Consider the following 55,583-nt stretch of genomic DNA (forward strand, 5'->3'; position numbering starts at 1 on the left):
CGGGCCAGAACTGCTGACCAAAGTTGCGGCTGAACTCGATGAAACTGTCGCGCGGGATCGACCCTTCGGCGCGGTAGACGCGCAGCACCTGTTCGGCATCGCCGCGGGCATAGGGCCCCAGCGCGATGGCATACCACCCGCCGCCCAGCGAAAAACCGTTCACATCGGGCAGTTCGGCGGCATAGGCGCGCGCGCTGTTCTGGGCCTGCGTCAGCGTCGGCTGCGCCTCGATCTGGACCCAGGCAATTTCGCCCTGCGCCCATACGGCGCGCGCCGCCACAAGGGCAACGATCAGCGCCGCGAAAAACCTGTTCATCATATGCTTTGGTCAACCCGATGCGAATTTCTGTCACATCATGGTCTTCTACCAAATCCGGGGCGCACTGCACCCCCAAAATATTGCACGACCCCGTGATTGACCCGGCATGCCGCGCACCGTATCCAAGGCGCGACTTTACAGGGCAGGCAGGCGATGGCACCGATGGCGGAACACCCCGACAAACCCCGCAGCTTTCAGGAAATCATCCTGCGGCTTCAGACCTATTGGGCGGCCAGGGGCTGCGCGGTGCTGCAACCTTACGACATGGAGGTGGGGGCAGGCACGTTCCACCCGGCCACGACCCTGCGCGCGCTGGGCACAAAGGCCTGGGCCGCCGCCTATGTGCAGCCTTCGCGCAGGCCCACCGATGGCCGCTACGGCGAGAACCCGAACCGGCTGCAGCACTACTACCAGTTCCAGGTGCTGATCAAACCCAGCCCGCCCGATCTGCAGGATCTCTACCTTGGCTCGCTGCAGGCCATCGGCATCGATATGGCCCTGCATGACATCCGCTTTGTCGAGGATGACTGGGAATCCCCCACCCTCGGCGCCTGGGGTCTGGGCTGGGAAGTCTGGTGCGACGGCATGGAGGTGTCGCAGTTCACCTATTTCCAGCAGGTCGGCGGGCATGACTGTCATCCCGTCTCGGGTGAGCTGACCTATGGTCTGGAACGCCTTGCCATGTATGTGCTGGGCGTGGATCACGTCATGGACATGCCCTTCAACGCACCCGACGCGCCGATCCCGCTGACATACGGCGATGTGTTCCGCCAGACCGAGCAGGAGTATTCGCGCTGGAACTTCGATGTGGCCGACACCGCCGTTCTGCTGCGCCATTTCGAAGAGGCCGAGGCCGAATGCCAGTCGATCCTGGCGCGCGACGACACCGACCCCAAGACCGGCGCGCGCATCGTGATGGCGCATCCGGCCTATGACCAGTGCATCAAGGCCAGCCACATCTTCAACCTGCTGGACGCGCGCGGCGTGATTTCTGTGACCGAAAGGCAAAGCTATATCGGGCGCGTGCGCGCGTTGGCGAAAATGTGCGCGGACGCCTTTGTGCGCACCGATGCCGGGGGTTATGCGGCCTGATGGGCAAGTTTCTGGCGGGGGTGATCGTGATTTCTGCATTGGCAGCCGGTATCGGCATCTATTACCTGCAAATCTACGCCTTCTACGACGAGGTGCAGGTCAGCGGCACCGATGACGTGCAGATGACCGTGCTGGCCACCGGCCAGCCCGAACCTGTGCTGTACGAGGATTTTCAGGCCATCGACGCCGACAGCAGCCCGATCCGCTATCGCGCCTGCTTTACCACGTCGATGAGCGTCGGCATGATGACCGAAACCTATCAATCCTACCCCGACGCGGTGCCGCTCGAGGCGCCGGGCTGGTTCGACTGCTTCGATGCCCGCGAAATCGGGGCCGCGATCGAGGCCGAGCAGGCGCTGACCTTCATGGGCACCGAAAACATCACCTATGGCATCGACCGCGTGGTGGCGATCCTGCCCGACGGGCGCGGCTTTGTCTGGCACCAGATCAACCGCTGCGGCGAACTGGTGTTCGACGGCCAGACCGCGCCCGACGATTGCCCCACACCCCCGGAAAGAAACTGACATGCCCAATCTTCTGATCGAACTGTTTTCCGAGGAAATCCCCGCCCGCATGCAGGCCCGCGCGGCCGCCGACCTGAAACAGCGCCTGACCGAAGGGCTGGTTCAGGCGGGGCTGACCTATGCGGGGGCGGCGGCGTTCTCGACGCCCCGGCGGCTGACGCTGGCGGTGGACGGCGTGACGGGCGAATCGCCCACCCTGCACGAAGAACGCAAGGGCCCGCGCGTGGACGCGCCGGAAAAGGCGATCGAAGGCTTCCTGCGCGGGGCCGGGCTGACCCGCGACCAGCTGGAGGTGCGCGACGAGAAGAAGGGGCAGGTCTATGTCGCCACCATCACCCGCCCGGGCCGCCCTGCGGCCGAGATCGTGGCCGAGGTGCTGGAGGATGTGATCCGCAATTTCCCCTGGCCCAAGTCGATGCGCTGGGGCGCGGGCTCCTTGCGCTGGGTGCGGCCGCTGCACTCGATCCTGTGCATCCTGACCGATGACGCGGGCGAGGCCACGGTGGTGCCCTTGTCCGTCGATGGCATCACGGCGGGCAACACCACCGCGGGCCACAGGTTCATGGGGCCGGATCGCTTTGCCGTCACGGGGTTTGACGATTATGCCGCCAAGCTGAAACGCGCCCGCGTGATCCTGAGCGCCGAGGAACGCGCCGATCACATCTGGCAGGAGGCGACGAACCTGGCCTTTGCGCAAGGGTTCGAGGTGGTCGAGGATCGCGGGCTTCTGGCCGAGGTGGCGGGGCTGGTGGAATGGCCCGTGGTGCTGATGGGGCAGATCGACGATGCCTTTCTTGGCCTGCCGCCCGAGGTGCTGCAAACCTCGATGAAGGAACATCAGAAATTCTTTTCGGTGCGCAATCCGGCCACCGGGCGGATCGAGAAATTCATCACCGTTGCCAATATCGAAACAGCCGACGACGGCGCGACCATCCTTGCGGGCAATCAAAAGGTGCTGGCGGCGCGGTTGTCGGATGCCAGGTTCTTTTGGGAAAACGACCTGCGCATCGTGCAGGACAAGGGGCTTGAGGGCATGGGGGCCGGGCTGTCCTCGGTCACGTTCCACAACAAGCTGGGGTCACAGGCCGACCGCATCACCCGCATCGCCGCGCTGGCGCGGGAAATCGCGCCGGTCGTGGGGGCCGATCCCGATCTGGCCGAGCAGGCAGCAAAGGTGGCCAAGGCCGATCTGCAATCGGAAATGGTGGGCGAATTCCCCGAATTGCAGGGGCTGATGGGGCGCTACTATGCGCAGGCCGCCGGGCTGGACGCGGCCGTGGCCGCCGCCTGTCAGGAACATTATCAACCGCTGGGGCCCTCCGATGCCGTGCCCACCGCGCCGGTCTCGGTGGCCGTGGCACTGGCCGACAAGCTGGACACGCTGACCGGGTTCTGGGCGATCGACGAAAAACCGACCGGGAGCAAGGACCCCTATGCCCTGCGCCGCGCCGCGCTGGGCGTGATTAGGTTGGTTTTGGGGAATGGTGTTCGTCTGCCATTGTTTGGTGGCTTGATCGTCGGAGGGCGTCGGAACTTTGCGTCCGCAATCAACTTGCGGCTTGGACAGCTTGAAGGCCATTTTCGGGTTGCCGCTCTGGAGGCTTTGGACGTTGACATAGAAGAGAGCGTTCTCGGAAAGCTATTAGATGCTTCTAAAAAAACTTCTAGCTTGTTGGAAGCAGGGTTTGAGCAAGGTGTGGCTCCTCAGGAGTGGGAAACGGTAAAAGCGTCCGACCTCCTCTCCTTCTTCCACGACCGGCTCAAGGTCCATCTGCGCGAACAGGGCATCCGCCATGACGTGATCGACGCCTGCCTTGCCATGCAGGGCAATGACGACCTGACCCTGCTGGTCAAGCGGGCCGAGGCGCTGGCGGCCTTCCTGAAAACCGCCGATGGCGAGAACCTGGTGCAGGGCTTCAAGCGCGCCAACAACATCCTGACCCAGGCCGAGGACAAGGATGGCGTGGAATACAGTTTCGGGGCCGATCTGAAGTTTGCCGAAACCGAGGTCGAGCGCGATCTGTTCGCCGCGCTGGACAGCGCCGAGGCGGCGATTGTTCCGGCAATGGAAACAGAGGATTACGCCGCCGCCATGTCGGCCATGGCCGGGATGCGCGCGGCGATCGACGCCTTCTTTGAGGCGGTGCAGGTCAATGCCGACAACGCCGTGGTGCGGCGCAACCGGCTGAACCTGCTGGCGCGCATCCGTGGCATCTGTCTGCAGGTGGCCGACCTGACCCGGATCGAAGGCTAAAGGGCCGGGCAGGGTGGGCGCTGCCCCCCGTCCCCCGTGCCGGGGACTCCCCCCGGGATATTTGTCGAGAGAGGAAGGGCAGGGCCGGGTGACAGCGGTCTTGCGTTGTGTTGGCTTGGGCGTATTCTGCGCCAAGCGCGAAAGGATGCCGCAGTGCAGCATGACGATCCTCATATCACCCTGATCACCCCCAGCGCGCCGATGAGCGTGGCCACCCATGGCGGGCGGGCGAAATGCCTGCAACGGCTGGTGCGGATGGAGATGCCGGTGCCGCGCACCGTGGCGCTGTCGTTTGACGCGGTGCACCGGGTCGCCAGCGGCGTGATGCCGGACATGACGTCCCTGCTGGTGCATTTCGGGGCGACCGCGCTTTTGTGCGTGCGCCCGTCCTCCGAGGAACCCGACTGGGGCGGGCCGGGGGCGGTTCTGAACATCGGGATGAACGACACGCATTATGCCGACCTGTCCGACCAGATCGGGCGGGCGGCGGCGGCCTCGGTCTATACCCGGTTCGTGCAGGCCTATGCGATCCATGTGGCGCGGCTGGACCCGGATGCGTTCGAACACGTGATCGAGGACGGCCCCGAGGGTCTGGCCCAGGTCCTGCACGCCTACGAGGAAGAGACCGAAGAGACCTTTCCGCAAGACCCGGCGGTGCAGCTGGCCGAGGTTCTGCGCTCGATGGCGCGGGCGTGGGAGGGCACGACCGCCCGGCTGCTGCGGCAGGCCAAGGGCGCGCCGGCCGATGCGGGGCTGGGGCTGGTGGTGCAGGAAATGGCGCTGGGCATGGGGCACGGCGAAAGCGGCTCGGGCGTGATCCAGCTTGTCGACAGCCGCACCGGACAGCCGCGCATCATCGGGCGCTACCTGCGCCAGAGCCAGGGCCGCGAGGCGCTGGACCGCCGCGAAGAGGCGCTGTTTCTGGCCCGCGATCCGCGCGGCCCCAGTCTGGAAGAGCTGGTGCCCGAGGCGTTCGCCGATCTGAAGCGGATGACCGGCCAGATGCGCGCCAAGCTGCGCGAGGAAATGCAGGCCGAATTCACCATCGAGAACGGCGTGCTGCACATTCTTGACGGGGTGCGCGTGGCGCGCAGCGGGCAGGCCGCCGTGCGCATCGCGGTGCAACTGGCCGAGGATGGCATCATCCCGCGCGACGAGGCGCTGTTGCGGGTCGAGCCGCGCGTGCTGAACGAAATGCTGCACCGGCAGGTCGATCCGGGCGCCAAGCGCGACGTGCTGGCCACCGGCATCGCCGCCAGCCCCGGTGCGGCGGCGGGCAAGATCGTGTTCACGGCCGCCGATGCGCAGGCCCATGCCGCGCGCGGCGAGGCCTGCGTTCTGGTGCGGCGCGAAACCAGCCCCGAGGATATTCGCGGCATGCATGCCGCCGTGGCCGTCCTGACCGAACGTGGCGGCATGACCAGCCATGCGGCGGTGATCGGCCGTGGCATGGGGTTGCCCTGCGTCGTGGGGGCCAGCGATTTCCGCTTTCACGCCCGGCGTCAGATGCTGGTGGCCCCGGACGGGCGCGAATTGCGCGCCGGTGACGTGATCACGGTCGATGGCACCAACGGGCAGGTTCTGGCCGGCGAGGCCCCGATGATCGAGGCGGCCGAGGATGACGCGCTGAACACCCTGATGGGCTGGGCCGACGAGGTGCGCGACATCGGCGTGCGCGCCAATGCCGACACGCCCGGCGATGCGCAGACCGCGCGCAACTTCAAGGCGCAGGGGATCGGCCTGTGCCGGACCGAGCACATGTTCTTCGATGCCGACCGCCTGACCGTGATGCGCGAGATGATCTTTGCCGACACCAGCCCCGACCGCGCGGCGGTGCTGGAACGCCTGCTGCCGATGCAGCGCGCCGATTTCATCGAACTGTTCCGCATCATGCAGGGCCAGCCGGTCTGCATCCGCCTGTTCGATCCGCCGCTGCATGAATTCCTGCCCAGCGATCGCGCAGGTCACCGCGAACTGGCCGAGGCGCTGGACCTGCCGCTGTCGGATGTCACCCGCCGGGTCGAGGCGCTGGGCGAATACAACCCCATGCTGGGGATGCGCGGCGTGCGGCTGGGCATCACCGTGCCCGAAATCTACGACATGCAGGCCCGCGCCATCTTCGAGGCGACGGTCGAGGCCAGCCGCGAGGGCGAGCCGGTGGTGCCCGAGATCATGATCCCGCTGGTCAGCGCCCGGCGCGAGGTCGAATTGGTGAAAACCCGCGTCGATGCGGTGGCCGCCGCCGTGCGCAACGAGACCGGCCGCGATTTCACCTACCGGCTGGGGGTGATGGTCGAAACCCCGCGCGCGGCTCTGCGCGCGGGCGAGATCGCGCCGCACACGGCCTTTCTGTCATTCGGCACCAACGACCTGACGCAGATGACCTATGGCCTGTCGCGCGACGACGCGGGGCGGTTCATGTCGACCTATGTGCAGCAGGGCGTGTTCCCCGAAGACCCGTTTCACACGCTGGATCAGGACGGGGTGGGCGAGCTGCTGACCATCGCCGCGACACGCGGGCGTGACGCGCGGCCCGATCTGGTGCTGTCGATCTGCGGCGAGCATGGCGGCAGCCCCGAATCAATCGCTTTCTGCCGGGCGGCGGGATTCGACTATGTTTCCTGCTCGCCTTTCCGGGTGCCGGTGGCGCGTTTGGCCGCAGCCCAACTGGCTGTGCGCGACAAGATACGGTAGCGTCTGCTCTCGCGTCCCCAAGACCTGCGTTTGACACAGGCGCCATGCAGCCGACGCAACCCGGGTCTGGGCGGGCATGGATGGACTCTGTGCGAAAATCTGTCGTAGAAGGCCTCGATTTCGCCGTTTGGTGCGAAGGGGGATAAGATGTTTCGTAAATTTGTTGCCGCCACGCTGATCATGCTGGCGGGTACAGCCGTGGCAGAGCCTTCGCTCGAGCAGGTGATGCGGCTGGAGCAAAAGGCACTGGCCCGTTTGCCCGCAGACCGGCTGGATGCGCTGCTGAATCGTCCGCAGGCGGCAGGCGGTATCAGCTACAGCGATGAATGGCTGGCCAGCCTGCCCGCTGCCAAGGGCAACTCGGAATGGCGCTGCCTGGCCGAGGCGCTTTATTTCGAGGCACGCGGCGAAACCGTCAAGGGCCAGTTCGCGGTTGCCGAGGTGATCATGAACCGCGTCGACAGCGCGACCTATCCCGACACGGTATGCGGCGTGGTGCATCAGGGGACAGGCCGCAAATACGGCTGCCAGTTCACCTATACCTGCGATGGCCTTCCCGAGGTGATCAACGAACCCCGGGCCTTTGATCAGGTGGCCAAGGTGGCCAAGCTGATGGTCAACGGCGCGCCGCGCGTCCTGACCGAAGGGGCGACACATTACCACACCACCGCCGTGAACCCCCGCTGGGCGCGCAAATTCCCGCGCACCGCCCGGATCGGCGTGCATCTTTTCTATCGCCACCCGCAGGAGATGGTGCAGAACTGACCTCGTGACGCAAACGGGCCGCGCAGTGCCGCCCCGCGTGGCGACGCGCGCGCAGGACAGGGCCAGTCTGCGCGCAGGACAGGTCAGCCGGGACGAACCAGCATGAGCAACGAGATCACATGGGCCTTCGCCCACCCGTCGGAACGCGCCGCGGCCACTGCGGGCGACGGGCCGCTGGACAGGATCTCGGTGCGCGATCATATCGTTACGGTTGAAATCGGCGCGTTTCAGGCCGAGCGCGGCACCACCCAGCGGATCTGTTTCAACATCGTGGTCGAGGTGATGCCGACCGCAAACATCCTTGATGACGACGTGGACAGCATCCTGTCCTACGACAAGGTGACCGAGGCGATCGCCGCCGAACTGGCCGCCGAGCGGCTGAACCTGCTGGAAACCCTGGCCGAAAAGGTGGCCGAGCGTATCCTGCACGAGCCACAGGCGCTGCGCGTCTTTGTCCGCATCGAAAAGCTGGATCGCGGACCGGGGGCGCTGGGTGTGGAAATCGTGCGCGCCGCACGCGACATCAAGGCCCGCCGCGTGGCCGAGGATCGGCCGCATCCGCAGGTGGTCTACCTGTCCAACGTCGCCATCTTGTCGGACAACCTGCCCGCATGGATCGACCAGTTGCAGGCCGGGGCGCGGCCCAGCATCCTGTGCGTCGGGCCCGCCGACACACCCGCCCCGCAGGCCGCGCATCCACTGGCACAGCGCCGGATCGACCTGCTGGCGATCGAGCAGAACGCCTGGGTGCTGGCCGGGCGCGATGCGCGCTGCGTGGTGGTGAACTCGCGCACCGAACTCGACTGGGCCATGCGCCACGACCAGATCAGCGTCTGGGCCCCGTCCAAGATCGTGCTGGATGCGGTCGATGGCCCCTCGGCCAGCCCGCGCGACGCGCTGGCGCTGGTGCTGTGGTTCGCACGGTTCATGCAGGCCGCCGACATGCTGGTGATCGGGCAGGATCTGCCCGACGCGCCCGACCTTCCGCTGCGCGCGGTGGCCACGGATGTGACGGTGATCTGAGCGTTTGCCTTGCGCGCCCCGATGCGTAATACCCGCCCCATGACCGACTATTTCAGACCGCTTGTGCAATCGGGCCTTGCCCGCCCGGATGAGGCCCTTCCGCTCGCTGGCGGGCGGCTGTGGTTCACCCATGCCGAGCGGATGCGCCGGGGCGCGCCCCGGAACGCACCGGGGCAGGTGGTGCCCGCCCGCGACCTGCCCGACGACTGGCGCGACGCGCTGACCACGGCGCGCGCGGATGTGGCGGGGATGGCGCTGGACACCCCGCGCGTCATGGGCATCCTGAACGCCACACCCGACAGCTTTTCCGACGGTGGCCTGTATCATGACCCGGCCCGGGCCGTGGCCCACGGGGTTCAGATGATCGCCGACGGGGCCGACATCATCGACGTGGGCGGCGAATCCACCCGACCGGGGGCAGAAACTGTGCCCGCCGACGCGGAAATCGCGCGCGTCACCCCGGTGATCGCCGCCCTGCGCGCCGCAGGCCCCACACCGATCTCGATCGACACCCGCAAGACGACCGTGGCGCAGGCGGCGGTGCAGGCCGGCGCAAACCTGGTGAATGATGTGGCAGGCTTTACCTTCGACCCCGGACTGGCCCCGTTCTGCGCCAGCCATGCCCTGCCGGTCTGCGTGATGCACGCACAGGGCGATCCCGCCACGATGCAGAAGAATCCAAGCTATGACGACGTGGTGCTGGACGTTTTCGATTTCCTGCAGGACCGCGTGCAGGCCCTGATGGCGCTGGGTATCCCGCGCGGGCGCATCGTGGTCGACCCCGGCATCGGCTTTGGCAAGACCGCCGATCACAACCTGGCGCTGCTCAACCGGATCAGCCTGTTTCACGGGCTGGGCTGCGCGATCCTGCTGGGCGCCTCGCGCAAGCGATTCATCGCCACGATTGGCTGCGCGCCCGAACCGGCAGACCGCATGCCCGGCTCGGTCGCCGTGGCGCTGGCGGGCGTGGCGCAGGGGGTGCAGATGTGCCGCGTGCATGACGTGCGCGCCACCGTCTCGGCGCTGGCCTTGTGGCAGGCGGTGCAGGGGGGCGCTGCCCCCGTCGCCTGAAGGCGACTCCCCCGGAGTTTACGGGCAAGATGAAGGACGACCCCCGCCACCACTCAGCGGGGCACTTCGGTGGATGTGGCGCGGCCTGCTCAGGCCCTCACCGGAACAATGGCCGCGCCAGGTGCCCCCGTCAGCCGCAGACCAGCCCGCCATCCACGATCAGCGTCTGCCCGGTGACCGCCCGCGCCCAGGGCGAGGCGAAGAACAGCACCGCATCGGCCATCTCCGCAGGCGTGGTCACATGGCCCAGCGGCGTCTGCCCCGCGATCAGGTCGAACACCGCCTCGGGCGTCGCGGCACTGGCATCGGTGGTGCGCAGCAGCCCGCCCGCCACCATGTTCACCGTCACCCCCAGCGGACCCAGGTCGCGCGACGCGGTGCGGGTCAGCGCCATCAGCGCGGCCTTGGCGGCAGTGTAATCGTGATAGGGCACAACCGGGTTCTGCACCAGATTGGTGCCGATGGTGATCACCCGGCCAAACCCGGATGCCGCAAAATGCGGGCGCGCGGCGGCGATCAGGTTCAGCGCGCCCCCTACCGACACCTGCGCCTGTGCGGCCATATCGGCCCAGTCCAGCGTCTCCAGCCCCTTGCGCGCATCGCCGTTGAACTGGAAATCGGCCAACGCGTTATGCACCAGCACATCGGGCGCACCCATGGCCTCGGTGATCTGTGCCACCATCGCCGCCACGGCCGCGCGGTCGGTCACATCCGCCTGAAACGCCTGCGCGCGCGGGCCGATCTCGGCGCACAGCGCCTCTGCCGCGTCCTGACTGTGGCGATAGTTCACCGCCACCCGCGCGCCCTGCCGGGCAAAGGCGCGCGCGATGGCCGCCCCAAGGCCACGCCCCGCGCCGGTGACAAGAACGGTCTGATCTGCAATCTGTTTCATGGTCTTTCCCTGTATATTCAAAGGTTCGGGCAACAGGGACGCCCTGCACTCAGGGGCCGCGACGCGATGACGGAAGGAAAACAACGCCCCCCGCCGCGCGAGGAAACGAGGCCCCGCACATCGGCAAAGGGCGCATCGCAACTTCCTACGCCGGCATGATCCGGTTCAGGTTCCAAGGGTTCGTCTCAGCCCGCGTATCCGCGGACGCCCCTGTTGCAGCCGCCACGATGGGCCGGGGCGGGGGCGGCGTCAAGCACCGCGCCACGAAAAAGGGCGGACCCGCAGGCCCGCCCCGAGTCGCCGATCCCGTCGGGATCAGTTCTTTTCGCGGTCCACCATCTTGCCCGCGGAAATCCACGGCATCATCGCGCGCAGCTTTGCACCGACCTGTTCGATCTGGTGTTCGTCGTTCAGACGGCGGGTCGCCTTGAACGAGGGCTGACCCACGGCATTCTCCTGCATGAAGTCGCGCACGAACTTGCCGGTCTGGATGTCGGTCAGAACCGCCTTCATCCGCGCCTTCGTCTCGTCATAGGGCAGGATGCGCGGGCCAGAGACATATTCGCCATACTCGGCGGTGTTGCTGATCGAGTAGTTCATGTTGGCGATGCCGCCTTCATAGATCAGGTCGACGATCAGCTTGACCTCGTGCAGACATTCGAAATAGGCCATTTCCGGCTCGTACCCGGCCTCGACCAGCGTCTCGAAGCCCATGCGGATCAGCTCCACCAGACCGCCGCACAGAACCGCCTGCTCGCCGAACAGGTCGGTTTCGCATTCCTGGCGGAAGTTGGTCTCGATGATGCCCGAGCGCCCACCGCCGATGCCGGCGCAATAGGACAGGCCGATTTCCAGCGCCTTGCCGGTGGCGTCGTTCTCCACCGCCACAAGGCAGGGCACGCCGCCGCCCTTGGTGTATTCGCCGCGCACGGTGTGGCCGGGTCCCTTGGGGGCCATCATGATGACATCGACGCCGGGCTTGGGTTCGATCAGGCCGAAATGCACGTTCAGACCGTGGGCGAACGCGATGGCGCTGCCTTCGCGCAGGTTGTCATGCACGTATTTGCGGTAGGTCTCGGCCTGCAATTCGTCGGGCATGGTGAACATGATCAGGTCGCACCAGGCGGCAGCCTCGGCGATGCCCATGACCTTCAGGCCTTCGGCTTCGGCCTTCTTGGCCGACGGGCTGCCTTCGCGCAGGGCGACGACAAGGTTCTTGGCGCCGCTGTCGCGCAGGTTCAGCGCATGGGCGTGCCCCTGAGAGCCATAGCCCAGAATCGCCACCTTCTTGTCCTTGATCAGGTTGATGTCACAATCACGGTCATAGTAAACGCGCATGGGTCTGTCCTTCTTTGCGGTTTGATTGCCGGGCAGATTAGCCACAATGCCGCAAATATGTTTGCGTTCTGCGCAGAATTTCGGCATTTGGAGGAGTATCAATTCACCGATCATGCAGAATACGGAAAATTCATGCTCGACGATGCCGACCGACGCATCCTGCGCCAGTATCAGGCCGCGCCCGACCTGCCCGCCGCCGATCTGGCCGAACGGGCCGGGGTCACGCCCAGCACGCTGACCCGGCGGCTGGACCGGATGCGCGGCGCGGGCGTGCTGCGCGGGTTGCGCGGGCGGGTGAACTGGCGCGCGCTGGGGTATGAGGTCGAGGTCAGCCTGCGCCTGACCCTCGACAAGACGCAGGCGCGCGCCTTTGACGAGTTTCTGGCCGCCGCGCGCCAGGTGCCCGAGGTGATCGAGATCCAGACATTCCTTGGCGTGGTCGATGCCCGTCTGTCGGTCATTGCCCGCGACATCCCGCATTATCAGCAGGTCTATCGCCAGCGCATCCTGACCCTGCCGCATATCGCCGATATCGAGGCGCTGATGCATGTCGCCCTGCTGAAATCGGACGAGGCGCTGCCGCTGTGACCGATCTGGATGACACCGACCGCCGCATGATCCGCGCGCTGATCGACGATGCCGGGCAATCGGCGGGGGCGCTTGGGCGCGCACTTGGCCTGTCGCAGCCCGCCACGTGGCGGCGGATGAAACGGCTGCGGGATGCCGGTGTGTTCCGCGCCCCCCGCGTCGATCTGGACCATGCCGCGCTGGGGTTCGGCGTGACGGTGTTCCTGGGGGTCAGGCTGGCCACCAAAGGGCGCGTCAGCCTCGAGGATTTCGAACGCGCCGTCACCGCCATCCCCGAGGTGCAGACCGTCGAACACGTGCTGGGCATGTATGACTACCGCCTGCGCGTGGTGGCCCGCGACATCGCCGATTTCGAACGCGTGCTGCGCCGCCGCATCATGACCCTGCCGGGGGTCGGGAACGTCGAGGCGAACGTGCTTTTGTCCGAAGAGCGCCGCCCCGGCCCGATCTGACAGGGGCGCGCGATGCGCATGGGATATGCATGGTTCGTGCATGCGGATCACACGGCGGGGTCTGGCGGTCAAGGAAGGCTTTGCTTTTGGCCCCGCGCGGCGCTAGCAAAGGGTGACTGAAACGAAAGGCGCCGCCATGACCGCATTGCTGAACACCGTCGATCCCGATGGGCTGCTGGAATATTCCGTGGTCTTTACCGACCGCTCTCTGAACCATATGTCGGCGTCTTTTCAACAGGTTATGCGCGACATCTCAGACATGCTGAAAGAGGTGTACAACGCCGATGGCGTGGCGCTGGTGCCCGGCGGCGGCACCTACGCGATGGAGGCGGTGGCCCGCCAGTTCGGCCGCGACGCCCACGCGCTGGTGGTGCGCAACGGCTGGTTCAGCTTTCGCTGGAACCAGATTTTCGATGCGGGAAAATTTACTGAAAAAACAACCGTCTACAAGGCGCGGCAGATCGGAAACGGCCCGCAGGCGCCCTTTGCCCCCGCACCGATAGACGAGGTTGTCGCCGCCATCCACGACGCCCAGCCCGACGTGGTTTTCGCCCCACATGTAGAGACTTCGGCCGGTCTGATCCTGCCTGACGACTATATATCGTGTCTGTCGCAAGCCGCCCATGACGTGGGCGCGCTGATGGTGCTTGATTGCATCGCCTCCGGCTGCGCCTGGGTCGACATGAAGGCCACGGGCGTCGACGTGCTGATCTCGGCTCCGCAAAAGGGGTGGTCGGCCTCGCCTTCATGTGGCTTGGTAATGATGTCCGGCAAGGCACTGGAAAGGTTGGAAAAAACCGATTCTGACAGCTTCGCCGTGGACCTCAGAAAATGGCGCGCGATCATGGAAACCTATGAGAATGGCGGCCATGCCTATCACGCCACCATGCCCACAGACGCCCTGCGCGCCTTTCGCGACACGATGCTGGAAACCCGCGACTATGGTTTCGACAAACTGCGCGACGCCCAATGGGCGCTTGGCGACGGCGTGCGCGCACTGCTGGCTGAAAAGGGCGTGAAATCCGTGGCAGAACAAGGGTTTGGCGCACCGGGCGTTGTGGTCAGTTACACCACCGATCCCGACATTCAGAACGGCAAGAAATTCGCCGCGCAAGGCATGCAGATCGCCGCGGGCGTGCCGCTGCAATGCGACGAGCCCGAGGGCTTCATGACCTTCCGACTTGGGCTGTTCGGCCTGGACAAGCTCTACGACGTGCCTGCCGCTCTGGACCGGCTCAAGAAGGTCACGGATAAGGTTCTCTGATCGTTTCCTCTCTCTAAAAATATCCCGGGGGTGAATTGGCCCAAGGGGCCAAGAGGGGGCAGCGCCCCCTTTACCCGGCGCGCATGAAATGCGCGCAATCCCTCGGTTCACCCGCGCGCACCAAGCCCCAGTTGCATCATCGTGCGGCGCACCGGTGCCAGCGAGTAGATCGCGTTCAGCCCTGTCATCCGCAGATCGCGCAGCGGCTGGGCTGAAACCATCGACGCGCGGTTGAGCATGTCGATACCGCGCAGCCGGGCCTGCACTTCCCAATGCCGCCGCCGGTGGTAGGTCTGCAGCATCTGCGCATCGCCCAGACGGTCGGGCGCAGCCTCGGCCAGTTCCAGCAGCACGCGCATGTCGCCAAGGCTCATGTTCAGCCCCTGCGCCCCGATCGGCGGCACCACATGTGCGGCCTCGGCCACCAGTGCGACGCGCTCGGCGTACATCCGGTCGGCGATCTGGCTGATGATCGGCCAGACCGTGCGCCGCGAGGCCAGCGTCAGTGGACCGTACAGCAGGCATGACCGTTCGTTCATCGCCGCCTCGAAGTCCTCCTGGGGCAGACGAGACAGGCGCAGCGCCTCGGGCCCTTCCTCCATCCAGACGATGGCGGAACTGGGCATGCCCTGCCAGTCGGGCAGCGGCACCAGCGTGAATGGCCCGCCCGAGCGATGGATCTCGGTCGAGATGTTGTCATGCGGAACCGGGTGCGTGACAGCAAAGGCCAGCGCCTTTTGCCCATAGCGGATCGTCTGCACGTCCACGCCGACGGCTTGCCGCACCGGGCTGTCGCGGCCATCGGCGGCGATCACCAGACGGCAGCGCACCTGGGTGGCATCCGACAGGCCGACACGTGCCTCGCCTTCGCGTGTGAACACAGATTTTGTGCCGGTCCCGGCGCGAAACTCGACATTCGGCAGCTCATCCAGCCGTGCCACCATCTCGCGCCGCAGCAACCAGTTGGGCAGGTTCCAGCCAAACGGCTTGTCCGAGATGTCCGAGGCGTTGAAATCCTTGGACAGCCGCGCCGCCGGTTGCGGCCCGCCCGCATCAACGATGCGCATGACCTGCAGATCGGCGGCATGTGGTGCCAGCCGATCCCACAGCCCCGCACGCTCCAGCAGGGCCTGTGCGGGTTGCAGGAACGCGGTGGTGCGCAGATCGCTGCCGTCGGCGTCACGTTCGGTCACCGGGGGGGTGGGATCGACGCAGATCACCGAAAAGCCCGCGGTGCCGAACACGGCTGCGGCGGTCAGTCCGGCGACACCGCCGCCGGATACAAGAATGTCGACATTTGAGTGGGTCATGGCCTGTTGCCTCCTGTCGACTGTAACTTATGCCGACCGGTGGCAGGTTTCCAAGCGGCATCCTGTCCCGCCCGGGTCTGTCACGCCCGGCTGATCACAAGCAGGACGATATAGATCACCGGGACCATCGCCAGCGCCGGAATATACAGGCCCGGCACGCCCCATTGTGCGATGGCCAGCCCCCATGCAATCAGCGCCACGACAACGCCTAGAAGGATCTTGCGCGCCAGCGCATTCTCGTCTGCCTGCTGGTCGTTCGTGGTATTGGTGGTGTGGTCGGTGGTCTGGGAAGAGGTCATTCTGGGCGTCCTTCAATTCAAATCCTGCACCTGTTAACAGCCGCGATGCCGAATGAAAGGAGCGGATTGCCGCAGTCGGTCCGGTGCGGGCGCTACAGCAGGCGCGCCAGAAATCCCGCCAGATCGTCGGTATGGTGGTGGATGTGATCGGCCCGATGCGGATCGGGGGCCACGTGAACGGTGCGCATGCCCATGTCATGCGGGGCGGCGAGGTTGCGGGGATCATCCTCGAACATCGCGGAGGTCGCGGGTGTCAGGCCATCCTGTGCAAAGATCGTCTCGAATGCCTTGCGCTCGGGTTTGGGCAGAAATCCTGCATTTTCAACGCCATAGATCGCATCGAACAGCCCCGAAAGCCCGCGCCGGTCCAGCACCCGTTCGGCATAGGGCGCGCTGCCGTTGGTGTAGACGATCCGCCGCCCCGGCAGGCGGGTGATCCGCGCGGCCAGGTCGGGATCGGGGTCGATATGGGTCATGTCGATGTCATGCACCGCAATCAGATAGGGGTGCGGATCGATGTCATGTTCGCGCATCAGCCCGGCCAGCGTGGTGCCATGGGTCCGCCAGTAGTGGTCGCGCAGATGGTTGGCATGGGCATGGTCCACGCCCAGCGTGTCCATCACATATTGCGTCATCCGCACCTCGATCTGGTCGAACAGGCGCGCCTGCGGCGGGTACAGCGTGTTGTCCAGATCAAAGACCCAGGACTGCACATGGGTGAAATCATCGCGTGGCATGTTGCGGTGATACTGCGGCGGCGCGCCGCGCACAAGATCGGTGGCTTGATTGCGCGGGCCAGTCAGGGCTAATCTTGCGCGGTTGACCCAAGGAGCGCCGCATGTCCGACCCGAAGCCTGTTCAGAAAGATGCCTATAGTCTGATACTTGAGGCGATAGACAGTGGTGTCTACCGGCCCGGTGACCGGCTGGTCGAAAGCGAGCTGGCCGACAGGTTCGGCGTGTCGCGCACGCCGATCCGCGAGGCGCTGCAACGGTTGGAAACCCAATCGCTGCTGACGCGGGATGGCCGGTCGCTGATCGTCGCGTCGCTGGATCACAACCAACTGTCCGAGCTTTACGTGGTGCGCGCCGAGCTTGAAGGTTTGGCCGCGCGTCTTGCCGCCCGCCACGCCACCGAGGAGGAGATCCGCGTGCTGCGCGACCTGGTCGAGGATGACCGTGCGCTGATCAACAAACCCTCGGCCTTGAGCCGCGCCAACCGCCGCTTTCACAAGCAGATCCATCTGGCCAGTCACAACCGCTATCTGGTGCAGCAACTGGACCTGGTGCACCGATCGATGGCGCTGATGGCGACAACCTCGATCGCAGCAGAGGGGCGCGGGCATGACACGATCGAAGAGCATGACGCCATCGTGACGGCGATCGCCAACAGGGACGAGCAGACCGCCTATCAGGCGCTCAAGGATCATATATCACGGGCGTTCGTGACCCGGCTCAAGCTGGATTCCGGGGCGATCAGGCGGGTGGAATAGTTCGTGCGGCCGCAAGGGCAGGGACAGGCCATGCTCGGTCTTGTCCCAGTAGAATGGCGTGGCCACCAGTTCCCACAGCGCCTTGTAGGCGGCGATGCAGCCCAGCGGGAAATACAGGTGCAAGACCGGCACCCACGGGATGAGGTGCCGGTGTCCGGGTCCGCGCACGGCATAAAGCGCTGCCGCCATCGTCAGCACCTCGACCGCCAGAAACAGCTTGCCCATGCCCAGCAACAGATCGCGGCTCAGCACCTGTTCCAGGGGATGTGTGAAACCCAGCGGGATCAGCCAGAACGACCACAACAGCGGCGCCAGCAGGAATTGCGACAGCGCCGTGATGAAATGGGTCTGCATGCCAAGGAATTTCCACCACCCCATCTGTCGTTGCAGCAGGCGCGGGCGGCGCATGTGCACCATCCATGTCACCATGTACCCCTTGAGCCAGCGCGAGCGTTGCTTGACCCAGGGCCAGAGGTGGCAATTCGCCTCTTCGCCGGTGGTGGTGGCGATCATCTCGGTGCGGTAGCCGTGGCGCGCAAGGCGAAAGCCCAGATCGGCATCTTCGGTCACGTTATGGGCGTCCCAGCCGCCCAGGCGTTCCAGGGCGTCACGACGGAAAAACAGCGTGGTGCCGCCCAGCGGAATGGCAAAGCCGAGCTGCGCCATACCGGGCAGCATGACGCGGAACCAGGTGGCGTATTCGATGGTGAAACAGCGCGCGATCCAGGTCTGGCGCGGGTTGTAGTAATCCAGCACGCCCTGCAGGCAGACCACATCCTCGGGCGCGGTGGCAAACCGGGCCGCGACGCGGTCGATCTGGTCGGGGGCGGGGGCATCCTCGGCATCCCATATCCCGATGATGTCGCCTTGGCAGAAATCCAGCGCATAGTTCATCGCACGCGGTTTCGTGCGGGGCTGGCCATCGGGCACGACGATCACCCGCATCCAGCGGGGCAGAATGCTGCGCTCCAGCACCTCGCGGGTCAGGGCGTCGGTTTCTTCCAGCACCAGCACAACGTCCAGCAGCGCCTTGGGATAGGTCAGCCGCGACAGCCGTTCGACCAGAACGGTGGCAACATGACGTTCGCGATACAGTGGCACGAGGACCGAGACGCGCGGCAAGGTCCGGTCCGGCGGGGGGATCGGCGGTTGCGGTTGGTGCGGGCGGGTGACAAATGCCAGCACGGCGGCGGTTTTGTGAAGTGCAGCCACCAGCAGGGTGAAGCTGGCCCACAGCACGAGCAGGGTAAAGGCCTGCACCGGAAAGACGATCATCAACGCTGCGCAGAGCGCCAGCGCCAGCAGCGTCAGCACGATGCGCCTTTTGCCTGCATGCCCCCAACTGCGACAGCTTTCCGCCATAGGCACACGGGCGGCAGCGGCGGCGGTCAGGGCCGGGCGGGCAAGGTCGGCAACGCAGCCCTGCAAGGCAACCTCGGTTCCCAGCACAATGGGAGCGTCGGCCCATGGCGCGGGCAGGTCAGCGCGGATCTGCGCCAAGCGATCCGGGCGCGCTACTGCCAGCAAACACCGACCCGTGGTATCGCGCACCGGCAGGATGGCGTGTTTCAGACAGGTTTGCGTGCCAATATGCGCCAGCGCATCCGCATCCGCACGGTGCAACGCGGGATCATAAAGCGGCACGCCCAGCCAGTCGGCTTGCGCTGCCAGCAGCGTGTCAGGGTCAATGGCACCTTCGGTCAGCAGCACCTCGGGCAGGGTGGCATCCTGTTGGCGCTGCGCACCCTGTGCGGTCAGCAGCACGACCGATGACACAAGCCCGCGCAGCCGCAGATGCTCGGCCAGGCTGCGCGCCCCGACGGGCACCGCTGGTTCCTGATCAAAGACTTTCTGATCGAGCTCTGTCACCCGCTCTCTCCTTGCCCTGCCGACAGGGCTAGAGAGAGAGCGTTAAACTTCGGTTAATTCGGGTGTATTTCAAACCGGATCGCGCCGGTTGAAAGCTTCAGACCGGCTTGCGCGCCTGCATCGACGCGGCAAACCGTTCAAACAGGTAAAAGCTGTCCTGCGGGCCGGGGCTGGCCTCGGGATGGTATTGCACCGAGAATACCGGGCGATCGGCCAGACGCAGCCCGCAATTGCTGCCGTCGAACAGCGACACATGGGTTTCGCGCACGCCCTCGGGCAGGGTCTGGCTGTCCACCGCGAAACCGTGGTTCATGCTGGTGATTTCCACCTTGCCGGTTTCCATGTCCTTGACGGGATGGTTGGCACCGTGGTGGCCGTGATTCATCTTGATCGTGCGCGCCCCCAGCGCCAGCGCCAGCATCTGGTGGCCAAGGCAGATGCCGAAAACCGGCAGATCGGTGCGGTCAAGCACGTCGCGGATCATCGGCACAGCATAGGCCCCGGTGGCCGCCGGATCGCCGGGGCCGTTGGACAGGAACACGCCATCGGGCGCATGGGCCAGCACCTCGTCAGCGGTGGCACTTGCCGGCAGCACGGTCACATCGCAGCCCGCACTGGCCAGACAGCGCAGGATGTTGCGCTTGGCCCCGTAATCCACGGCGACAACCTTGTATTTCGCCTCGGTCTGCGGCGCATAGCCTTGGGGCCAGGCCCACCGCATCTCGTTCCAGCGATAGGATTGCGCGCAGGTGACATCCTTTGCCAGATCCAGCCCTTCGAGCCCGGGAAAGGCGCGGGCGCGGGCGACCAGCTTTTCGACGTCGAAATTACCGTCGGGGTTGTGTTCCAGCGCGACATGCGGCGCGCCCTGCTGCCGGATCGCGCGGGTCAGGCGGCGGGTGTCGACGCCACCGATGGCGATGCGCCCGCGCCGGGCCAGCCAGTCGCCCAGCGGTTCCGCCGCGCGCCAGTTGCTGGGGTGGGTCGGATCCCATTTCACCACCATGCCGGCGGCCACCGGATCGGCGGTTTCATCGTCATCGGGGTTCACGCCCACATTGCCGATATGCGGAAAGGTGAAGGTCACGATCTGCCCGGCATAGGACGGGTCGGTCATGATTTCCTGATAGCCGGTCATCGCGGTGTTGAAACACAGTTCGGCCTGCGTCTGCCCAGTCGCGCCAAATCCGCGCCCGTAGAACAGCGTGCCATCCGCCAGGGCAAGGCAGGCAGTGGGGCGGGGTGACGTGGTCATTGGGAATCCTCCGGGCGGCCAAATTGAGTGGGTGGTAGGCCCATGGCCCATTGGGGTCAAGGGCCAAGCGCGGTTGTCAGCGGGTGCGTTTACCCCTATCTGGCATGCCTGAGGTCAAACCCAAGGGACGCGACGCAAAATGGATATGAAAGACCGGATCAGCACGGCGCTGAAACAGGCGATGCGGGACAAGGCGGCGGATCGCCTGTCGACCCTGCGACTGATCAATGCCGCCATCAAGGATCGCGAGATCGCCGCGCGCGGCGACGGCGAAGAGGGCGGCGTGGGCGATGCCGAGGTGCTGGCGATCCTTGGCAAGATGGCCAAGCAGCGTCAGGAAAGCGTGCGGGCCTACGAAGAAGGCGGGCGGCTGGATCTGGCCGAAAGCGAGCGCGCCGAGATCGCCGTGATCGAGGAATTCCTGCCCCGGCAGTTGACCGATGCCGAAGTGGCAAAAGCCATCGATACGGCCATCGCGGATCTGGGCGCCGAGTCGATCCGCGACATGGGCAAGGTGATGGGCGCGCTGAAGGCCAAGTATACCGGCCAGATGGATTTCGGCCGCGTCGGCCCGATGGTCAAGGACCGGCTGAGCACGTGACCTTGCATTCAGCCGGGCGGATCATCCGCGGCTTCAGTTGATCTGCGCGCGCAGATCTTGCAGGTGGGCGGGCAGGTCGCGGGCGCTGATCGTGGCCTCGCGCACCAGCTGGTCGAAATGCAGCACAAAGGCCTGCACCCGGGTTGAATCGCGAAAGGCCAGATAGTTGCGCCCGACATAAAGCACCGCCAGAAGCGGGCCAAAAACGGTGATCGGCGCCGAGTACAGCCGCCGCGCATCGAACAGGTACAGGCGCAGCCGCGGATAGAACTGATCGTACAAAGCCAAGATGCGGTCGATCTGATCGCGGCGGGCTTGGGCGCCCAGACCGCGGTAATACCCCTCGGCGCGGGCGAAGCTGTCGATCTCGAACAGGGGCAGGGCGATCTCATAGTCGGAATGCGCCCCGCGCATCCAGGTCAACCGGTCCTCGGAGGCACCGATGGCCTGTTCCGTGGTGCGGCCCAGATGGGGGCTGTATTCCCATTCCAGCACGGCGCGGGTTTTCAGCATGTCGGGCAATCCCGCGGGCACGTGCCGGATCTTGTAGCCCGCAGCCTCGCGGTGCCATGCAAATATCTGCTCGTCCACCAAAGCGCGCGGCGCCTCGGTCAGGGTCAGCGAATTGGCGAGCAGGTCCGCGGCACTTTCGGGGCGGTCCGACAGCGACAGCAGCCAATCGGCCGAGACCCCCAGCGCGCTGGCGCATTCCCCCACCACCTGCGCATTGGGCAGCCGCGCGCCTGTGCCCTTGAGCAGTTGCGACACTGTCGAGCGATCGACCCCGATGGCGCGGGCCAGTGCGCTTTGGGTCATGTCGATGCGTGCCATGCCCTGGGTCAGGCGGCTGCGGAACTGCGTGGCGCGCAGGCGCTTGTCGATTTTCTCGGTCATATGGTGATAGTTATCACCAATAGACGGATTTGTTAATCATTTTCGGACTGCCAGATACCCGGCGCACCGCGTAACCCTTTGTAAAGGCAAAAACCGGAAGGGATTACATGAACGACGCGACGCGCGTTGAACGGGTCGGGCTGCGCCATGCAGACCGGGTGGAATGGCCCACGCTGGCGCTGCTGGTGCTGTGCTACGGGGCTTGGGCGGCTGGCACCACATGGGTGGCGGGCTGGTGGCTGCCCGGCGGGATTGTTTTGGTCACGCTGGCGGCGGCGCTGCATTCATCGCTGTGCCACGAGGCGCTGCATGGTCATCCGTTCCGGGCGGCGTGGCTGAATACGGCGGCGGTGTTTCCCGCGCTGTCGCTGCTGATCCCTTACGGGCGGTTCCGCGACACGCATCTGGCGCATCACCATGACGAGATCCTGACCGACCCCTATGATGATCCCGAAACCAACTTTCTCGATCCGGTGGTCTGGGCCCGGCTGCGCGGATGGCAGCGGGGGCTTTTGCGCGCCAACAACACCTTACTGGGGCGGATGGTGCTGGGGCCCGCCATCGGGCAGGTGATGTTCATGGCGGGCGACTGGCGGCTGATCCGCGCGGGGGCGCCGGGGGTTCTGGCGGCCTGGCTGTGGCATATTCCGGCGGTGGCGCTGGTGCTGGGCTGGGTTCTGAGTGTGGGGCAAATGCCGGTCTGGGCGTTTCTGCTGGCCAGCTATGCGGCGCTGTCACTGCTGAAGATCCGCACTTTTCTGGAACATCGCGCCCATGACCGTGCCCGCGCCCGCACCGTCATCATCGAGGATCGCGGCCCGCTGGCGTGGCTGTTTCTGAACAACAACCTGCACGTGGTGCATCACATGCATCCGCGCGTGCCTTGGTACAAGCTGCCTGCGCTGTATCGTCGACACCGGGCGCATTATCTGCGGCGCAATCAGGCTTATCTGTATCGCTCTTACGCGCAGGTCATCGCGGCCTACCTGTTTCGCGCCAAGGATCCGGTGCCACACCCCCTCTGGCGCAGGGGGTAGATCCGGGGCACAAGGGCGCGCATGGAACCCTGGGTCTGGATCACATTCTGCGCCGCAGCTTTTCAGACGGTGCGCTTCATGCTGCAAAAGCAACTGTCGGCTGTCGCGCTGACGGCGGCGGGGGCGACGTTTGCGCGCTTCATCTATTCCGCGCCGCTGGTTCTGTTGCTGCTGCCGCTCTACCTCTGGGCCAGCGCACAGGCGATGCCCGCGCTGTCGGTGGCGTTCTGGGTATATGCGATGATCGGCGGGCTGGCGCAGATCCTGGCGACGGTCTGTGTCGTGGCCCTGTTCAAGCGGCGCAATTTCGCGGTCGGCATCACCTTCAAGAAAACCGAAGTGGTGCAGACCGCCGCCGTGGGCCTGATCGTGCTGGGCGAGGGGGTGAGTTTCGGCGCGCTGATGGCGATCCTGCTGGGATTGGCCGGTGTCCTGGTGCTGTCGGACATGCCCGAGATCGACGGCAACTGGCGTAAGCGGGTGATGAACCGCGCCGCCGGGCTGGGCCTGCTGTCGGGTGTGCTGTTCGCGGTGTCGGGGGTGACCTATCGCGGCGCATCGCTGGAACTGGCCAGCGACGACCCGGGCCTGCGCGCGCTGGTGACTCTGGCAGTGGTCGCCACCGCGCAGATGCTGGCGCTGGGGGTCTGGCTGCTGTGGCGCGAGCCGGGGCAGGTGGGCCGGGTGCTGGCGGCGCACAGGGTGGCCAAGTGGATCGGGCTGTCGTCGATGGCGGGCAGCCTGTGCTGGTTTACCGCCTTCACCTTGCAAAATGCGGCCTATGTGAACGCGGTAGGGCAGGTCGAGCTGGTGTTTTCGCTGATCGTGTCAACGCTGGTCTTTGGCGAGCGGCTGACCGTGAAAGAGGCCGCCGGCATCGCGCTGGTCACCGGAAGCGTTCTGGCCCTGATCCTGCTGGTCTGAGCTATTTGTAGTCGTGCTTGCGCCCGGTCAGGGGGCCGACGCCGCCCAGCCGCAAAAACAGGCTTTCCTCTTCGTTGTTGCGAAAGAACGGCACGCTGACCGGTGGTTCGGGATCATGGGCGCGGGCCGCAACCTCGGCCAGCACCACCTCGGTGATGAAGGGCAGGTCGAACTGGCGCACGCGCGGCAGCGGTATCCATTGCAGATGCGAAAGCTCGTCGCAGGCGGCGGAAAAATCATCCAGATCGCTGGCCACCTCATCGGCGTCGATCAGGAAGAACCGCGCGTCGAACCGGCGCGGACGGCCCGGCGGCGTGACCGCACGGAACACGAATTGCAGCGGATGCGCGGCTGGCAGATGGCCGGTGTCGGCGAAAGTAGTCCAATCGGGGGGCACATCGCCCGTCCATGCGCCGGGCTGTCCCAGCACCAGTCCGGTTTCCTCCCACAGCTCGCGGATGGCGGCGGCGGACAGGGCACCGATCATGTCTGCATCCGCATCCTCGGCCAGGCGCGCGCGGCACACCTCGGGCACCTGCGTGGCCAGCGGGATCTGCGCATCGCCGGCATCCACGGCACCACCGGGAAACACGAACTTGTTGGGCATGAAGGCCGCTTTTTCCCCCCGTTGCCCCATCAGCACGTGCGGATCGTCAAAGCGATTGCGCAGCACGATCACCGTCGAGGCATGTCGGATAGCGGATTTGTCGATGGTCATAGGCGTCCCCAGTGGCGGGGCGGTTCAGCCGGGTTCGGCGAACCCATGCAAGTGCCGGGCCCATTGAAACCCGATCATCGCCCCTTTCAGTCTGGGCAGAAGGTAGAGGGACAGACCGACGCAGCCAATAGCGAATATGGTAAAAAGCACCAAAGGTTCGGGACGGAACTGCACGAAGACGATATGCAAAAGCGGGGCCATCAGGTGGCCGACGATCAGAATGGTCAGATAGGCGGGGCCGTCATCGGCGCGGTGATGGTGCAGTTCCTGCCGGCACACGGAACATTCGCGGCGCACGCTGAGATACCCCTTGAGCAGGGGACCATTGCCGCAGTTGGGGCATTTCATGCGCCAGCCCTTGCGGATCGCAGTCCACGTCTCTCTCTGGTCCGGTTGATCGGTCATGCTGTATCTCCTGCGAGCAGACAAGCCTGCACCATGGCGCAAGGGCTCGGCAGGTGAAAGGGGGGGCGATGGTCTTGCGTCGCGATGTCGCGTGAAATCCTGCGTCATGCGTCGCACTGCCGGTTTTTGCGACGGAAGCCGCGTCTTCTCGCGTTTGACCCCTCAGAACCGGGCAGAACAGCCCGGTCGAGGCAAAAACGGAGAACCCAGATGAAACCTGCATTCCTTATCCCCGCGCTAGGTGCGCTGATTGTCGCCGGATCGGTGGCCGCTGCCGGTCCGATGGGTGGCATGGGCCGCGCCGAGGGGCCGCGCATCGACTTTGACGCGATGGATACCGATGGCGACGGCAAGCTGACCCGCACCGAGATCGAGGCACGCGCCAGGGAGCGTTTTGACGCTGCCGACACCGATGGCGACGGCGCGCTGAGCGTCGAAGAGATGGTCGCCGCGGCGCAGGTCCGGGCCGCCGAGCGCGCGACCGAGCGTCATGCCCGCATGCTGGAATGGCGTGACCGCGATGGCGATGGCAAGCTGAGCTTTGACGAGATGGGCGGCAATCGCATGGCCCGCAGGATGGAGCGCGCCGATACAGACGGTGACGGTGCTGTCAGCGAGGATGAGATGGCGCAGATGCGCGAAAAGATGGGCAAACGCGGCGGGCGCGACGGCATGCGCGGCCATCGCCATGGAAATCACAACGGTCGCGACTGACGCGACAGGGGCCGTGCCCGACGCGGTGCGGCCCCGATTGTGCTTTGAACCACGGCAGGCTAGGCCCGACAGGTGATGATCATGCCGCTTGACGCCCTTGATAACGTGCCCGACGAGGCGTTGCTGGTGCTGTTCGCCAATGGCGATACGGCAGCGGCGCGGGTGCTGACGCTGCGGCTGACACCCCGGGTCATGGCGCATGCGTATCGTCTGTTGGGCGAGAGGGCCGAGGCCGAGGATGTCGCGCAGGAGGCGATGATGCGCCTGTGGCGCATCGCCCCCGACTGGCGGCAGGGCGAGGCGCAGGTGACCACCTGGCTGTATCGCGTGGTGGCGAACCTGTGCACCGATCGCCTGCGACGGCGGCGCGGGGTGGATATCGACAGCGTGCCGGAACCCGTCGATCCGGCGGCGGGTGCGGAACAGGGACTGCTGGAGCAGGCCCGCGCCGACGCGTTGCAGACCGCGCTGGCGCAGTTGCCCGACCGGCAGCGACAGGCGGTGGTGCTGCGCCATATAGACGGGTTGGGGAATCCGCAGATCGCCGAGATCATGGAGATCGGCGTCGAGGCGGTGGAATCCCTGACCGCACGGGGAAAGCGGGCGCTGAGCGCGGCATTGGCCGGGCGCAAAGAGGATTTGGGGTATGGCGATGACTGACAAGGACAGGATGGATCGTGATCTGGCGGGGCTCTTTGATGCAGCACGGCGGGCCGCGCCCGAGCCGTCGCCCGATCTGCTGGCTCGGGTGCTGGCGGATGCACAGGCGGTGCAGGCCGAACAGGCCGCGCCCACGCCCGCCCGGTCGCCCAGCCGGGTGACGCGCTGGCGTCAATTCGTCGACACTCTGGGCGGCTGGCCCGCGATGGCCGGGCTGGTCAGCGCCGGGGTGGCGGGGCTGTGGCTGGGCATCAACCCGCCCGAGGTTCTGTCGGCGCTGCCGCTGGCCGGGTTCGGCACCTCGGATGGCGCGCTGATTGGCATGATGCCGGGCGTCGAACTGGACCTGCTGGCGTATGAGGAAGGATAAGCCATGGCCGATACCGAAACACCCAAGGCGCCGCGCATGAAGCTGTGGCTGCGCGGGCTGCTGTTTGCCTCGCTGGCGCTGAATCTGGCGGTGGTCGGGGTGGTCGCCGGTGCGATCTGGCGTCACGATGGCGATGACGAAAGGCGGCGCGGCCCGCGTGCCGATCACGTCAGCCTCGCCTATATCCGCGCCCTCAGCGATGAGGACAAGCGCGCGATCCGCACGGCGATGCGCGCCGAGATGCCCGACCGGGATGTCTTGCGCGCGCAGCTTCGCGACAGTTTCAACCCGGTTCTTGACGCGCTGCGCCGCGAAACCATCGACCGCGACGGGCTGGCCGGGTTGCTGGAGGCGCAGTTCGAGCAGGGCGCAGAGGCGCGGATGCGGGCGCGCGGCCTGATGCTGGACCGGCTGGCGGGCATGAGCCTGGAAGACCGCCGCGCCTTTGCCGACCGGCTGGAGCAGGAGTTGGACAGCATGGACCGGCGCGGCAAGACACGCGACGGCAAGACCGGGGGCAACGACCGATAGGCCCGCGCACTGGTCAGGCTGCCGTGATCAGGCCGCCGTCTGCCTTGCCAGCGTCACCGTGTTGCGCCCGCCGGTCTTGGCGCTGTAGAGCGCGCGGTCGGCCTGCGCCAGCAGCGCCTCGGGCGCGCGTGTGGCATCCCTGACCCTGTCCATCGCAAGACCGACGCTGATCGTCTGACGCAGGGGGGTGGGGCAGCCCGGCACCATGATCGGCGCATCCCCCACGGCCCGGCACAGCGCGCTTGCGGCGGCCTTGGCCTGGGTGCAGGTGCCGCGCGGGGCGGCGATCAGGAATTCTTCGCCGCCGATGCGGGCCAGCAGATCGCCGGGGCGCAGCGCCACGCGCAGACGCGCGGCCACCTGCTGCAAAACTGCATCGCCCACTGCATGGCCGTGGCTGTCATTCACCACCTTGAAGTGATCCAGATCGGCGATCATCACCGCCAGACCCTGCCTGCGCGCGCGTGCCTCTTGTGCCATGCGGGCCAGTTGCGGCAGGGCGTAGCGGCGATTGTAAAGCCCGGTCAGCGGATCGGTGACGGCGGCGCGCAGGCCGTCGTGCACCGTGTCGCGGAGCCGATCCGCGCGGTGCTTGGCCGCGATCAGCCGGTTGAGCCTCAGGTCGAGTTCGGTCGCGGGCAGGGCCGCGATGGCGACGTCATGGGCCCCGCGTTCCAGCGCGTCAGCCATCAGCGGGTCATCCCTGTCGGGCACCAGCGCCATGATTGCCATCGCGCGGGTTTCGGGCTGCGCGCGCAGCCCGGAAATCAGGTGCAGTGCGGGATCGTCGGGCCGCCCTGTCAGCAGGACCAGACCCAGATCAGGCGCGCCGCCATCGGGCAGCGCGCGCATCAGGTGCGGCCCGTCGAGCACGGCCACGCTGTGCCCCATCCGGGCGTTGAGCGATGCGCGCAGCCCCGCCGCCGCCGCGCCATCCGCCCCCATCACCGCGATGCGGGCGGCATACTGGAACATCTGCGCAGGTTCGGCCAGACCCAGGGCGCGGGTCGATCCCTCGCGCAGGCGCAATTCCTCAAGACCTTCACTGGCGCGGAGCAGGCAGCGGATGCGCGCCAGCAGCAGGCTGTCGTTGACCGGGCGTTCCAGCACCGCATCGGCCCCGGCCTGCAAGGCATCGATGCGCAGCGTGGTGGCATGCGCGGGTGTGATCATCACGATCGGCAGTTCCCCCGCAGTATGTCGTGCCCTGATGGAACCGCACAGCGCCAGCCCCGACATGTCGCGCAGTTCCGGCGCAATCACCGCCAGCGCCGCGCCGCCATCGGCCAGTTGCGCCAGCGCCTCGGCCCCGGTTCCGGCCAGTACGGTGTCGTAGAACGCCGAGGCCAGCCGCGCCCGCATCACGATGCGGTTTATGGGAAGCGGATCAACGACCAGAATTCGGGCGGGCATGCGGGCAACCTGTCTCTTGCAATTTCCATGCCGTCAGTTTTTATGGCGAGAGGTTAAGAAAACCTTTCCGGGAAAGTTCGAATTTGTCCTACACGCAGGAATCCGCCGAAACGCTGGCCCTGACGGCCCTTGGCTGGCTGGCAGGAAACGAGGACCTGCTGCCGGTCTTCATGGGGGCCAGCGGGCTGTCCGAGGATGATCTGCGCGCGCGCGCCGCCGATCCCGAATTTCTGGGCGCGGTGCTGGATTTCCTGATGATGGACGATGCGTGGGTGATGCAGTTCTGTGACGAAACCGCGACGGCTTATGCTGCGCCGGGGCAGGCGCGCGCGGCCCTGCCGGGCGGCGAGCAGGTCCACTGGACCTGACGGTCAGAGTATCAAAGCGTTTTCAATGGCGTCCCTGCGTCGCCGCGCAGTTTGGTCAGCAGGCGTTTCAACTCGTCTTCTTCGCCCGGGTCCAGTTGCGCGGCCATGATGGCGGCATTTTCGCGCGCAAAGGGCGTGGCGGTCTGGATCGCGCGGCTGCCCCTGGCGGTCAGCGCAACGCGGCGCGTGCGCCTGTCGTCGGTACCGGACGAGCGCGCCAGCAGCCCGTCGTCCTCCATCGCGCGCAGGGCACGGCTGGTGGCGGTGCGGTCGATGCCGACGAAGTCGGCGATGTCGGAGGGCTGGCTCAGCCCCTCGTTCCCGACGGCCAGCAGGATGCACCAAGTCGTGCGTGTCAGGCCCAGCGTGCGCAGCTGCTCATCCAGCCGCCGTTCCTGCAGCCGCGCGGCGACGGACAGGTGATAGCCAAGCGATTTGTGCAGGCGATAGGGCATGGTGTCGGTCATGCGCTCAAATGCGAGGCAACGGGGTGGAAAGTCAAGCAAGGGGGCTTGCGATGGCGGCGGGCACGGGCCACGGTCGCGGCGGATTGCGCAGGGGGCAGGCATGGATATTCGCGGCATCATCTTTGACAAGGACGGCACCCTGTTCGATTTCGGGGCAACCTGGAATGGCTGGGCCGCCGGCGTCATCGCCGAGCTGTCGGGCGGTGACCCGGATCTGGCACAGGCGTTGGCTGATGCCGCGCGTTTCGATCTTGCAGGCGGTGTGTTTCAGCCCGACAGCCCGGTGATCGCCGGCACCGCGCGCGAGGCGGCGGAGTGTCTGGCCAGTGCGCTGCCCGGGCGCGATGTGGATCAGATCGAGGCGCTGCTGAACGCCAAGGCGGCGCTGGCCCCGCTGGCCCCGGCGGTGCCGCTGGACCCGTTCCTGACCGCGCTGGTGGCGCGGGGGCTGCGGCTGGGGGTGATGACCAATGACAGCGAATATGCCGCCCATGCCCATCTGCGCGCGGTGGGGGTTACCGCGCATTTCGATTTCATCGCCGGATTTGACAGCGGCCATGGCGCGAAACCCGCACCGGACCCTCTGCTGGCCTTTGCAACCGCGATGGCGCTGGCCCCGGAGACGGTGGTGATGGTGGGCGACAGCACCCATGACCTGGTCGCCGGGCGCGCGGCGGGCATGCACACGCTGGGCGTTCTGACCGGCATGGCGGGCGTGGACGAGCTTGCGCCCTTTGCCGACGCGGTGCTGCCGGACATTGGCCATATCCCCGGCTGGCTGGACGCCTGAGGCGGCGCATCCCTGTCTGAATCCGACGCAATCCGTCGCGATCCGGCAGGATCGGCGCGGGACTGCGTGGTCTGCTGATCCCCAGATCAGGGACAGGAGCGCAAGCCATGGCGGACGGTGCAGACCCCACACGCAGAAAACGCGGAGGCGGACGGGCGGGCAACGCGGCGCGGCGCGGAACGGCGGTGATCGAGCAGTCGCCCTGGCGCTTGCCGGTCAACATCGACCGCCCCACCGAACCCCTGACCGGGGAGGGGATCGAGGCGATCCACAACGCGGCCATGGTCATCCTCGAAGAGATCGGGATCGAGTTCCTGAACGCCGAGGCACTGGAGATCATGCGCGAGGCGGACTGCACCATCGACGGCGAGAACGTGCGCATGGGGCGCGATTTCGTGATGGAGATGATCGGCCGCGCGCCGTCGCAATTCACCATCACCCCGCGTAATCCCGACCGGCAGATCACGCTGGGCGGCAATCATATCCTGTTCGGCAACGTGTCCTCGCCGCCGAATTACTGGGATATGGAACTGGGCCGCAAGCTGCCCGGCACGCGCGAAATGTGCCGCAACCTGCTCAAGCTGACGCAGTATTTCAACTGCATCCATTTTGCCGGCGGCTATCCGGTGGAACCTGTGGATATCCATGCCAGCGTGCGCCACCTGGATGTTCTGTATGACAAGCTGACGCTGACCGACAAGGTGATGCACGCCTACTCCCTCGGGCCCGCGAGGGTCGAGGATGTGATGGAGATGGTGCGCATCGCCGGTGGCCTGAGCCATGACGAGTTCGATGCCACGCCGCACATGTACACCAACATCAACTCGACCTCGCCGCTGAAACATGACGAGCCGATGCTGGATGGCTGGATGCGGCTGGCGCGGCGCGGACAGGGGCTGGTGGTGACGCCCTTCACGCTGGCGGGCGCGATGGCCCCGGTGACCATGGCCGGTGCCGTTGCGCAATCGCTGGCCGAGGCGCTGTGCGCGATCGCGCTGGCGCAATACATCAAGCCGGGTGTGCCCTGCGTGATCGGCACTTTCACCAGCAACGTCGACATGAAATCTGGCGCGCCCGCGTTCGGCACGCCGGAATACATGCGCGCCACCCAGATGACCGGACAGATGGCGCGGTTCTATGGCCTGCCGCTGCGGTCATCGGGCGTTTGCGCGGCGAATGTGCCCGACGGTCAGGCGATGTGGGAGACCTCCAACAGCCTGTGGGCAGCAGTGCAGTCGGGCAGCAACATGGTCTATCACGCCGCCGGATGGCTGGAGGGCGGGCTGATCGCCAGCCCCGAGAAATTCGTGATGGACTGCGAGGTGATCCAGCAGATCCAGCGATATCTTGAGCCGGTGATCTGCGACACCTCGCCCGATGCGCTGGCGCTGGACGCGATCCGCGAAGTCGGCCCGGGCGGTCATTTCTTTGGCACGCAACACACGCAGGATCGGTATACATCGGCCTTTTACCAGCCATTCCTGTCGGATTGGCGCAATTTCGAAGGCTGGGAAGCGGCCGGCGCCATCTGGACGCCCGAGCGTGCGCATCGCGTCTACAAGGACATCATCGCCCATTTCGAGGCCCCTCCGATGGACGAGGCCGTTCGCGAGGAATTGTCGGATTTCGTGGCGCGCCGAAAGTTCGAAGGCGGGGCGCCGACGGATTTCTGAGACCCGGAGATATGCTTTAAATTGAAAGTATTGATACATTCTTAACAATACCTGCAGTAGCCTTTCGCAAGTAACCAGTGAAAGGAGCGGGCATGCACGGGCTGATGAACCGGGCCATCGAATGCTTCATGCGCGACACCTATGGCAATGCCCGCTGGGCCGAGGTGGTTCTTGCCGCGCGACTGGATTTCGATGGGTTCGAGGCGATGTTGCGTTATGACCCGGCGCTGACCTGCCGGGTACTGGACGCGATCACCGATACTCTGGGCAAGCCGCGCGATGATCTGCTGGAAGATATCGGGACCTATCTCGTGTCGCATACCAAGACGGAACCGCTGCGCCGTCTTTTGCGATTTGGCGGGGTCACGTTCGTGGAGTTCCTGCATTCGCTGGATGAACTCCCCGAGCGTGCCCGGCTGGCGGTGGACGATCTCGACCTGCCGCCGCTGGAATTGCGTGACCACACCGCCAACCGGTTCAGTCTGACAGTGCGGGCAGAGACACATGGTTTTGGCCATGTGATGATCGGTGTTCTGCGCGCCATGGCCGATGACTACGGCGCGCTTGTGATGCTGGAACATCGGGGCGGGCAGGCGGGTGTCGAGGTGATCTCGATCGCGCTTGTCGAAACCGAGTTTGCAGAGGGGCGCAGCTTTCACCTTGGGGCAAGGGCGGGCTGACGTGGGAACGCAGGGGCTGGTTCAGGTTCTGGATGCGTTGTGCCCGATGCATGTGATGCTGTCTGGCACCGGCCATGTGACACATGCGGGCGCGACGCTGCGCAAGCTGCGCCCGGCCGAGCGGCTGAACGGTGCGCGGTTTCTCGAACTGTTCGAGGTGCAGCGCCCGCGCGGGGTGTCGGCCATGGCCGATTTGCGCCGCGCGGCAGGCGTGAAGCTGCATCTGCAGTTCCGAGACCCGCCCATGACCGGGTTCAAGGGCGTGCTGGTGCCCTGGCAGGATGGCGCGGTGATCAACCTGTCCTTCGGTATCTCGATCCTTGACGCGGTGCGGGACTACGCCCTGACCAGCGCCGATTTCGCGGCCACTGACATGACGGTGGAAATGCTCTACCTGGTCGAGGCGAAGTCTGCCGCGATGGCGGCCAGCCGCAAGCTCAACCAGCGGCTCCAGGTCGCCAAGATCGCAGCCGAGGAGCAGGCCTTTACCGACACGCTGACCGGGTTGAAGAATCGTCGCGCGCTGGATCACGTGCTGGACCGGCTGGGCGCCAGCGGCGCGACCTTTGCCCTGATGCATGTGGACCTGGATCATTTCAAGGCCGTCAACGATACGCTTGGCCATCCGGCGGGTGATCATGTGCTGCAAGAGGTGGCGCGCATTCTGGTGGGCGAAACCCGCGACGAGGATACGGTAGCGCGGGTTGGCGGCGACGAGTTCGTGCTTGTGCTGCAAGGATTGACCGACACCGGCAAGCTGGACGCAATCGCGCGCCGCATCATCACCCGCCTGGAGCAGCCGGTACCGTTCGAGGGCGAACTGGCCCGCATCTCGGGCAGCATTGGCACCAGCCTGTCCAGCCTGTATGACCGGCCAGACCCCGACCGGATGATGGCCGACGCCGACCTGGCGCTCTACACGTCGAAGCGGCAAGGGCCCGCACAGCACACGTTCTATGATCCCGGCCCCGATCCGAAGATGCTCACCGTGCCCGGACCCTGAAGTTGCGCAGTCGTTCGGCTGCCCTTTGCGATGCCGGGGACAATGTCGACAAACCGAGTGTTCAATTACGAATTTTTGGGGAAATGGCAGCCCGTAGGGGAATCGAACCCCTCTTTCCAGGTTGAAAACCTGGCGTCCTAACCGATAGACGAACGGGCCACTCTTGTGGTGTGGGCGGTGTGTAGAAAAAGCCGCCGCTGCGCGCAAGGGAAAAAACGGGGGTTGGGCAAAAAAGGTTGCGCCTGAACGGGAGGGATCAGCCGCGCACGGGCGCGGCGTCTTCGAGGCGCAGTTGCGCGCTGCGGCGGCCGCCCCATTCGTTGATCTCGATACGGCCCGCGAGGTGAAAGCGCGCGCCAGCATGACCTTCCAGAACAGGGCCAAGTGGGCCGTCGAAGGCCCCGAAGCAGATCGCGTCCAGCACCGGGCCGCTGCTATCGCCGAAACTGAGTTTCAGGTGCCCTGATCCCACCCGTTTCACGAAGCGCACAGCCATGTCGGGGAAGGCGTGGCGCGGGGCAGGGGCCCCGGCGCCGAAGGGGCCTGCGGCCTCTAGCTGGTCGATCAACTCTGGGGTGGCAGCACCCGGCATCAGCAGCCCGTCAAGGCGCAGATCGCCGGGGCCCGTCAGCCCTGCACCCTGCCTGCCCAGCAGTTCCGACAGGCGGTCCATGGCCGGTTCCAGCAGGTCGCGCGTGACGGTCAGCCCGGCGGCCATCTTGTGCCCGCCGCCCTTGAGCAGCAGCCCCTCGGCCGCAAGCCGCTGGATCGACGCGCCCAGATCGACTCCCGAGACCGACCGGCCCGACCCCTTGCCGATAGCGCCGTCAAAGCCGATCACGATGGCGGGGCGGTTGGTGGCCTCTTTCAACCGGCTGGCGACGATGCCGACCACGCCGGGGTGCCAGCCATCGGCGGCGGCCCAGACCAAAGGGGCGTCCAGCCCGCGTGCCTCGGCCTGGGCTAGTGCTGCATCGCGCACCAGTCCTTCGATCTCGCGGCGTTCGGTGTTCAGGTGATCCAGCCGCTCGGCCATCGCCATGGCCTCGACCGGGTTGTCGCAGGCCAGCAGCCGCGCGCCCAGATCGGCCGCCCCGATGCGCCCGCCGGCGTTCACCCTTGGCCCCAGCAGGAAGCCCAGGTGATAGGCGCGCGGGGCGCTGTCCATCCGCGCCACATCGGCCAACGCCACCAGCCCGGGACGCTCTCGCCGGGCCATCACGCGCAGCCCCTGGCGCACCAGCGCGCGGTTTACGCCGATCAGGGGGGCCACATCGGCCACGGTGGCCAGAGCGACCAGATCCAGCAGCCCCATCAGGTCGGGCCCCTGCCTGCCTGCGACGCGCAACTGGCGATTTGCCTCGACCAGCATGAGGAACACCACCGAGGCGGCACACAGATGCGCCAGATCGCCGGTTTCATCCTGCCGGTTGGGGTTCACCACCGCCACGCAGTCGGGCAGGGTCTCGCCGCCCAGGTGGTGATCGAGGATGACAACATCGGCCCCGCGCGCGGCGGCGATGGCATCGTGGCTCAACGTGCCGCAATCGACGCAGATGATCAGGTCGTGATCTGCGGCCAGTGCGGCCATGGCGGGTTCGTTCGGGCCATAGCCTTCGTCGATGCGGTCGGGGATATAGAGCGTCGCGGACTGCCCCAGCCCGCGCAGCCACCAGATCAGCAGCGCGGCGGAACTGCCGCCATCCACGTCGTAATCGGCAAAGATCGCGATACGCTCGCGCGCGTTGACTGCGCGCAGGAACCGTTCGGCGGCGCGCTCCATATCCCGCAGGCTGCGCGGGTCGGGCAGCAGGTCGCGCAACTGCGGTTCCAGAAACTGTGCCGTCTCGTCCGGGGCGACGCCGCGCCGGGCCAGCGTCAGGCACAGCGGCAGGGGCAGGGCGGTCTGCTGGGCCATCGCCTCGGCCTGGCGTTCCACCTCGGGGCCGGGGCCGACCCAACGGCGCCCGGTCAGCGATGTCTCGACGCCCAGATAGGCCATGCCCGGATCAGGCAAGTGGGGTGCGATAGGTCATCCGCCGCACCGATCCGGTGCGCGAGCGCATCAGGACCGTGTCGGTTTCCACATATCCCGGGCTGCGCTTGATCCCGGCGACCAGCGAGCCGTCGGTGACGCCGGTTGCGGCAAAGATCACGTCGCCGGTGCAAAGGTCATCGCGGGTATAGATGCGGTCCAGATCGGTGACACCCGCCTTGGCGGCCCGGCCCTTTTCGTCGTCGTTTCGGAACAGCAACCGGCCAAGGAACTGCCCGCCCATGCATTTCAGCGCGGCGGCGGCCAGCACGCCCTCGGGGGCGCCGCCGCTGCCCATGTACATGTCGATGCCGGTCTTTTCGGCTTCGGCGCAATGCATCACCGCGGCCACGTCGCCATCGGTGATCAGGTAGACCGCCGCGCCGGTGCTGCGCACCTCGGCGATCATCTCCTGATGGCGGGGGCGTTCCAGAATGCAGACGGTGATATCGGATGGCTTGCAGCCACGCGCCTTGGCCAGCGCCTCGACCCGCTGTTTCGGCGTCATGTCCAGCGAGACGACACCCTCGGGATAGCCCGGCCCGACGGCCAGCTTGTCCATGTAGGTGTCGGGTGCGTGCAGCATGGTGCCGCGCGGGGCCATTGCGATCACGGTCAGCGCGTTGGGCATCGCCTTGGCTGTCAGGGTGGTGCCCTCCAGCGGGTCGAGCGCGATATCGACGGCGGGGCCTGTGCCGCTGCCGACCTCTTCGCCGATGAACAGCATCGGGGCCTCGTCACGCTCGCCCTCGCCGATGACCACGACGCCCTTGATGTCCAGTAGGTTCAACTGATCGCGCATGGCGTTGACGGCGGCCTGGTCGGCGGCCTTCTCGTCGCCCCGGCCAACCCAGTCAGCACTGGCGATGGCGGCCTGTTCGGCCACGCGGGCCAGACCCAGCGACAGCATGCGGTCGTGAAATTCGGGTGTTTCGGTCATCTGAAATCTCCTTTCGCGCGCCCGTGTCAGACGCTTTCAATACGCAGAGCCACAGGCGCTTCGGTGACGACGCCGGTGGCATCCATCGCGATCAGCGCCTGATCCAGGGCTGTGCGCGTGGTCTTGTGGGTGACGATCAGCACCGGGGCCTGATCGTCGGAATGGTCATACTGGCGCATCCGGTTGATCGAGATCCCGGCCTCGCCCAGAACGGTGGCGATCTTGGCCAGCGCGCCGGGTTTGTCATGCAGCGCCATGCGCAGATAATAGGGTGCCGGCACGGCGGCGCTGGCGCGCGGCGCGCTGGACAGCGTATCGGCGGGCTGACCAAAGACTGGCAGGCGCATGCCGCGCGCGATATCGCAGACATCGCCCATCACGGCACTGGCGGTCGGGCCTTCGCCCGCCCCCGCGCCGCGCAGCACGATCTGACCCACGTCCGAGCCTTCGATCACCACCATGTTGGTGCCGCCCTCAAGCTGGCCAAGGGCCGAGGTCGCGGGCACGAGGCAGGGCGCCATGCGCTGCTCCAGCCCACGGCCGGTCATCTGCGCCACGCCCAGCAGCTTGATGCGGTACCCCATGTCGGCGGCGTGGCGGATATCCTCGATCTTGATGCAGCCGATGCCTTCGATCTCGACCCCGTCGAAATCGACCTGAGTGCCGAAGGCCAGCGCCGAGAGGATCGCCAGCTTGTGCGCGGCGTCGATGCCGCCCACGTCAAGCTCGGGGTCGGCTTCGAGATAGCCAAGCGCGTTGGCCTCGTCGAACACCCGCTCATAGCTCAGCCCGGCGTTCTCCATCCGGGTCAGGATATAGTTGCAGCTGCCGTTCATCACGCCCATGACGCGGGTGATCTCGTTCGCGGCCAGACCCTCTCCCAGCGATTTGACGATCGGGATGCCACCGGCCACCGCCGCCTCGTAGCGCAGCGAGCGGTGATTGCCCTCGGCCAGACCGGCCAGAAGCTGACCGTGGATGGCCAGCATCGCCTTGTTGGCGGTGACCACGTCCTTGCCGGCCTTCAGCGCGGCCTCGGTCGCGGCCTTGGCGGGGCCGTCGCTGCCGCCCATCAGTTCGATGAACACGTCCACATCGTCGCGGGTGGCCAGCGCGACGGGATCATCTTCCCACGCGTACTGGCTGATATTGACGCCGCGATCCTTGTCGCGGGTGCGGGCCGAGACGGCGGTGATCGTGATCTCGCGCCCGCACCGGGCCTGCAACAGTGCTGCCTGCTGGCGAACGATCTTGACCACGCCGACACCGACGGTGCCCAGACCGGCTATGCCAAGACGCAATGGGGTGCTCATCGGGGCCTCCGTCGGATTGTTCTTGTTCGGATCAGGGGCGATGTATCGGGATTGCAGGGGCCTTGCAACGCGGCAATTGCCGTTTTGCGGGCGGGCAGGCGAAAGGCGCGGTCAGCGCGCCACAGTCTGTTGCAGACGCGCGCGGCTGGCGGCATCTATCCCCGTGCGGCGCAGCCTGTCGGCGCGGCCGCGCAGGCCCGCCACGCGGGCCTCGGTCGCCGAGGTGTCGGCATCGGTGATCCGGGGCGCGTCGGCCTGTGCCACCAGCGGCTCCAGTGGTACCAGCGCGGGATAGGGCGCATTGGGGTCGATATCGTTGGTCTGGGTGTCCAGTTCGGGAAACTGGGCACAGGCGGCCAATGCGACGACCAGCGCAAGCGGCAACAAGGGATGGGGCAATCGCGCCTCCGACACTAAGGGTGCCACAGTCATGCCCTGTGACCGGCGTCATGGCAAGGCGGGGCTTTTTTCTGAACATATGTTCAGTTAATCTGCCATCATGGCACGTACCGCAGGATCGCATTCACAGACCACGGGCCCCAGGGTTCATGACGCCGCCTTGCGGCTGTTTGCGCAACATGGCTTTGCCGCCGTGTCGATGCGCCAGATCGCCGCCGAGGTGGGGGTGCAGGCCGGGGCGCTGTACAATTACACGCCCGACAAGCAAAGCCTGCTGTTCGACCTGATGCGCGGGCATATGGATGCGCTGCTGGGCGAGCGTGCGGCGCGGGGCGGGCGCGGCAGCCCGCTGGCGCGGCTGGAAGAGTTCACGCGCTTTCACATCCGCTTTCACCTGGCCCGGCCTGACGCGGTGTTCGTGTCCTACATGGAGTTGCGCAACCTGTCGCCCGAGAATTTTGCCGCGATCGAAGGGCTGCGCCGCAGCTATGAGAACGAGCTGGAAGGCATCCTGCGCGATGGCGTGGCGGCGGGTCTGTTTGCCATGCAGGATACCAAGATCGCCACGCTGGCGGTGATCGCGATGCTGACCGGGGTGACCACGTGGTATCGCCCGGCCGGACGGCTGAGCGTGGACGAGGTTGAAACGGTCTACTGGGACATGGTGCGCAAGACCGTGGCGGCGTGACGGGCACGGGTCGGGGCAATCGACCCCGCGTTCGGACCTCTCATGCCAATAGGAACGACGCGCACCCCTGGCAGGCCGGGCCGGGTCGCAGACAGGTCGGTCCGTCGGTCGATACCGCGCCCAAGAATGCCGATGGCAGATGCGCCGCGATTGACCTGCGCCCGTCGCTAGGGCAAAGCGGCCGCAGTGGCGGAGGGCTTGATGGAAAACGACGAGATACTGGCGCGTGTGCAGGTGTCGCAGGGACGGCGCCTGATGGGTGTCGCGATGCTGGTAGGGCTGGGTGCGATGCTGCTCTACCTGTCGGTTGTACAGCCGCCTGCGGGGCTTGGTTGGCGCGTGTTTCTGGTGGTGTTCGGCGTGCTGGCCGTGTTTCTGGGCGTTCGCATGCACACGGCCACGGCGCTGGATCTGGAACTGACGGCGGATGTGCTGCGCGACAGTTCCGGCACGGTTCTGGCACGGGTGGACCAGATCGAGGGCATCGACCGCGGGATATTCGCGTTCAAGCCTTCAAACGGGTTCCTGTTGCGCCTGTCCGCCAGACAGCCCAGACGCTGGGCCCCTGGACTGTGGTGGCGGATGGGCCGCCGCGTGGGCGTAGGGGGGGTGACGCCCCGGCATCAGACCAAGTTCATGGCCGAGGTGATCCAGGCCCACATCGGCGACCGGACGTGACCGAAGGCACCACGAAGCCCTGATCCAAGCCGGCGAGATCGACAATCACCGGGGCAGAATGTCCGCTGTCACCCGGCCCCGGTTCGTCCTGCGATCAGTCCTTCCAAACCAATTGAGGGGCAAAACGCGGACGTGTGAAGACGAAGTTGTAAAGCTCCTGCTCTTCGATGCCGATGTTGAAGGGCGGATAGTAGCGCGCCCATGTCTCGACCAGTATCACGCGATCATTGTTCGGCATTTTCGGAAGCTTTGCCGCAAGGTTCTTGACGTCGGTCTGGGTCAGTGGCGTCACGCCGCCCTTGGTCTTGGACCAGTCGCGCTGATAGATTTTCTTGTCTTCGTTCCAGCGCACGACCGAGACCCGCAGCTTTGATCTGGAACGTGAATTCGTCATCAGGTCGAACAGTTCCCGAGTCGTGGTCAGGTAATCATCCGTGATGTAGTTTGTTTCGCGCGACAGCAGGTCACCGACCGTGTACGAGGCCTTGATGTTCAGGCTTGATTGCCGAAAGGCGTCTGAAAACCCGTACATCGCCATCACCGACCAGAACAGTAGCGGCAGCATGATGATGCTTTCCACGGCCACCGTCCCGCGTGTGTCATCCCGAAAGCGGCGCAAGAAGGTCATGATACGGTTTACTGGCATGGGCACTACCTCGGTTCCTGAACGAATGCACTGGTTACTGTGATTGCTGCATAGCCTGCATTGTCCTTGGTCAGTTTGCGCCCGACCCCGCTGAGGGGAAAGAACGGTTGGAACTTTGCGCAGGCGCGCATGATCATGATTTCGTTGTCCATCCCGTTGGTGAACTGGCGGGGCGGCCGCACCTCTTCGGACTGGTCCGTGCAATCGGGCACGGTCGGCGGTGGGGTGAAGTTCTGCGGATCCACCCTGATCATTTCCAGCTTAAGGTTGGATTTGCACTGTGGCACCATGGCTGCCCGGTCGCAGATGATGTCCTTGATTTCATCGTGCTGCGGGGCTGTCCCCGTGCCCAGCCGGATGTCACGCACGGTCAGATCCACCGCGCGTTCCAGGGTGACGTGGCGCATTGTGACGATGCCCATTTCGACCCCTGCCAGCGTCAAGGCAATGAAGATGGGGAACATGATGACGAATTCGATCGTCGCGTTCCCGTCCTCTGCCCGGTGAAATCGGTTCAAGCGGTTCATGAGACGGCGCTTCATTGGGTCAGCCTCAACTGGTTGATCTGGCGGGCAATGGCTTCGAAGGCGTCCTTGATCTCGATGCCTTCGACCCGGAAGAAGTGGCTGGGCGAGGAAGCGCAGTTGCGCATCACGTTGGCCCCGTGGTCATCCACCTCGAACCCGATGGACCAGATGACGATCCCGGCATTCTTGGCAGCGTCGCAGATGCCTCCGGTCAGGTAGTCGCCGTGGCCTGCGCTGTATTTCTGCCAGTACCAGTTGCTGCGCTGCCACGAGCTGACATACTGGCTGAGATACCGGTTGAAATTGTTGTTGTTCCAGTGGTTGTAGTGGCTCGCATTGGCGTAATATTGTGAACTGATCCGAAAAGAGCGGTCATTCTTCCCGTCGGTCATCAGAATGATCGTTTTCAGCGTGTCAGGATCGCTGTAGGACTTCGGCCGATCCGCAAACATGGGATCTGCAGACCCTTTGGCGATCAGCCCTTGCACCAGATTGTTCGAGTCGGGATCCAGCAGCGCAACCGCCCATTTCATGCCCATGAAGATCGATGTACCCGCGCGCGGACGAAAATCATTGATCTGACGTTTCAGGGTCGTCGCGTTGCGGCTGAACGCGGTGACGGTTTCATAATCGTAGCGCGGGCAGACCGTGTCGGTCAGCGAATTGTTCCAGCCGTCCCAGTTCCACTGGTAGTGCTGCGCCTGCTCGTAGCGATGGTTCTGCCTGAGAGACGTGCTGCCAAAGAAAAAGCTGTCGGGGACTTCAACGCAATGAGAGTAGGGGTGTTTGTGATCGGTCCAGAGCAGCGAAAACAGATCCCGTCCGATGTTCACATGTTCAGAATAGGGCACCATCGTGATCGAGACGTTGTCGTTGTCGTCGCCACGCAGAACCGTGTCCACAAAGCTGCGCGCCGCAGCCTGCATGTTTTCCAGCTTGTTGTTGTTGCGCATCGAACCCGAGATATCCAGCACCATCGAGACTTCGACATTCTCGATCCGCTCTTCCGCGGTACCGAGCGCGGGGGCGGTCAGGGTCTTGATCCCGGCCAGATGCATCAGGGTGGTGTTGACCTCGACCTCGGCATCGGCCGAAACGGTACGAAAGTTGATACCCTCGGAGACGGTGACCGAACTGAGGTAATCGCCCATGTTGGATTTGTCGAAGTAATCTTGGACCACCGCTGACGGCTCCAGTTGCTGATCCAGGTCCGCAGCGGCCAGAACGGCGCGGTCCAATGTCGATTGCAACCTTGTGCGCGTCATCTCGTTGCGCATAAGGTCTACGCCAATGCCGCCCACCATCAGGATCATCATGAAGAGCATCAGGGCGAAAAAGACCATTGCACCGTCTTCGTCACGTTGAAACCGCCGAAAGAACGCCACAGTGGAGCGTCTGTAGTCAGGCCGCAATCCGATGAACTTGTCTCCGTTGGCCATCACGAACACCTCTTTCAACAACCACAGGGCCGAATCGGGCTCACGACGGAGACCTTTCGGAACAGTGTTCATCTATGGCTAGGATATGTGGCCAAAATCAGGTGTGAATTGTGGCAAAAATTGAGCATTGTTTCAAGCACATGGGCTATCCGCCGGCTTTTCTGTCAACCTGTTCCGACTGAGAAACCGGCCTGTGGCCCTTGTTCCCGGGATGCGTAAGAAATGGACGTTTCGGACTGAACCGTTAAGGTGCCGGAAAGAGGTTGGAAGGCAAGGATGGTCGGATCGGCGGGCCAATTGCCCCGACAGCGAGGGAGGAACGCATGACGAGCATGGCAGAACCGAGTTTCCGCGAAAGCGTGGACCTGATGTTCAACCGAGCGGTGGCGCTGATGGACCTGCCCCCGGGGCTGGAGGAAAAGATCAGGGTCTGCAACGCCACCTACACGGTGCGCTTTGGCGTGCGGCTGCGCGGGCAGGTGCACACGTTTACCGGCTATCGCTCGGTGCATTCCGAACACATGGAGCCGGTCAAGGGCGGCATCCGCTTTGCCGCCAACGTCCATCAGGACGAGGTCGAGGCGCTGGCGGCGCTGATGACCTATAAATGCGCGCTTGTGGAAACCCCCTTTGGCGGATCAAAGGGCGGGCTGCGGATCGATCCGCGCCAGTATGAAGAGCATGAGCTGGAACAGATCACCCGCCGATTTGCCTATGAGCTGATCAAGCGTGACCTGATCAACCCGGCCCAGAACGTTCCGGCGCCCGACATGGGCACAAGCGAGCGTGAGATGGCCTGGATCTCGGACCAGTATGCAAGGATGAACACCACCGATATCAACGCCCGTGCCTGCGTCACCGGCAAGCCGCTGAACGCAGGCGGCATCGCAGGCCGGGTCGAGGCGACGGGCAGGGGGGTGCAATTTGCGCTGCGCGAGTTCTTCCGCCACCCCGAGGACATGAAAAAGGCCGGGCTGCACGGCACGTTGGAGGGCAAGCGCGTCATCGTTCAGGGGCTGGGCAACGTCGGCTATCACGCGGCCAAGTTCCTGTCGGAGGAAGACGGCGCGCTGATCACTGCCGTGATCGAACGCGATGGCGCGGTGGTCAACCCCAAAGGGTTGCCCGTGGAAGAGGTGCACAACTGGATCGCGCGCCATGGTGGGGTGTCAGGTTTTCCCGACGCCACGCATGTGGCCGACGGCGCAAAGGTTCTGGAAGAAGAGTGCGACATCCTGATCCCGGCCGCGCTTGAGGGTGTGATCAACATCGAGAACGCCGCCCAGATCAAGGCCGCGCTGATCATCGAGGCAGCGAATGGCCCGATCACCGCCGGCGGCGATCAGATCCTGCGCGAAAAGGGCGTTGTGATCATTCCCGACCTGTACGCCAACGCGGGCGGTGTGACCGTGTCCTATTTCGAATGGGTCAAGAATCTCAGCCATATCCGCTTTGGACGGTTGCAGCGTCGTCAGGAAGAGGCACGCCATCAGCTGGTGGTGGACGAACTGGAACGGCTGGACCGCTATCTTGGCGATGCGTGGTCGATGTCGCCGGGCTTCAAGGAGAAATACCTGCGCGGCGCGGACGAGCTGGAACTGGTGCGCTCGGGGCTGGATGACACGATGCGCACAGCCTACCAGTCGATGGCCGAGGTCTGGCGCGCCCGCGACGACGTGACCGACCTGCGCACGGCCGGTTTCATCGTCGCGATCGAGCGGGTCGCGCAAAGCTATCGGGCCAAGGGCATCTGATGCGGGGGGCGGCTCTGCTGTGTCTGCTGTTGTGGTCTGCGCCGATGGCGCTGGCCGATGCCGGGGACGTGCTGCGCGGCTTTGCCGAAGATCTCTATGCCACGAGCGAAGCGACCGGTGGCTCGCCCGAGGTGTGGGACAGGCTGGAGGAGCAGGCGTTGAGTGGCCTTGCGCAGGCGCAGAGCCTGACCGCGCCCGGCGACCGTGGCCGAACGCCGCTGATGGTTGCGGCGGCCAATGGCTATGGCTTTGCGGTCCGGTGGCTGCTGGCACGGCCCGAGGTCCGCGCCACGCTGGATGCCCGCGATGACGACGGGATGAACGCCTGGGATCTGGCGCAACTGGCCCTGCGTCAGACAGCATTTGCCTGTCGCCCGAGGGTGCAGAACGCCGCCGTTGTGGTGCCTGTGATGGTCGGGCTGCCCTATTACCTTGACCGCCAGCCCTATCCGGGGATTGCCAACGCGCTGGCCGGGGCCGGTGCGGATACCGGTACGGCGGAATTGCGGGCGCATTGGCTGTCGGTCTGTCCACGCTCGGCCCCTGACCTGCGCGCGGCCATCGCCGGGGGCGCGCCGGTGCAGCCCACGCTGATGGCGGGCGCGCGCGATGTCTTGCTGGCGAAATGCTCGGAAGAGGCGCGGCTGAAGCATCGCAGCCTCCTGCGGATGTTCGGCAAGCGCACCGACGCGGCGGGCGTCATCGCGCAGTCGCGCGACATCACCCAAGCCAGGATCGCCGCCTGCGAGGCCGAGTTGGAGGGATTTCTGCCCGACTGACACGCGCCGCCCGATTGCGCCAAAAACAGTCGCAGACAGACCAGTTCCTGTCGAAAAGCGCAGCCCGGCGGCCCGACCAGCATTGCTAGTCTGGCCGGGACTTGGTTGTCTGGGACCGGTCGAGGCGGGAGTATCTCATGCGGTTTTCGGGCCTGCGCATCCTGAAGGAAGGGTTGACCGGCAATCGTGGCTGGCAGCCGCATTGGCGCGATCCGGCCCCGAAACCCGAATATGACATCGTGATCATCGGTGGCGGCGGGCATGGGCTTGCGACCGCCTATTACCTTGCCAAGGAGCATGGGCTGACCAATGTGGCCGTGCTGGAAAAAGGCTATATCGGCGGCGGCAACGTGGGGCGCAACACCACCATCGTGCGCGCCAATTACAACCTGCCGGGCAATTCCGAATTCTACAGCCATTCCCTGAAGCTGTGGGAGGGGCTGGAGCAGGATCTGAACTACAACGCGATGATGAGCCAGCGCGGCGTGCTGAACCTGTTTCATTCGGACGGGCAACGCGACTATGCCGCGCGGCGCGGCAATTCGATGGCGATCCAGGGCGACGATGCGGTGCTGCTGGACCGCGACGGCGTGCGCAGGCTGGTGCCTTACTTGGATTTCGACAATATCCGCTTTCCGGTCTACGGCGGGCTGTACCATCCGCGCGGCGGCACCGCGCGCCACGATGCGGTGGCCTGGGGATTTGCGCGGGGGGCGGATCAGCGCGGCGTCGACATCATCCAGAACTGCGAGGTCACGGGCATCGACATCGAAGCCGGTCAGGTGCGCGGCGTGCAGACCTCGCGCGGGGCGATCCGGGCGAAAAAGGTGGGCATCGTGGTGGCGGGCCGGTCCAGCCAGGTGGCGGCGATGGCGGGGATGCGCCTGCCGATCGAAAGCCACATCCTGCAGGCCTTTGTCACCGAGGGGCTGAACCCGGTGATCGACCATGTCGTGACCTTTGGCATGGGGCATTTCTATATCAGCCAGTCCGACAAGGGCGGGCTGGTGTTCGGGGGCGATCTGGATTTCTACGCTTCGTATGCCGCGCGCGGCAACCTGCCCATGGCCGAGCATGTGATGGAGGCGGCGATGACGCTGATGCCGATGATCGGCAAGGCGCGGGTGCTGCGCAGTTGGGGGGGCATCATGGACATGTCGCCCGATGGCAGCCCGGTGATCGACCGGACCGACATTGCCGGTCTCTATCTCAATTGCGGCTGGTGCTATGGCGGGTTCAAGGCGGTGCCGGGGTCGGGTAACTGCTTTGCCCATCTGCTGGCGCAGGACAGGCCCCACAAGGCGGCGGCGCGGCTGCGGCTGGACCGCTTCCGCACCGGTGCAGGGATTATGGACGAGGAGGGCACCGGTGCGCAGCATAACTTGCATTAGCGCTGCCTGGCCGAGTGCGGGAGCCCCCGGCGGGAGTTTATTCGGCAAGATGAAGCAGGGGACACGGCGATGAGGATGCCCTGTCCGATCTGCGGCAGCCGAGACATCCGCGAGTTCGACTACATGGGCCACGCACAGGCGCTGGACCGGCCCGCGCCGGATGCGGGCGACGTGGTGTGGGACGATTATCTGCACAACCGCGACAACCCGGCGGGGCCGACGCGCGACCTGTGGTTTCACGGGCAGGGCTGCGGCGCGTGGCTGGTCGTGGCGCGCGACACCGTCACGCATGAGGTGTTCGGCGCGGAACTGGCCCGCGACGTCAAAAGGGGTGCTGCATGAGGCTGGCGACAGGCGGGCAGATCGACCGGGCGCAGGCCCTGTCCTTCACCTTTGACGGGCGGCGGTATCAGGGGGTTGCGGGCGATACGCTGGCCTCGGCCCTGATGGCAAATGATGTCCGGCTGGTGGGCCGGTCGTTCAAGTATCACCGCCCGCGCGGGATCTTCAGCGCCGGATCGGAAGAGCCCAACGCCCTGGTCACGCTGGGCAGCGGGGCAGGGCAGGACCCCAACCAGCGCGCCACCATGGTGGAACTGGTGGAGGGGCTGGATGCGCGCAGCCAGAACCGCTGGCCCAGCCTGGACTATGATCTGCTGGCGCTGAATGATCTGGCGGCACCCTTTCTGGGGGCGGGGTTTTACTACAAGACCTTCATGTGGCCCGCGAAATTCTGGGAGCGGCTGTACGAGCCGCTGATCCGTCGCGCGGCGGGGCTGGGGGCGCTATCGGGCCAGCACAACCCGGATCGGTACGAGCGTGCCTTTGCCCATTGCGATCTGCTGGTGATCGGCGCGGGGCCTGCGGGGCTGATGGCGGCGCTGGAGGCGGGGCGCGCGGGGCTGGATGTGATTCTGTGCGACGAGGACACGCGCCCCGGCGGGCGGCTGAATGCCGAGCGGATCGAGGTGGTTGGCCAGCTGGGCGCAGAGTGGGCAGCGGGGGTCGTGGCGGAACTGCGCGCGCTGGCAAATGTGCGGGTGATGACGCGCACCACCGTGACCGGGGCCTATGACGGTGGCACCTATGGCGCGCTGGAGCGTCTTGCGCCCGATGTGGCCGCGCGCGACGGCGCGCCGCAGGCGTGTTTTTGGCGGATCACGGCGCGGCGGGTGATCCTGGCGGCGGGCGCACTGGAGCGGCCCATCGCGTTTCGCAACAACGACCGGCCCGGCGTGATGATGGCCGGGGCCCTGCGCACCTATGTCAATCGCTGGGCGGTGGCGCCGGGGCGCGCGGTGGTGGTGTTCGGCAACAACGATGATGCCCATCGCACGGTGGCCGATCTGCTGGCCGCGGGCGTGCATGTGGCGGCGCTGGTGGATTCGCGGGCCGATGCGCGCACGGATCTGCCGGTGCGCCTGTATGCCGGGGCGCAGGTCTGCGACGTGCAGGGGCGCAGCGGCGTCGCATCGGTCAGCATCGCGACGGTCGGCGGCGTCGAGAAGGTGCAGGCCGATTGCCTGGCCATGTCGGGCGGATGGAACCCGACGATGCACCTGACATGTCACCTGGGCGGGCGGCCCGAATGGTCGCCCGAGCTGGCCGCATTCATACCGCGGGCAGGTGCCGTGCCGGGCATGACCGCTGCGGGGGCTTGCGCCGGGGTATTCTCTACCCACGGCTGTCTGACCGCCGGGGCCGAGGCCGCGCGCGCGGTGATTGCCGATCTGGGGCATCGCGCCCCCGCGACGGACCTGCCGCAGGCCGAGGATGCGCCCTATCGCATCGCGCCCTTGTGGACGGTGCCGGGCAAGGGGCGTGCCTGGCTGGATTTCCAGAACGATGTGACGGTCAAGGACGTGCGCCAGGCCGCGGATGAGAATTTCACCAGCGTTGAGCATATGAAACGCTACACCACGCAGGGCATGGCCCCGGACCAGGGTAAAAGCTCGAACGTGAACGCGCTGGCGGTGCTGGCCGATGCGACGGGGCGCGGCATCCCGGAAACCGGCACCACCACCTTTCGCCCGCCCTTCGTGCCGGTGCCGATCGCGGCGCTGGGGGCGGGGGCGCAAGGCAAGGGGTTTGCCCCGCAACGGTTCACCACCAGCCACACGGCCAGCGTCGAGATGGGCGCGCCGATGATCGAGGCGGGGCTGTGGTATCGCCCCAGCTATTTCCCCCGCACGGGCGAGCGGACATGGCGGCAAAGCTGCGACCGCGAGGTGGGGATGATGCGCAATGCCGTGGGTGTCTGTGATGTGTCCACGCTGGGCAAGATCGACATACAGGGTCCGGACGCGGGGGCGTTTCTGGACCTGCTGTATGTCAACACGTTCTCGACCCTGAAGGTGGGGCGCGCGCGCTACGGGCTGATGCTGCGCGAAGATGGCCATGTGATGGACGACGGCACCACGGCGCGACTGGCCGAGGCGCATTTTGTGATGACCACCACAACCGCCGCCGCTGGGCCGGTGATGAAGCATATGGAATTCGTGCATCAATGCTTGGCGCCCGATCTTGATGTCAGCTTCATCTCGGTGACCGAGCAGTGGGCGCAGTTTGCCGTGGCGGGGCCGAAATCGCGCGAGTTGCTGAACGGGCTGCTGGATGCGCCGGTGGACGATGCGGCGTTTCCGTTCATGGGCTGCGGCGCGGTGTCGGTGAATGGCATTGCCGCGCGGCTGTTCCGCATCTCGTTCTCGGGCGAGCATGCCTATGAGATCGCCGTGCCCGCACGGTTTGGCGACAGCCTGTTCCGGGACCTCGTGGCGCGGGCCGAGGCGATGGGCGGCGGCGCCTACGGGATGGAGGCGCTGAACGTGCTGCGCATCGAAAAGGGGTTCATCACCCATTCCGAAATCCACGGGCGCACCACGGCCTTCGACATCGGCATGGGCCGGATGATCAGCGGCAAGAAAGACTGTATCGGCAAGACCATGGCGGCCCGTCCGGGGCTGGTGGACGAGGGTCGCGCGCAACTGGTGGGTCTGGTTCCGATGGGGGCGGTCAAGCAGTTGACGGCAGGCGCGCATCTGTTTGGCCCGGAGGATTACACGCAGCCCGACAACGATCTGGGCTACATCACCTCGGTCGGATTCTCGCCCACTTGCGGGCATTTCATCGGGCTTGGCTTTGTCTCGGGCGGGGTGGCGCGGATGGGCGACACCCTGCGCATGGTGGATCGGATGCGCGGGGTCGAGACGCAGGTGCAGGTGGTGGATCCGGTGTTTTTCGACAAGGACGGAGGGCGCGCGCGTGGCTGAATTGCTGGCAACGACGCCCTGTGCCGGGCTGCTGCCCATCACCGTAGGGTCGGTCACGGCCGAGGAGGCCGCGGCAGGGCCGATGACCGCGCTGGCCCCGTTCAAGGGGCAGACGGGCGGGCTGGCGGATGCCTTGCAGGCGGCGCATGGGCTGGGCTGGCCCGCGCCGGGGCAACGCATGGTGCAGGGCGCGGCGCGGATCATGTGGTTCGGCCATTCCCATGCGTTGCTTACGGGCGCGGCGCCTGATCCGGCGCTGGCGGCCCATGCGGCGCTGACCGATCAATCCGACGCATGGGCGGTGGTGCGCCTGCACGGGGCCGGCGCGCGCGATGTGCTGGCGCGGCTGACGCCGCTGGACCTGCGCGATGCGGTTTTCCCTGCGGGCACCTGCGCGCGCAGCGATCTGGCGCACATGCAGGGGGCTGTGCTGCGCACGGGCGATCAGGCGTGGCAGGTGATGGTGTTCCGGTCGATGGCCGCGACGCTGGTGCATGATCTGGAGATCGCGATGCGCGCCGTTGCAGCGCGGGGCTGACAGGGCTTGCACCCCGGCATCGGCTTTGCCATCAACAGGTCAGTCAGTCTGAAAGGATGCAGACCATGCGAACAGTCCTGGCCGTTCTGGCCCTTGCCGCCGCAAGCGCGGCCCATGCCGAAACCGAAGCCGAGCGCATGGCGCGCTGCGATGCGCAGACCGAGATCGTGGCGCAGGCGCTGGAAATCCGCGCCGAGGGGCGAAACGAAAACCGCGCGATCCGCCAGATCACCCGCGCCCGCGCCGATCTTGAGGCACCCTATACCGAGGCGGTCAGCCCGCTGGTGGGCTGGATCTTTTCGCTGAACGCGGCCGAGCTTGAGGCCGATGTGGCCGGTGAATTCCGCGCCGCATGCGAAGGCTACAAGCCCTGATCGCAGGCGCGCATCTGGACAAAGCCGCGCACAGGCCCGATATTCAAGGGCATGAGTTTGCCCCCCGGATTCCTTGACGAGTTGCGCAGCCGCACCAGCCTGACACAGGTGGTGGGCCGCAAGGTGATGTGGGACAACCGCAAGTCCAATCAGGGCAAGGGCGACATGTGGGCACCTTGCCCGTTCCATCAGGAAAAAACCGCGTCTTTCCATGTGGATGACCGCAAGGGGTTCTATTATTGCTTTGGCTGCCACGCCAAGGGTGACGCGATCAGTTTCGTGCGCGAGACCGAGAATGTGGACTTCATGGAAGCCATCGAGATCCTGGCCCGCGAAGCCGGGATGACGTTGCCCGCCCGTGACCCGCAAGCCGCGCAAAAAGCCGACAAGCGCGGCGAACTGGCCGAGATCATGGAGCGGGCGGTGAAATTCTTTCGCCTGTCGCTGAACCAGCAGGCGGCGGGTGCGGCGCGCGAGTATCTGGTGCAGCGTGGGCTGGACCAGGCGGCGCAAGAGCGGTTCGAACTGGGCTATGCGCCCGAGGGCAACGCGCTGTTTGCCCATCTGACCGGGCAGGGCGTGGACCCGCAAAAGATCATCGATGCCGGGCTGGCGGCACGACCCGACGATGGGCGCGCGCCCTATGACCGGTTTCGCGGGCGCATCATCTTTCCGATCCGCGATCCGCGCGGGCGCTGCATTTCGCTTGGCGGCCGGGCGATGGACCCGAACGCGCGGGCGAAATACCTCAACGGTCCCGAGACCGAGCTGTTCGACAAGGGCCGCAGCCTGTACTGGCATGGCCCGGCGCGCGAGGCGGCAGGCAAGGGCCAGACCCTGATCGTGGCCGAAGGCTACATGGATGTGATCGCGCTGGTGCAGGCGGGGTTTGCGGCCACGGTGGCCCCGCTGGGCACCGCCGTGACCGAGGATCAGTTGCGCCTGTTGTGGCGGATCGCGGACGAGCCGGTGATCGCACTGGATGGCGACAAGGCCGGGCTGCGCGCCGCGCACAGGGTGATCGACATCGCGCTGCCGCTGTTGGAGGCGGGAAAATCCCTGCGCTTTGCGCTGATGCCCGAGGGGAAAGATCCCGACGATCTGATCCGCGCCAGCGGGGCAGGGGCCATGCAGACCTTGCTGGACCAGGCGCTGCCGATGGTGCACCTGCTGTGGCGGCGCGAGACCGAAGGACAGGTTTTCGACAGCCCCGAACGGCGCGCCGCGCTGGACCGCAGCCTGCGTGAGCGGATCAAGACCATCGCCGACCCCTCGATCCGCAGCCACTATGGGCAGGCTATCAAGGAGATGCGCTGGCAGTTGTTCAACCCGCGCCGGCCCGGGGGCAGCGGACCGAAAGGGCGCAAATGGCAGCCGCCGGGCACGCCGCAGGCGAGCACGAAATCCTCGGTCCTGGCGGGGGCGGGGGATCATGTACAGGAGCATATCCGCGAGGCGGTGATCCTGGCCACTTTGGTGGTTACGCCCGAGCTGATCGAAGAGGTCGAGACACAGCTTGAGCGGATGGAATGCCGCGATCCCGATCATGCCGCGATCCGCACCGTGCTGCTGGGACTGCCGCCGGGGGAGGATGCGCAGCAGGCCGTGGCCGCACATCTGGGGGGAGAGGCCCTTGAAAACCTCATGCACTCTCCCCACGTCGCCATATGTCCTGCGGTGCGACATCCCGGAGATGCCGAGCAGGCCCGTCTGACCCTGTCGGAAGTGTTCGGCAAGCTGATCGCGCTGCGCGGTCTGGATGCCGAGGTGGCCGAGGCCGCCGAAGAGATGACAGGGCTGGCAAACGAGGCGCTGACATGGCGGTTGCGCGAGGCGGCAGAGGCGTGCAACCGCGCCCTGCGCAGCCAGCAAGAGGACAGGGCCGCCTATGATCAGGGGGACAATGGCATGATGATAGACCGCGACGAACGCAGCGCATTTGACGCGCTGCTCAGCAAGATCACGTATTCGAAACCGGGCCGCTAGAGGTTCCGGTGAGGATTAGGTAAACAAAACTGGGTAAACGGTGCACGAATCACCCGTAACGCGTTATTGATTCGGACTCACAGCGAATCACCTCACGCCCGACGCACCTTGCAGGAGCAATGAATGGCAGCCAAAGACGCCGAAGACAGCCAACAGGACGTCAGCGAAGCCGAAGTCTCGCTCGACATGAGCCAGACCCAGGTCAAGAAGATGATCGCCGAGGCGCGCGAGCGCGGCTACATCACCTATGATCAGCTCAACCAGGTGCTGCCACCCGACCAGGTGAGTTCCGAACAGATCGAGGACGTGATGTCGATGCTGTCCGAGATGGGCATCAACATCATCGAGGAAGAGGAAACCGACGACGACGACGGCAAATCGACGGCGATCGTCGAAACCTCGTCCAACCGTGACGTGACGCTGTCCAGCGGGACGGCGGAAAAGCTGGACCGCACGGATGATCCGGTGCGCATGTACCTGCGCGAGATGGGCTCGGTCGAACTGCTGAGCCGTGAAGGCGAGATCGCCATCGCCAAGCGGATCGAGGCCGGGCGCAACACGATGATCGCGGGCCTGTGTGAAAGCCCGCTGACGTTTCAGGCGATCACGATCTGGCGCGACGAACTGCTGTCCGAGGATATCCTGCTGCGCGATGTGATCGATCTGGACGCCACCTTTGGCACCCAGATGGAAGGAGATGTCGAGGAGTCCGTGGTCGAGGCTGCCAATGTGTCCGCTGCGCCCTCCGAGAAGAAGGACGATCAGCCCGAGCTGGATGCCGACGGCAATCCGCTGAACACCGACGGCGACGACGACGAGGACGAGCAGGCCAACATGAGCCTGGCTGCCATGGAAGCGGCGCTGAAGCCGCGCGCGTTGGAAACGCTGGACCGGATTGCGGATGACTATGCCCGCCTGTCCGCCATGCAGGACAGCCGGATTTCCGCAACCCTGAACGAGGACTCCAGTTTCTCGACCGCCGAAGAGGAAACCTATCAGTCGCTGCGGTCCGAAATCGTGTTGCTGGTCAACGAACTGCACCTGCACAACAACCGGATCGAGGCGCTGATCGATCAGCTGTATGGCATCAATCGCCGCGTGATGTCGATCGACAGCGCGATGGTCAAGCTGGCCGATCAGGCCCGCATCAACCGCCGCGAGTTCATCGACGAATACCGTGGCCGCGAGCTGGACCCGAACTGGCTGGACGACATGGCCGAGAAGTCCGGGCGCGGCTGGAAGATGCTGATGGAGCGGTCGACCCCCAAGATCGAGGAACTGCGCGCGGACATGGCGCAGGTCGGTCAGTACGTGGGTCTGGATATCAGCGAATTCCGCCGCATCGTGCAGCAGGTCCAGAAGGGCGAAAAGGAAGCCCGCCAAGCCAAGAAGGAAATGGTTGAGGCCAACCTGCGTCTGGTCATCTCGATTGCCAAGAAATACACCAACCGCGGCCTGCAATTCCTTGATCTCATTCAGGAAGGCAATATCGGCCTGATGAAGGCGGTGGACAAGTTCGAATATCGCCGGGGCTACAAGTTCAGCACCTACGCCACATGGTGGATCCGGCAGGCGATCACCCGCAGCATCGCCGATCAGGCGCGCACGATCCGCATCCCGGTCCACATGATCGAGACGATCAACAAGCTGGTGCGCACGGGCCGCCAGATGCTGCACGAGATCGGCCGCGAACCCACGCCCGAGGAGTTGGCCGAGAAACTCCAGATGCCGCTGGAAAAGGTCCGCAAGGTGATGAAGATCGCCAAGGAGCCTATCAGCCTCGAAACGCCCATTGGCGACGAGGAAGACAGCCAGCTTGGCGATTTCATCGAGGACAAGAACGCGATCCTGCCGCTGGATTCCGCCATTCAGGAGAACCTGAAGGAAACCACCACCCGTGTCCTGTCCAGCCTGACCCCGCGCGAGGAGCGTGTTCTGCGCATGCGGTTCGGTATCGGCATGAACACCGACCACACGCTTGAGGAAGTGGGCCAGCAGTTTTCCGTGACCCGCGAACGCATCCGCCAGATCGAGGCCAAGGCCCTGCGTAAGCTGAAACATCCCAGCCGCAGCCGCAAGCTGCGGTCGTTTCTGGATCAGTAGGTCGGGACTGGCGGTTCTTGGGTTGGACTCCGTTTAGCTGGTGGAAGGCAAGGAATCGCGACGCGCGGCTTGGTGCGGCGCTTGGCGGGGTCGTGGACGGCGGTCAGCACGAAGAGGAAATCCGCGAGAGGTTTTCCACACTCCGGTTCGACGGCGACGCACCGGTTTTCGATGCGGATCTGTGCATTCTGGCTTTCTTCAACCGCAGCGGCTCCAACCTGCTGGGGGAATATCTGTCAAGTTTGCCCGGCTGCGGCGGGTTTGGTGAATCCCTGAATGCCCCGATGATCCGGCGCATCTCGGAAGATGCCGGCATCGGCTCGTTTCCCGATTACATCCGTCATCTGGTGAAACGTCAGGCGGGCCAGCGGCTTTGGGGCGTCAAGGCCGCGCCAGGCCAGATATCGTTTTTGCTGCGCTGGAACATTCCGGCCATGTTTCGCACCGCGCGTATCATTCACATCCGGCGCAATGATCTGGTGGCGCAGGCCGTATCGCTGCATTTTGCACAGGCAACCAAGGTCTGGACCTCGCGACAGCAGTCCGCGCAGGAAGTGGACCCCGATGTCGAGTACGACTTTGACGACCTGCGCCGCAAGTTGCACAGCGTGCAGAAAGCGAATTGCGATATCGAGGTTCTGGCAACTGTGTCGGGCCTGCCGGCGCAGACCATCCTTTATGAACAGATGGTCGCGCGCCCGACACAGACCGTGCACACGCTGGCCGATTTTCTGGGCATGGATGCCCAAGACTGGATCGCGCCACAGACACGGATGCAAAAGCAGATCATGTTGGCCAAGTCTGACATGGTGGCCCGGTTTCGTTCCGATTTGACGGCCAGTGTTTTGCGGACAGGATGATTGTCGACGCTGTTGCAGCCCGGCGTTGCGCGGAAGTCTTGGTTGAAACGTCGCATCGGCAAAAATGCCCGTTTTGGGCTGTTATGGGCGGTTTTTGGGTCGATTTGAGCGATTT

At 65.4% G+C, this 55,583-nt stretch carries 55 protein-coding genes, 1 tRNA gene and 1 riboswitch (1 of these 57 running past the window's edge); of the genes, 35 read left to right on the forward strand and 21 right to left on the reverse strand.

Features of this window, described 5'->3' with window-relative positions:
* Window positions 1-316, reverse strand: partial view of a serine protease gene (locus ACFTOW_RS05705; protein ID WP_379913964.1) — the beginning only. 1,415 nt of this gene lie to the left of the window's left edge; the window shows 316 of its 1,731 coding nt (coding positions 1-316); its start codon is at window positions 314-316; the stop codon falls past the left edge of the window.
* Window positions 317-481: 165 nt separating this feature from the next.
* Between ACFTOW_RS05705 and ACFTOW_RS05710 the strand changes: the two genes are divergently transcribed.
* From ACFTOW_RS05710 to folP, 7 genes are all read left to right on the forward strand, one after another.
* Window positions 482-1,411: a glycine--tRNA ligase subunit alpha gene (locus ACFTOW_RS05710; protein ID WP_379914073.1), complete on the forward strand. Its 930-nt coding sequence runs from the start codon at window positions 482-484 to the stop codon at window positions 1,409-1,411.
* On the forward strand, window positions 1,411-1,935 hold the full coding sequence (locus tag ACFTOW_RS05715) for a DUF6446 family protein (RefSeq protein ID WP_379913966.1): 525 nt from the start codon (window positions 1,411-1,413) through the stop codon (window positions 1,933-1,935). Before ACFTOW_RS05710 ends, ACFTOW_RS05715 begins: the two co-directional genes overlap by 1 nt.
* Window position 1,936: 1 nt before the next feature.
* Window positions 1,937-4,189, forward strand: coding sequence for a glycine--tRNA ligase subunit beta (gene glyS / locus ACFTOW_RS05720; protein WP_379913968.1), 2,253 nt, complete (start codon window positions 1,937-1,939; stop codon window positions 4,187-4,189).
* A gap of 201 nt (window positions 4,190-4,390) precedes the next feature.
* On the forward strand, window positions 4,391-6,883 hold the full coding sequence (locus tag ACFTOW_RS05725; RefSeq protein WP_379914075.1) for a putative PEP-binding protein: 2,493 nt from the start codon (window positions 4,391-4,393) through the stop codon (window positions 6,881-6,883).
* 147 nt (window positions 6,884-7,030) lie between these two features.
* A complete protein-coding gene (locus ACFTOW_RS05730; protein WP_379913970.1) occupies window positions 7,031-7,648 on the forward strand; it encodes a cell wall hydrolase in 618 nt (205 codons plus the stop codon).
* A gap of 102 nt (window positions 7,649-7,750) precedes the next feature.
* Window positions 7,751-8,671: a dihydroneopterin aldolase gene (locus tag ACFTOW_RS05735; protein ID WP_379913972.1), complete on the forward strand. Its 921-nt coding sequence runs from the start codon at window positions 7,751-7,753 to the stop codon at window positions 8,669-8,671.
* A 39-nt stretch (window positions 8,672-8,710) separates the two neighbouring features.
* Window positions 8,711-9,742 carry a dihydropteroate synthase gene (gene folP / locus ACFTOW_RS05740; protein WP_379913974.1) on the forward strand — a complete coding sequence of 344 codons (1,032 nt, stop codon included), beginning with the start codon at window positions 8,711-8,713 and terminating at the stop codon, window positions 9,740-9,742.
* A 130-nt stretch (window positions 9,743-9,872) separates the two neighbouring features.
* Here folP and ACFTOW_RS05745 read toward each other — a convergent pair whose 3' ends face one another.
* A complete protein-coding gene (locus tag ACFTOW_RS05745) occupies window positions 9,873-10,634 on the reverse strand; it encodes a 3-oxoacyl-ACP reductase (RefSeq protein ID WP_379913976.1) in 762 nt (253 codons plus the stop codon).
* Window positions 10,635-10,759: 125 nt separating this feature from the next.
* Window positions 10,760-10,856, reverse strand: a riboswitch (TPP riboswitch).
* Between the two features lie 93 nt (window positions 10,857-10,949).
* A complete protein-coding gene (gene ilvC, locus ACFTOW_RS05750; RefSeq protein WP_379913978.1) occupies window positions 10,950-11,972 on the reverse strand; it encodes a ketol-acid reductoisomerase in 1,023 nt (340 codons plus the stop codon).
* A gap of 132 nt (window positions 11,973-12,104) precedes the next feature.
* Here ilvC and ACFTOW_RS05755 point away from each other — a divergent pair, with 132 nt between their 5' ends.
* The 3 genes from ACFTOW_RS05755 (at window position 12,105) to ACFTOW_RS05765 (ending at window position 14,276) form a co-directional block, all read left to right on the forward strand.
* Complete coding sequence (locus tag ACFTOW_RS05755) at window positions 12,105-12,560, forward strand: Lrp/AsnC family transcriptional regulator (protein ID WP_379913980.1); 456 nt, start codon at window positions 12,105-12,107, stop codon at window positions 12,558-12,560.
* Window positions 12,557-13,012, forward strand: a complete 456-nt coding sequence (locus ACFTOW_RS05760; protein ID WP_379913982.1) for an Lrp/AsnC family transcriptional regulator — start codon at window positions 12,557-12,559, stop codon at window positions 13,010-13,012. The genes ACFTOW_RS05755 and ACFTOW_RS05760 overlap by 4 nt, the downstream gene beginning before the upstream one ends.
* 136 nt (window positions 13,013-13,148) lie before the next feature.
* Window positions 13,149-14,276 (forward strand): aminotransferase class V-fold PLP-dependent enzyme, encoded by a 1,128-nt coding sequence (locus ACFTOW_RS05765; RefSeq protein WP_379913984.1) that lies wholly within the window; start codon window positions 13,149-13,151, stop codon window positions 14,274-14,276.
* A gap of 107 nt (window positions 14,277-14,383) precedes the next feature.
* Here ACFTOW_RS05765 and ACFTOW_RS05770 read toward each other — a convergent pair whose 3' ends face one another.
* The 3 genes from ACFTOW_RS05770 to ACFTOW_RS05780 all read right to left on the reverse strand — a co-directional run bounded on the left by ACFTOW_RS05770 (window position 14,384) and on the right by ACFTOW_RS05780 (window position 16,622).
* The gene (locus ACFTOW_RS05770) at window positions 14,384-15,586 is read right to left on the reverse strand and encodes a UbiH/UbiF family hydroxylase (protein ID WP_379913986.1); all 1,203 of its coding nucleotides are present in this window, start codon (window positions 15,584-15,586) and stop codon (window positions 14,384-14,386) included.
* Between the two features lie 80 nt (window positions 15,587-15,666).
* Window positions 15,667-15,885 (reverse strand): hypothetical protein, encoded by a 219-nt coding sequence (locus tag ACFTOW_RS05775; RefSeq protein WP_379913988.1) that lies wholly within the window; start codon window positions 15,883-15,885, stop codon window positions 15,667-15,669.
* Between the two features lie 92 nt (window positions 15,886-15,977).
* On the reverse strand, window positions 15,978-16,622 hold the full coding sequence (locus ACFTOW_RS05780) for a pyrimidine 5'-nucleotidase (RefSeq protein ID WP_379913990.1): 645 nt from the start codon (window positions 16,620-16,622) through the stop codon (window positions 15,978-15,980).
* A gap of 101 nt (window positions 16,623-16,723) precedes the next feature.
* On the opposite strand from ACFTOW_RS05780, the gene ACFTOW_RS05785 reads away from it, so the two are divergent.
* On the forward strand, window positions 16,724-17,377 hold the full coding sequence (locus ACFTOW_RS05785; protein WP_379913992.1) for a GntR family transcriptional regulator: 654 nt from the start codon (window positions 16,724-16,726) through the stop codon (window positions 17,375-17,377).
* On the opposite strand, the gene ACFTOW_RS05790 is transcribed toward ACFTOW_RS05785, so the two are convergent.
* Both ACFTOW_RS05790 and carA read right to left on the reverse strand, forming a co-directional pair.
* Window positions 17,318-19,246, reverse strand: a complete 1,929-nt coding sequence (locus tag ACFTOW_RS05790; protein WP_379913994.1) for a glycosyltransferase — start codon at window positions 19,244-19,246, stop codon at window positions 17,318-17,320. The two genes, ACFTOW_RS05785 and ACFTOW_RS05790, sit on opposite strands and share 60 nt — an antisense overlap.
* A gap of 97 nt (window positions 19,247-19,343) precedes the next feature.
* Window positions 19,344-20,501: a glutamine-hydrolyzing carbamoyl-phosphate synthase small subunit gene (gene carA, locus ACFTOW_RS05795; protein WP_379913996.1), complete on the reverse strand. Its 1,158-nt coding sequence runs from the start codon at window positions 20,499-20,501 to the stop codon at window positions 19,344-19,346.
* Between the two features lie 139 nt (window positions 20,502-20,640).
* On the opposite strand from carA, the gene ACFTOW_RS05800 reads away from it, so the two are divergent.
* The gene (locus ACFTOW_RS05800; protein WP_379913998.1) at window positions 20,641-21,102 is read left to right on the forward strand and encodes a GatB/YqeY domain-containing protein; all 462 of its coding nucleotides are present in this window, start codon (window positions 20,641-20,643) and stop codon (window positions 21,100-21,102) included.
* A gap of 33 nt (window positions 21,103-21,135) precedes the next feature.
* Here ACFTOW_RS05800 and ACFTOW_RS05805 read toward each other — a convergent pair whose 3' ends face one another.
* Window positions 21,136-21,996: a helix-turn-helix transcriptional regulator gene (locus tag ACFTOW_RS05805; protein ID WP_379914000.1), complete on the reverse strand. Its 861-nt coding sequence runs from the start codon at window positions 21,994-21,996 to the stop codon at window positions 21,136-21,138.
* 107 nt (window positions 21,997-22,103) lie between these two features.
* Here ACFTOW_RS05805 and ACFTOW_RS05810 point away from each other — a divergent pair, with 107 nt between their 5' ends.
* Both ACFTOW_RS05810 and ACFTOW_RS05815 read left to right on the forward strand, forming a co-directional pair.
* Window positions 22,104-23,033: a fatty acid desaturase gene (locus ACFTOW_RS05810; protein WP_379914002.1), complete on the forward strand. Its 930-nt coding sequence runs from the start codon at window positions 22,104-22,106 to the stop codon at window positions 23,031-23,033.
* 21 nt (window positions 23,034-23,054) lie between these two features.
* Complete coding sequence (locus ACFTOW_RS05815; protein WP_379914004.1) at window positions 23,055-23,957, forward strand: EamA family transporter; 903 nt, start codon at window positions 23,055-23,057, stop codon at window positions 23,955-23,957.
* 1 nt (window position 23,958) lies between these two features.
* On the opposite strand, the gene ACFTOW_RS05820 is transcribed toward ACFTOW_RS05815, so the two are convergent.
* Together ACFTOW_RS05820 and ACFTOW_RS05825 are read right to left on the reverse strand one after the other, a co-directional pair.
* Window positions 23,959-24,675 carry an NUDIX hydrolase gene (locus ACFTOW_RS05820; protein WP_379914006.1) on the reverse strand — a complete coding sequence of 239 codons (717 nt, stop codon included), beginning with the start codon at window positions 24,673-24,675 and terminating at the stop codon, window positions 23,959-23,961.
* A 24-nt stretch (window positions 24,676-24,699) separates the two neighbouring features.
* Entirely contained in the window at window positions 24,700-25,080 is a 381-nt protein-coding gene (locus ACFTOW_RS05825) for a DUF983 domain-containing protein (RefSeq protein WP_379914008.1), read from the reverse strand.
* 210 nt (window positions 25,081-25,290) lie between these two features.
* On the opposite strand from ACFTOW_RS05825, the gene ACFTOW_RS05830 reads away from it, so the two are divergent.
* From ACFTOW_RS05830 to ACFTOW_RS05845, 4 genes are all read left to right on the forward strand, one after another.
* Window positions 25,291-25,794, forward strand: coding sequence for an EF-hand domain-containing protein (locus ACFTOW_RS05830; protein WP_379914010.1), 504 nt, complete (start codon window positions 25,291-25,293; stop codon window positions 25,792-25,794).
* A gap of 75 nt (window positions 25,795-25,869) precedes the next feature.
* Window positions 25,870-26,454 carry an RNA polymerase sigma factor gene (locus tag ACFTOW_RS05835; RefSeq protein ID WP_379914012.1) on the forward strand — a complete coding sequence of 195 codons (585 nt, stop codon included), beginning with the start codon at window positions 25,870-25,872 and terminating at the stop codon, window positions 26,452-26,454.
* The gene (locus tag ACFTOW_RS05840) at window positions 26,441-26,824 is read left to right on the forward strand and encodes a hypothetical protein (protein ID WP_379914014.1); all 384 of its coding nucleotides are present in this window, start codon (window positions 26,441-26,443) and stop codon (window positions 26,822-26,824) included. Before ACFTOW_RS05835 ends, ACFTOW_RS05840 begins: the two co-directional genes overlap by 14 nt.
* A gap of 3 nt (window positions 26,825-26,827) precedes the next feature.
* A complete protein-coding gene (locus ACFTOW_RS05845; RefSeq protein WP_379914016.1) occupies window positions 26,828-27,355 on the forward strand; it encodes a periplasmic heavy metal sensor in 528 nt (175 codons plus the stop codon).
* 27 nt (window positions 27,356-27,382) lie between these two features.
* On the opposite strand, the gene ACFTOW_RS05850 is transcribed toward ACFTOW_RS05845, so the two are convergent.
* A complete protein-coding gene (locus tag ACFTOW_RS05850) occupies window positions 27,383-28,768 on the reverse strand; it encodes a diguanylate cyclase domain-containing protein (RefSeq protein WP_379914018.1) in 1,386 nt (461 codons plus the stop codon).
* Between the two features lie 83 nt (window positions 28,769-28,851).
* Here ACFTOW_RS05850 and ACFTOW_RS05855 point away from each other — a divergent pair, with 83 nt between their 5' ends.
* Window positions 28,852-29,136, forward strand: coding sequence for a DUF3572 domain-containing protein (locus ACFTOW_RS05855; RefSeq protein WP_379914020.1), 285 nt, complete (start codon window positions 28,852-28,854; stop codon window positions 29,134-29,136).
* A gap of 11 nt (window positions 29,137-29,147) precedes the next feature.
* Here ACFTOW_RS05855 and ACFTOW_RS05860 read toward each other — a convergent pair whose 3' ends face one another.
* Window positions 29,148-29,603 carry a MarR family winged helix-turn-helix transcriptional regulator gene (locus tag ACFTOW_RS05860; RefSeq protein ID WP_379914021.1) on the reverse strand — a complete coding sequence of 152 codons (456 nt, stop codon included), beginning with the start codon at window positions 29,601-29,603 and terminating at the stop codon, window positions 29,148-29,150.
* A 100-nt stretch (window positions 29,604-29,703) separates the two neighbouring features.
* Between ACFTOW_RS05860 and ACFTOW_RS05865 the strand changes: the two genes are divergently transcribed.
* The 4 genes from ACFTOW_RS05865 (at window position 29,704) to ACFTOW_RS05880 (ending at window position 33,749) form a co-directional block, all read left to right on the forward strand.
* The gene (locus tag ACFTOW_RS05865; RefSeq protein WP_379914022.1) at window positions 29,704-30,393 is read left to right on the forward strand and encodes an HAD family hydrolase; all 690 of its coding nucleotides are present in this window, start codon (window positions 29,704-29,706) and stop codon (window positions 30,391-30,393) included.
* Between the two features lie 107 nt (window positions 30,394-30,500).
* The gene (locus tag ACFTOW_RS05870; protein ID WP_379914024.1) at window positions 30,501-32,066 is read left to right on the forward strand and encodes a trimethylamine methyltransferase family protein; all 1,566 of its coding nucleotides are present in this window, start codon (window positions 30,501-30,503) and stop codon (window positions 32,064-32,066) included.
* 92 nt (window positions 32,067-32,158) lie between these two features.
* Window positions 32,159-32,746, forward strand: a complete 588-nt coding sequence (locus tag ACFTOW_RS05875) for a heme NO-binding domain-containing protein (protein WP_379914026.1) — start codon at window positions 32,159-32,161, stop codon at window positions 32,744-32,746.
* Window positions 32,747-32,792: 46 nt separating this feature from the next.
* A complete protein-coding gene (locus ACFTOW_RS05880) occupies window positions 32,793-33,749 on the forward strand; it encodes a diguanylate cyclase domain-containing protein (protein WP_379914077.1) in 957 nt (318 codons plus the stop codon).
* Between the two features lie 84 nt (window positions 33,750-33,833).
* Here the strand turns inward: ACFTOW_RS05880 and ACFTOW_RS05885 are convergent.
* From ACFTOW_RS05885 to ACFTOW_RS05905, 5 genes are all read right to left on the reverse strand, one after another.
* Window positions 33,834-33,908, reverse strand: a tRNA-Glu gene (locus ACFTOW_RS05885).
* A 97-nt stretch (window positions 33,909-34,005) separates the two neighbouring features.
* Window positions 34,006-35,751 (reverse strand): single-stranded-DNA-specific exonuclease RecJ, encoded by a 1,746-nt coding sequence (recJ, locus tag ACFTOW_RS05890; RefSeq protein ID WP_379914028.1) that lies wholly within the window; start codon window positions 35,749-35,751, stop codon window positions 34,006-34,008.
* A gap of 7 nt (window positions 35,752-35,758) precedes the next feature.
* Window positions 35,759-36,724, reverse strand: coding sequence for a class II fructose-bisphosphatase (gene glpX / locus ACFTOW_RS05895; RefSeq protein WP_379914030.1), 966 nt, complete (start codon window positions 36,722-36,724; stop codon window positions 35,759-35,761).
* A 26-nt stretch (window positions 36,725-36,750) separates the two neighbouring features.
* Window positions 36,751-38,037: a homoserine dehydrogenase gene (locus tag ACFTOW_RS05900; protein WP_379914032.1), complete on the reverse strand. Its 1,287-nt coding sequence runs from the start codon at window positions 38,035-38,037 to the stop codon at window positions 36,751-36,753.
* A 111-nt stretch (window positions 38,038-38,148) separates the two neighbouring features.
* Window positions 38,149-38,469, reverse strand: coding sequence for a hypothetical protein (locus tag ACFTOW_RS05905; protein ID WP_379914034.1), 321 nt, complete (start codon window positions 38,467-38,469; stop codon window positions 38,149-38,151).
* Between the two features lie 67 nt (window positions 38,470-38,536).
* Here ACFTOW_RS05905 and ACFTOW_RS05910 point away from each other — a divergent pair, with 67 nt between their 5' ends.
* Entirely contained in the window at window positions 38,537-39,124 is a 588-nt protein-coding gene (locus ACFTOW_RS05910) for a TetR/AcrR family transcriptional regulator (RefSeq protein ID WP_379914036.1), read from the forward strand.
* A 201-nt stretch (window positions 39,125-39,325) separates the two neighbouring features.
* Entirely contained in the window at window positions 39,326-39,802 is a 477-nt protein-coding gene (locus tag ACFTOW_RS05915; RefSeq protein ID WP_379914038.1) for a hypothetical protein, read from the forward strand.
* Window positions 39,803-39,896: 94 nt separating this feature from the next.
* Here the strand turns inward: ACFTOW_RS05915 and ACFTOW_RS05920 are convergent, their stop codons facing one another.
* Genes ACFTOW_RS05920 through ACFTOW_RS05930 form a run of 3 tightly spaced genes read right to left on the reverse strand, consistent with a single transcriptional unit; the run spans window position 39,897 to window position 42,486 of the window.
* A complete protein-coding gene (locus tag ACFTOW_RS05920) occupies window positions 39,897-40,448 on the reverse strand; it encodes a TadE/TadG family type IV pilus assembly protein (protein WP_379914040.1) in 552 nt (183 codons plus the stop codon).
* 5 nt (window positions 40,449-40,453) lie between these two features.
* Window positions 40,454-40,990 carry a TadE/TadG family type IV pilus assembly protein gene (locus tag ACFTOW_RS05925; RefSeq protein WP_379914042.1) on the reverse strand — a complete coding sequence of 179 codons (537 nt, stop codon included), beginning with the start codon at window positions 40,988-40,990 and terminating at the stop codon, window positions 40,454-40,456.
* Window positions 40,987-42,486 (reverse strand): TadE/TadG family type IV pilus assembly protein, encoded by a 1,500-nt coding sequence (locus tag ACFTOW_RS05930; RefSeq protein ID WP_379914045.1) that lies wholly within the window; start codon window positions 42,484-42,486, stop codon window positions 40,987-40,989. The genes ACFTOW_RS05925 and ACFTOW_RS05930 overlap by 4 nt, the downstream gene beginning before the upstream one ends.
* Window positions 42,487-42,737: 251 nt before the next feature.
* Between ACFTOW_RS05930 and ACFTOW_RS05935 the strand changes: the two genes are divergently transcribed.
* The 10 genes from ACFTOW_RS05935 (at window position 42,738) to ACFTOW_RS05980 (ending at window position 55,468) form a co-directional block, all read left to right on the forward strand.
* Entirely contained in the window at window positions 42,738-44,168 is a 1,431-nt protein-coding gene (locus ACFTOW_RS05935) for a Glu/Leu/Phe/Val family dehydrogenase (protein WP_379914047.1), read from the forward strand.
* On the forward strand, window positions 44,168-44,947 hold the full coding sequence (locus ACFTOW_RS05940) for an ankyrin repeat domain-containing protein (RefSeq protein WP_379914049.1): 780 nt from the start codon (window positions 44,168-44,170) through the stop codon (window positions 44,945-44,947). Before ACFTOW_RS05935 ends, ACFTOW_RS05940 begins: the two co-directional genes overlap by 1 nt.
* A gap of 137 nt (window positions 44,948-45,084) precedes the next feature.
* Window positions 45,085-46,338 (forward strand): sarcosine oxidase subunit beta family protein, encoded by a 1,254-nt coding sequence (locus tag ACFTOW_RS05945; RefSeq protein ID WP_379914051.1) that lies wholly within the window; start codon window positions 45,085-45,087, stop codon window positions 46,336-46,338.
* A 69-nt stretch (window positions 46,339-46,407) separates the two neighbouring features.
* On the forward strand, window positions 46,408-46,680 hold the full coding sequence (locus ACFTOW_RS05950) for a sarcosine oxidase subunit delta (RefSeq protein WP_379914053.1): 273 nt from the start codon (window positions 46,408-46,410) through the stop codon (window positions 46,678-46,680).
* Entirely contained in the window at window positions 46,677-49,607 is a 2,931-nt protein-coding gene (locus tag ACFTOW_RS05955) for a sarcosine oxidase subunit alpha family protein (RefSeq protein ID WP_379914055.1), read from the forward strand. The genes ACFTOW_RS05950 and ACFTOW_RS05955 overlap by 4 nt, the downstream gene beginning before the upstream one ends.
* Window positions 49,600-50,145, forward strand: a complete 546-nt coding sequence (locus ACFTOW_RS05960; RefSeq protein WP_379914057.1) for a sarcosine oxidase subunit gamma — start codon at window positions 49,600-49,602, stop codon at window positions 50,143-50,145. The genes ACFTOW_RS05955 and ACFTOW_RS05960 overlap by 8 nt, the downstream gene beginning before the upstream one ends.
* A 65-nt stretch (window positions 50,146-50,210) precedes the next feature.
* Window positions 50,211-50,519 carry a hypothetical protein gene (locus ACFTOW_RS05965; RefSeq protein WP_379914059.1) on the forward strand — a complete coding sequence of 103 codons (309 nt, stop codon included), beginning with the start codon at window positions 50,211-50,213 and terminating at the stop codon, window positions 50,517-50,519.
* A 51-nt stretch (window positions 50,520-50,570) separates the two neighbouring features.
* Complete coding sequence (gene dnaG / locus ACFTOW_RS05970; protein WP_379914061.1) at window positions 50,571-52,505, forward strand: DNA primase; 1,935 nt, start codon at window positions 50,571-50,573, stop codon at window positions 52,503-52,505.
* Between the two features lie 123 nt (window positions 52,506-52,628).
* Window positions 52,629-54,608: an RNA polymerase sigma factor RpoD gene (gene rpoD / locus ACFTOW_RS05975; RefSeq protein WP_379914063.1), complete on the forward strand. Its 1,980-nt coding sequence runs from the start codon at window positions 52,629-52,631 to the stop codon at window positions 54,606-54,608.
* A 17-nt stretch (window positions 54,609-54,625) separates the two neighbouring features.
* Window positions 54,626-55,468: a Stf0 family sulfotransferase gene (locus ACFTOW_RS05980; RefSeq protein WP_379914065.1), complete on the forward strand. Its 843-nt coding sequence runs from the start codon at window positions 54,626-54,628 to the stop codon at window positions 55,466-55,468.
* Window positions 55,469-55,583: the final 115 nt, after the last annotated feature.

The sequence above is a fragment of the Lacimonas salitolerans genome, from assembly GCF_042677865.1.
Taxonomy (GTDB): domain Bacteria; phylum Pseudomonadota; class Alphaproteobacteria; order Rhodobacterales; family Rhodobacteraceae; genus Lutimaribacter; species Lutimaribacter salitolerans.

Coding starts and splice junctions, on each gene's coding strand:
- ACFTOW_RS05710 (WP_379914073.1), top strand. CDS start 482: ATGGCGGAACACCCCGACAAACCCCGCAGCTTTCAGGAAATCATCCTG.
- ACFTOW_RS05715 (WP_379913966.1), top strand. CDS start 1,411: ATGGGCAAGTTTCTGGCGGGGGTGATCGTGATTTCTGCATTGGCAGCC.
- glyS (WP_379913968.1), top strand. CDS start 1,937: ATGCCCAATCTTCTGATCGAACTGTTTTCCGAGGAAATCCCCGCCCGC.
- ACFTOW_RS05725 (WP_379914075.1), top strand. CDS start 4,391: ATGAGCGTGGCCACCCATGGCGGGCGGGCGAAATGCCTGCAACGGCTG.
- ACFTOW_RS05730 (WP_379913970.1), top strand. CDS start 7,031: ATGTTTCGTAAATTTGTTGCCGCCACGCTGATCATGCTGGCGGGTACA.
- ACFTOW_RS05735 (WP_379913972.1), top strand. CDS start 7,751: ATGAGCAACGAGATCACATGGGCCTTCGCCCACCCGTCGGAACGCGCC.
- folP (WP_379913974.1), top strand. CDS start 8,711: ATGACCGACTATTTCAGACCGCTTGTGCAATCGGGCCTTGCCCGCCCG.
- ACFTOW_RS05745 (WP_379913976.1), bottom strand. CDS start 10,634: ATGAAACAGATTGCAGATCAGACCGTTCTTGTCACCGGCGCGGGGCGT.
- ilvC (WP_379913978.1), bottom strand. CDS start 11,972: ATGCGCGTTTACTATGACCGTGATTGTGACATCAACCTGATCAAGGAC.
- ACFTOW_RS05755 (WP_379913980.1), top strand. CDS start 12,105: ATGCTCGACGATGCCGACCGACGCATCCTGCGCCAGTATCAGGCCGCG.
- ACFTOW_RS05765 (WP_379913984.1), top strand. CDS start 13,149: ATGACCGCATTGCTGAACACCGTCGATCCCGATGGGCTGCTGGAATAT.
- ACFTOW_RS05770 (WP_379913986.1), bottom strand. CDS start 15,586: ATGACCCACTCAAATGTCGACATTCTTGTATCCGGCGGCGGTGTCGCC.
- ACFTOW_RS05775 (WP_379913988.1), bottom strand. CDS start 15,885: ATGACCTCTTCCCAGACCACCGACCACACCACCAATACCACGAACGAC.
- ACFTOW_RS05780 (WP_379913990.1), bottom strand. CDS start 16,622: ATGCCACGCGATGATTTCACCCATGTGCAGTCCTGGGTCTTTGATCTG.
- ACFTOW_RS05785 (WP_379913992.1), top strand. CDS start 16,724: ATGTCCGACCCGAAGCCTGTTCAGAAAGATGCCTATAGTCTGATACTT.
- carA (WP_379913996.1), bottom strand. CDS start 20,501: ATGACCACGTCACCCCGCCCCACTGCCTGCCTTGCCCTGGCGGATGGC.
- ACFTOW_RS05800 (WP_379913998.1), top strand. CDS start 20,641: ATGGATATGAAAGACCGGATCAGCACGGCGCTGAAACAGGCGATGCGG.
- ACFTOW_RS05805 (WP_379914000.1), bottom strand. CDS start 21,996: ATGACCGAGAAAATCGACAAGCGCCTGCGCGCCACGCAGTTCCGCAGC.
- ACFTOW_RS05810 (WP_379914002.1), top strand. CDS start 22,104: ATGAACGACGCGACGCGCGTTGAACGGGTCGGGCTGCGCCATGCAGAC.
- ACFTOW_RS05815 (WP_379914004.1), top strand. CDS start 23,055: ATGGAACCCTGGGTCTGGATCACATTCTGCGCCGCAGCTTTTCAGACG.
- ACFTOW_RS05820 (WP_379914006.1), bottom strand. CDS start 24,675: ATGACCATCGACAAATCCGCTATCCGACATGCCTCGACGGTGATCGTG.
- ACFTOW_RS05825 (WP_379914008.1), bottom strand. CDS start 25,080: ATGACCGATCAACCGGACCAGAGAGAGACGTGGACTGCGATCCGCAAG.
- ACFTOW_RS05830 (WP_379914010.1), top strand. CDS start 25,291: ATGAAACCTGCATTCCTTATCCCCGCGCTAGGTGCGCTGATTGTCGCC.
- ACFTOW_RS05835 (WP_379914012.1), top strand. CDS start 25,870: ATGATCATGCCGCTTGACGCCCTTGATAACGTGCCCGACGAGGCGTTG.
- ACFTOW_RS05840 (WP_379914014.1), top strand. CDS start 26,441: ATGGCGATGACTGACAAGGACAGGATGGATCGTGATCTGGCGGGGCTC.
- ACFTOW_RS05845 (WP_379914016.1), top strand. CDS start 26,828: ATGGCCGATACCGAAACACCCAAGGCGCCGCGCATGAAGCTGTGGCTG.
- ACFTOW_RS05850 (WP_379914018.1), bottom strand. CDS start 28,768: ATGCCCGCCCGAATTCTGGTCGTTGATCCGCTTCCCATAAACCGCATC.
- ACFTOW_RS05860 (WP_379914021.1), bottom strand. CDS start 29,603: ATGACCGACACCATGCCCTATCGCCTGCACAAATCGCTTGGCTATCAC.
- ACFTOW_RS05865 (WP_379914022.1), top strand. CDS start 29,704: ATGGATATTCGCGGCATCATCTTTGACAAGGACGGCACCCTGTTCGAT.
- ACFTOW_RS05870 (WP_379914024.1), top strand. CDS start 30,501: ATGGCGGACGGTGCAGACCCCACACGCAGAAAACGCGGAGGCGGACGG.
- ACFTOW_RS05875 (WP_379914026.1), top strand. CDS start 32,159: ATGCACGGGCTGATGAACCGGGCCATCGAATGCTTCATGCGCGACACC.
- ACFTOW_RS05880 (WP_379914077.1), top strand. CDS start 32,793: ATGCATGTGATGCTGTCTGGCACCGGCCATGTGACACATGCGGGCGCG.
- recJ (WP_379914028.1), bottom strand. CDS start 35,751: ATGGCCTATCTGGGCGTCGAGACATCGCTGACCGGGCGCCGTTGGGTC.
- glpX (WP_379914030.1), bottom strand. CDS start 36,724: ATGACCGAAACACCCGAATTTCACGACCGCATGCTGTCGCTGGGTCTG.
- ACFTOW_RS05900 (WP_379914032.1), bottom strand. CDS start 38,037: ATGAGCACCCCATTGCGTCTTGGCATAGCCGGTCTGGGCACCGTCGGT.
- ACFTOW_RS05905 (WP_379914034.1), bottom strand. CDS start 38,469: ATGACTGTGGCACCCTTAGTGTCGGAGGCGCGATTGCCCCATCCCTTG.
- ACFTOW_RS05910 (WP_379914036.1), top strand. CDS start 38,537: ATGGCACGTACCGCAGGATCGCATTCACAGACCACGGGCCCCAGGGTT.
- ACFTOW_RS05915 (WP_379914038.1), top strand. CDS start 39,326: ATGGAAAACGACGAGATACTGGCGCGTGTGCAGGTGTCGCAGGGACGG.
- ACFTOW_RS05920 (WP_379914040.1), bottom strand. CDS start 40,448: ATGCCAGTAAACCGTATCATGACCTTCTTGCGCCGCTTTCGGGATGAC.
- ACFTOW_RS05925 (WP_379914042.1), bottom strand. CDS start 40,990: ATGAAGCGCCGTCTCATGAACCGCTTGAACCGATTTCACCGGGCAGAG.
- ACFTOW_RS05930 (WP_379914045.1), bottom strand. CDS start 42,486: ATGAACACTGTTCCGAAAGGTCTCCGTCGTGAGCCCGATTCGGCCCTG.
- ACFTOW_RS05935 (WP_379914047.1), top strand. CDS start 42,738: ATGACGAGCATGGCAGAACCGAGTTTCCGCGAAAGCGTGGACCTGATG.
- ACFTOW_RS05940 (WP_379914049.1), top strand. CDS start 44,168: ATGCGGGGGGCGGCTCTGCTGTGTCTGCTGTTGTGGTCTGCGCCGATG.
- ACFTOW_RS05945 (WP_379914051.1), top strand. CDS start 45,085: ATGCGGTTTTCGGGCCTGCGCATCCTGAAGGAAGGGTTGACCGGCAAT.
- ACFTOW_RS05950 (WP_379914053.1), top strand. CDS start 46,408: ATGAGGATGCCCTGTCCGATCTGCGGCAGCCGAGACATCCGCGAGTTC.
- ACFTOW_RS05955 (WP_379914055.1), top strand. CDS start 46,677: ATGAGGCTGGCGACAGGCGGGCAGATCGACCGGGCGCAGGCCCTGTCC.
- ACFTOW_RS05965 (WP_379914059.1), top strand. CDS start 50,211: ATGCGAACAGTCCTGGCCGTTCTGGCCCTTGCCGCCGCAAGCGCGGCC.
- dnaG (WP_379914061.1), top strand. CDS start 50,571: ATGAGTTTGCCCCCCGGATTCCTTGACGAGTTGCGCAGCCGCACCAGC.
- rpoD (WP_379914063.1), top strand. CDS start 52,629: ATGGCAGCCAAAGACGCCGAAGACAGCCAACAGGACGTCAGCGAAGCC.